This window comes from Ruegeria sp. CK3 (genome assembly GCF_056536565.1).
Window position 1 is genome coordinate 170393 of the sequence record NZ_JBQFPV010000005.1, and the last position, 57084, is coordinate 227476.

A 57084-nucleotide genomic window follows, 5' to 3' on the forward strand; every position below is an offset into this window, starting at 1 on the left:
AGTTTGAGGCCATGTTGACCTACGATGACGCGATCACGGCCCCTCTGCTGGATGCGCTCAGCACGGTGCTCGCCCGACCGCGACTCGAGATTCTGGAAGACGTAGGAACCTATCTGGTTTCGCATCCCAATACCGAAGGACTGCGCCGCCTTTTGCGGTTTGGCGGTGTGACCTATGTAGAATTCCTCCATTCCCTTGATGATCTGGCGGATCGGGTGCGGCTGGCTGTGTCCGACCTGTCTCTTCCGGCCCTCGAATTGCAAGAGCTTTCGCAGACCGAATTTCAGCTCATCTGTGGGCCCGGGCTGCCCGGCTATGCTAGCGCAATGGTTGGTGTTTTGCGTGCGATGGCAGATGATTACGGTGCTTTGGTGATGCTTTCGCATGAAGGTCAGCAGGGCGAGGCTGAGGTGATCTCGATCCTGCTTGTCGAAAGCGCATTTGCGGAGGGGCGGCAATTCGATCTGGGGGCGCGGGGCGCATGACGCGGATGGATGATTTGGCAGAACTGCTGAAAACCCTGTGCCCAATGTTTCTGCTGGTCGACCAGGACGGTCACATCCTGCGTGTCGGTCCGACATTGCAGAAGTTGCGCCCGGATTGCGTCATGGAGGGGCAGTGTGTTCTGGATATTTTTGAGATGGTTCGCCCTCGCACGGTGACAACTTTAACGGCGCTTATGGCTATGGCCGGGGCGAACCTGAATCTGCGATTTCATGATGAGCCGCGCACGGCCCTCAAGGGGCTGGTTGCACCGCTTCCAGGCGGGGAGGGGGCGGTTGTCAACCTGTCCTTCGGTATCTCGATCCTCGACGCGGTGCGCGACTATGCCCTGACCAGCGCTGATTTTTCCGGCACTGATCTGGCGATCGAACTTCTCTATCTGGTTGAGGCGAAATCGGCCGCGATGGATGCGTCTCGGTCGCTGAACCTCAGGCTACAGGGAGCAATGCTCGCAGCAGAGGAGCAGGCTTATACCGATACTCTGACCGGAGTGAAAAATCGGCGCGCGATGGACAACCTTCTAGGACAGATGATCGCGTCTAACGCGCCATTTGCGGTGATGCATATTGATCTGGATTACTTCAAATCCGTGAATGACCGTTTAGGACATGCTGCTGGCGATTTCGTTTTGCAGCAGGCCGCCCGGATCATGATCGAAGAAATCCGAGACGATGACACGGTGGCGCGAATCGGTGGGGATGAGTTCGTCATCATCTTCCAGGGCCTGTCCAACACCGAACGGCTTTCAACTATCGCAGACCGTTTGATCGAAAGACTGAACCAACCGATGAGCTTTCAGGACAACGATTGCCGTATCTCCGCAAGTATCGGCACTGCCTTGTCCACGCATTTTGACAATCCGAGGGCCGAAGATGTTTTGCAGGCCTCGGACCTCGCTCTGTATCAGGCCAAGCGAGAGGGCCGATCCTGCCACCGGCTTTATTCCACGCTCCTCAAGGCGCAGTCCTGAGATCAGGCCGTTGAAAACGCCGCTTGCAGAGTGTCCGCGATTTGGCGCTGTATCGGGGGCAATTCGCCGATCACTGGCAGGACAGTGCCGCGGAAATGCGCCGTTTCCAGCTCTTCTGGGACATCTTCCAGCACGTGTCCTCCGCGACAAGCGAAGAAGGGCAGGCAAAGCGACTGCTCTGACGCCCCGTTGGCAGCATCGGAAATTGACGGAGGTTCCTCGACAAATCCGACGCGGATCGAGCGGAATGTCAATCTCTGCGACAGCTGCTCGGCAAAATCTTTTGCAACGGCCGAAGGGTTTCTACTACGGCCTGAGCCGTGCGCGGCGATGATAAGATCGGAAGCAGCCGCGCTCCAGTTTTTTTCTTTCAAGGCCGATTTCAGCGCGTCGCTGACAAGATCGGGAAGCATGGGATCGGTGCCTAACGGATCAAGAATACGCAAGTTGCGATCCCCGATGCGTTTGGGCAGGGCGCTGGTCACAAACCAGCCCTTGGCCATGAACAAAGGGTAAATCACAGTGTCGTCGGGCAGGCTGTCCATCACCTCTTCTAGCACGCCGAGATTCGCCAGCGTGGCAGAATGGACCGACACATCGGCCGAGAGGGCGTTCACCTCAGCGGCGAACTTGGCTAGAGAGGCCTCAGCTGGCTCCGGGTCTGAGGGCTGACCATGGGCAACGATGATGGCGTGCGGCATTCCGGGCTCCTGTTCCTGAGCGGTAAGTGTGTCGCCGGTTCTCTGTGTCAAGGGGGGTGTTAGCCCAAAAGTGTCAGCCAAAGCCAGACGGTCAGGATCGAGGTGGCGGTTCCGATCAGCACTGACGAGGCCGCGACCCGTTTGGCGCGCCCGTACATGTTGGCGAAAATATAGGCGTTGAAACCGGGCGCCATCGCTGCGTTCAAAACTCCGGAGCGGAACAGGTCTTGCGGCAGTCCAGTGGATGTTCCGAACAGCCACACAAGACTCGGATGCAACATCAGAGAAATTCCGCAGACATAGGCAATCGTGCGCAGATCCCCTTCGGGTTTGTATTTCACTAGCACGCCGCCCAGTGCGAACAAGGCTCCGGGCAGGGCGGCGCGGGTCACCAGTTCCAGCGCCTCATCCACCACTTGCGGAATGACCAGTCCGGATAGATTGACTACAAAGCCTAGCGCGATGCCAAGGATCAACGCGTTCTTGAACATCGCAGACAGAACTGAACGCACCATCTTTGTGCCGCCATGGCCGCGATTGCGTACGATCTCCATCACCGTGATCCCAACGCCGTAGCAGAACGGTGAGTGGAAAGCGATGATCGCGTAGTTGCCGGTCAGGCTTTCTGGGCCATAGGCGCGTTCGGTAATGGGCAGTCCCAGAAGAACAGAGTTCGAAAACAGGCAGCAAAAGCCGATGGCGACGCAGTCTTCCCAATCACGGCCAAAGAGCAGCCGTGCCCCAAACAGCCCCGCAGTAAAACAAAGCGCGGCAGCGGAATAGAAACTGACCAGAAGTCGAGGGTCGAAACTGGCGCTGAGATCTAGATGAGCGATAGCTAAAAACAGAAGGCAGGGAATTGCAAAGCCCTGCGTGAAGCGCATCAAACCGTCGACATGCACCTCTTTGAAATAGCCCGAACGGGTCGCAGCATAGCCTGCGCCAATCACCAGAAAGACCGGCAGGATAACGTCAATCAGGCTTTGAAGCATACCGCCCCCGGTTCTGGCGATATGTGTGCCGCAAACGGCAGGGCCTTACAGCGCTTGTTCGATCACCAGCCCGTCATAGGCGGGGGTGATGTGATCGGCGGTTTCAGCCTCGACCGTCGCATAGTCCAGGTCGATATGCATATTGGTCAGGACGGCGCGTTTGGGCTGCAGTTTCTCAATCCACCCCAGGGTTTTTTCCAGATGCGCATGGGTAGGATGCGGCGCGCGGCGCAGGGCGTCGATGACCAGACAATCCAGCCCTTCCATCTCGGTCCATGCATCGTCATAGATTTCGGCGACGTCTGGCAGATAGGCTAGCTTGCCCATCCGAAACCCCAGCGAGTCGATTGAACCATGGTTCACGCGGAACGGGCGCAGGGGGATCGGACCTCCGGGACCGTCGATCTCGAAAGGTCCGTCAATAGATTTCAGCTCCAGAATCGGTGGGTACGGAGAGCCCTCGGGCTGGATGAACGCATATCCGAACCGTCCGAGCAGGGCATTCTGGGTGTCGCCATCCGCCCAGACCGGTACACGGGTCTTCATGTTGAAGACGATCATTCTCAGATCATCAAGGCCGTGCACATGATCGGCGTGAGAATGAGTATACACCACCCCGTCGAGCCGCCCGGTTCCGGTATCCAGAAGCTGGCTGCGCATATCTGGCGAGGTGTCGATCAGGACCGAGGTCGTGCCCTCTGGCCCGTCTCTTTCGACCAGCATCGAGCAGCGGCGGCGGATATTTCTTGGATTCTGAGGGTCGCAATCGCCCCAATAGCCACCAAGGCGCGGCACGCCGCCCGAGGACCCGCAACCCAGAATGGTGCAGCGCAGCTTTGTCATGCGGCGGCCTTATACTGTGCCGCTTTTGAGAACAGGCGGTCAAAGTTTACCTGTGTCTGGGCGGCGAAATCTGCGTAGTCCATGCCGAATACCTCAGCCCCTTTGCGGGCAGTGTGAGCGGTATAGGCGGGTTCATTGCGTTTGCCCCGGTATGGGGGCGGCGCAAGATAGGGGGCGTCGGTTTCGACCAGAATGCGATCTACCGGAGCGATTGCGAAGATATCGCGCAGCTCCTGACTTTTGGGGAATGCAGCGATCCCGGACATTGACAGGTAGAACCCTAGGTCAAGGGCAGCTTTTGCCAGCTCTGCCGAGGATGAGAAACAGTGCATCACGCAGGAATAGGGCGCGTTGCGGTATTCCTCGGCCAGAATGCGCGCCATGTCGTCATCGGCTGCGCGGGCGTGAATGATCAGAGGTAGGCCGGTGCGCTGGGCCGCCTCGATATGAATGCTCAGCGATTGCTTTTGTACCTCGGCGCTGTCGGCGGTGTAGTGATAGTCCAACCCGGTCTCGCCGATGCCCACGAACTTGGGGTGCTGCGCCAGTGCGACCAGTTCATCGACCGTCGCCATCGGTTCTTCCGCCGCGCTCATAGGGTGGGTGCCGGCGGCATAGAAGATCGGTGCGTGGGCCTCGACAATGGCGCGCACGCCGGGTTCGTCGCGCAGGCGGGTGCAGATGGTGACCATACGGGTCACACCGGCCTCGGCCGCGTTGGCGATGATTTGGTCCAGCTGCCCTTCGAAATTGGGGAAGTCCAGATGGCAATGGCTATCGGTGATCTCGGGGGTGTTGCTCATCTGCTCTGACCGGAGGTTTCTTGTATCTTGAACATCGTATCTAGGACCAACGCGGCAGGGTCAAGGTTCACCGCCTGACCGTGACGTGCGCGGACGGTGATCGTTGCCGCCACCTCGGCCCAGTTGCGGGCCTGCTGGGGGGAGGCGGAAAGCCGGGTCAGAGTTTCCGCTTCGTTGGGGGCGGCTTCTGGTAAGGGGGCTGCGCCTGTTGCTCCGGTCATCGCCAGACGGGACAGTGCCACGTCGATGAGGGTCAGCAACAGCTCGAACCGTTCGGCTGCGCCGCGCTGGGCAGCGGCTTCGGCCAGCTTAAGGGCGCGCTGACGATCCATGCGGGGCAGGGTGCCCAGAATGGCGATCAACTCGGCATAGATTTCAAGCCCGCCCAGATTGATGAGACGGACCGCATCGCCAACCGACCCAGCGGCCAGAGCGGCAAGGTGATCGGTTTGGCTAGGAACCTCCGCTCCGGTCTGCACCAAAGCGGTCTGCATATCCTCAGGACCCAGCGGTGAGAGACGCAAGGTGCGGCAACGTGATCGGATGGTTGGCAACAGGCGCGAGGGTTGGTGCGAGATCAGCAGCAACGTGGTGCGCGCCGGTGGCTCCTCCAGCATTTTTAGAAGGGCATTCGCAGCACTGACATTCATCTCATCAGCCGCGTCTACAATGACCACGCGTCGCCCGCCATCTGCCGAGGACAGGCCGAAGAACTTGCCCAGCTTGCGGATATCATCCACCACGATCTCGTTCCGGAGACGCCCCTGATCGTTCAACGAACGGGTGATCGCCGCCAGCCCCGGTTCCGCGCCAGCAGATATGCGATGCGACACCGGGTGGTCCGGGTCGATCTCTAGAGTCTGCGGGGGCGGAGGCGCGTCAAACAGCCCTCCGTCATCCGCCGGAGGGGTGGTGAGCAGAAACCGCGCGATCCGCCATGCCAGCGTGGCTTTGCCGACGCCGCGCGGGCCGGTCAGAAGCCAACCATGGTGAAGCCGGTCCGAGTTGTAGGCGCTCAGAAACGCTTGCTCGGCCGTGTCCTGCCCGAACAGCTGCGCGGTCTCGCGCGGATGCGGCGCTCCGGGCGCTTGATCTGGGGTTGGGATGTCGTCGCTCATCGTCTATCGCAAGGCTGCCTCGACGATATCTCTCACATCCTGGGCGACACTGTCCATGTCGCGATTGCCATCGATGACGCGAAACCGGTCGGAAAACTCATCTGCCAGCGCCCGAAACCCGGCGCGCATCTGTTTTTGCAGGGCAGGGCCGAAATCTTCGAACCGCTCCTCGGTGCCCTGTCGCCCTTTGGCACGAGACAGGCCTGTGTCGGGGTCCATGTCGATCAGTAGAGTCATGTCTGGCTCGCGCCCAATCATCAGGTCATGGAGCTGATCGACCACCGCCCGCAGGTTGCCACGGGACAGGCCCTGATACATCCTTGTGCTGTCGGCAAAGCGATCGCAGATCACCACCTTGCCCGCGGCGAGGGCCGGTTCGATTGTCCGTTCCAGATGATCGCGGCGGGCGGCGGTGAACAGCAACAGCTCGGTTTCCGCCGACCAACGGTCAGGGTCGCCTTCCAGCACCAGGCGGCGGATTTCTTCTGCCCCCGGCGACCCGCCGGGTTCACGCGTCAGAACGACCTGATGGCCCGCATTGCGGAGGGACTCGGCCAGCATCCGGGCCTGAGTTGATTTGCCTGATCCGTCTATGCCTTCAAAGGTCAGGAATAACCCGCGTTGTGTCACATCGACTCCAACGGATTATTGATAACGTCTTTCAGGACAATCCCGCCGACGGTCATCATGCGCACCATGAAGCCACCCAAAGGGACATCCTCGGCCGCGAACAGAGGACGGCGAATCTCGGGCAAACCCTCGGGCTTGATCACCAGCTCGGCCAGTTGCTGGCCCTTGGCAACAGGTGCGTTGACGGGGCCGTCATAGACAACCTCGGCCTCGATATTCTGGGTGCCCAGAACCGGGAACAAAACATTCAGGTCGCCGTCGGGCACCAGACCCACGGTCTTTTTCTCACCCATCCACAGCTTGGCTTCGGCTATCGGCGCTTCTTCGGTGGCAACTGTCCTCTCGACAAAATTTCGAAACGACCAGTTAACCACGGACTCAGCCTCCTCTGCCCGCTGAGCGGTACTGTCTAGGCCAGTGAGAACGAAGATCACCCGGCGGTCGGCTTGTTTGGCCGATCCGACAAGGCCGTAGCCGGCCTCTTGCGTGTGGCCGGTTTTCAGGCCGTCGGCCCCAATGTTCAGCCGTAGCAGCGGGTTGCGGTTGCGCTTATTCGAAGGCGCGCGCCCGTCAAACTCGAATTCTTCTTCGGCAAACAGAGGGTAATATTCGGGGAAATCCGTGATCAGCCGATCCGCGAGAACGGCGAGATCATGCACGGACATCATATGCCCGGCAGCGGGCCAGCCGTTGGAGTTGGCAAAGTTTGAGTTGTTCATCCCCATCTGCTGCGCGCGCTGGGTCATATAGCGGGCAAATCCGGCCTCGGTCCCATCGGGGCTGAGCGCCTCAGCGATCACCACGCAGGCATCATTGCCGGACAGCACGATAATGCCGCGTATCAGATCCTCGACGGTCACACGGTCCTGCGTGTTCAGGAACATGGTTGAGCCGCCATAGCTCATAGCATGTTCCGAGACAGGCAGGGTCTCCTGCAGAGTCAAACGCCCATCACGTAGCGCTTCGAACGCGACATAAAGCGTCATGAGCTTGGACATGGATGCGGGCGGAAGCGGCTGATCAGCGTCTTTGGAAAGAAGCACGGTACCTGTGGTCTGATCCATTACATATGCCGCGCGCGCCGAGGTGTCGAACGCGTGGGCGGGCAGGGCCAGAACAGCCATCCCGAGGGTGAAAACGGATGTTCGCAATGCGGATAGCATAAGGTGCCTCCTGTTCTCAGTTGGCCACGGTGAACGCGTCGCCAAAGCCCAGATCTTTCACGTCGTTCTGGATGGCCTTGCGCTCGGCGCGGGTGGCGGCGGGTCCGACCAGCACGCGCCAGACGGTGTTGTCTTCGGTCTTCAACTCTCGCACCTCTGCCGACATGCCGTTTCTGCGGATTTTGGCGGCGGCGCTGTTTGCATTGGACTGAACACCAAACGTACCAACCTGAACAAAGGGTTTCGAAAGAGAAGATGTCGCGGCGACAGGCGTCGGCTCTGCGGCGTCGATAGCGGCTGCGGCCCCTTCGATCGGGTCAAGCGTAGTTTCGGTGATCGCGTTGGGATCTTTTTTCTGCCACCACTTGCGCTTGGTCGGTTTTTCCGCAGGCGCAACCACCGGTGCATCGGTCAAAGCCGGAGCCGTGCTGGCCGCCGATATCTCTGCGGTGGCCTCGACGGCGGCTTCGGCGCCATCCACGGCTGCGTCCGAGGCAACAGCGGCTGCGCCTACAGCGCCTGCGGTCGCCGCGGCGGCGGGCTCTTTCTTCTGCCACCATTTGCGCTTGGCCGGTTTTTCCGTCTCGGAGGTGGCTTCGGGCGCATCAACTTCGGCGACGTCACTAGCTACGGCGGCCTCGGCCCCATCCTCTGCTGCGTCTGAGGCAACAGCGGCTGCGCCCACAACGCCTGCAGTCGCCGCTGCGGCGGGCGCTTTTTTCTGCCACCATTTGCGCTTAGCCGGTTTTTCCGTCTCAGAGGTGGTCTCGGACGCACCAACCTCGGCCACGTCACTGGCGGCGGCGGTCTCGGTGCTTGCTTCCGGGGCTGTCTCGACCTCAGCGACCTCGGGTTCGGGCGCGACCTCGATGGCTTCGCGCCGCAAGGCCACCACGTTGATCTTGGTCGGCGCGCCAGCAAGGATACCTAGCTGCTCCGCCGCTGCAGATGATACCTGCAAGGCGGGACCGGGCAAGTTGCGTTCACGCCGGAACAAAGCGCCGGTTACGGATTTGTTGTTCGAGGCGTTTTTGATGATCACTCGCTCGGGCTGAGTCACATCCGGGTGGGCAACCCAGATGCCGCCCAGCGAGGGGCGGCCGTCCCACAATCCGGCCTCGGTCAATTGGAACACGTCCGGTGCTTCGACATCACGCTGTGTGTCGCCGGAGGATTGCGGGAAAAGTTCGTTCTTGCTTGTGTTTTCGTCGGGTTTTTCTGCGGTTGCCAGCGTTTCCTCGCAACCCGACAACACCACCAAGGCTACAGCCAAGCACGCCAGCCGTTTTGGCCCTGGGCGGATCTCAGTCGCTCGCTTCATCTTGTCATCCCTTGCCTGAAGGGGCCTCGTTCCCCGAGCCCCACCGTCAGCCAGCCGGTTCTTCGCGCCAGTCTGCTGCGGTCTTTCATGCGGATCATAACGTGGGTATGGTTCTATGGAAAGTCCGCTGCTTGGGCTTCGGCAAGATTTCCCGATTTCGACTTGCCTCTGATTTCAGTTGGCCTTAGACCCTGCTTTCGACGGGGAGGTGGCAGAGTGGTCGAATGCGGCGGTCTTGAAAACCGTTGGGCGTGAGAGCGTCCCCAGGGTTCGAATCCCTGTCTCCCCGCCACTCATACCCGTCTCAATCCAGTTGTGTTTTCTGACTCGGAATTGTTACGCAATTTCCGCGAGTTGGCGCATGCGCTTTCAATCAGAGACGAAGCAAACCGTACATTCAGAGGATAATTCAGGCGCCAGTCTCAGTGTCGCATTTTAGCGGGGTCGCTTTGGGCTGGATTTCCCTGATGACCTGCAATTTACAGGGAATTTTCGCAAACCGGGACTGATTTCCGTCATTTCTTCTATCAGAACTGTATGTTTTTCAGAGGTTTATGATGCAAATTACCTAAAAGGTGGAACAGGGAATTTCCTCGTGCGAACAGGGAATTGTTCCGCCGGATCAGGGAGGGTGAGCCCTTTATCAGGGACGCAGGATCTGGAGCTATCAAAAGCCGAATAGGTGTTCCTGTTCGGTCCAATCAAGTGGGTGGGTCACGCTGACCAAACGCTTGAGTGTGAGTTCGGGCGGCTGGGTGCCGTCGAGAATCGCAGCCTGAATCTTCGGGGAGAGAAAGGCGATCTGAGCACGGGTGCGGATGAAGGCGCCGGGGACGCTTTCGCGGCGTGCAATCTCCATCAGTTGAACCCCGGCTTTCAGATCTCGGGCCCAGCCATGGGCGCGGATCAGCATGGACCGGAGGTGGGGATCAGGTTGGGGTGCCACGTCCCCGGCAATGACCTTAGCCTCGACGCCGCGGCGGCGCAGATCGAAAGATGCGGTGACGTGGGTGAGATCCGGGTGCAGATGATCGGCGGCGATGCCAAGTGCGCTTGCCAGAGTTTTGGGGTTAAATTCGAGGTCGATCTGTCCTCGTGCAAGTTTGCCTTTGGCCAGAAGAGCAGCGCCGATCTGACAGCCTTGGCCTAGAAACCGGGTTACTAAATCCGCAACTGAAGTCTGAACTGGCTCGGCTGACCAGGCCTCCGGTTGCGCCAGTACTTGGTGCGCCGCGGCGGCGTCTTGCAAATGTCTGACGATGACATCCATGACGGCGTGTTCCAGCGCCGGGCCGGGCAGTCGCCAGCCAGAGATATCCTTGCCACCTGAGATCAGTCGATTGGAGATATACTAGCGCAACCGTCGGCCTTTGCGCGTGGTGTGGGTCGGCGTCAACCGATCACCAGTTTCGTCATACAGCAGACCGGTGAGCCAGGCGCCGGGGTCAGTGGAATGTTGGCGCGCATCGGAGTCGCCGCGTGCCCGCGAGCGGTTGGAGGCCTGTCGCATTTTTTCCTGCACCCGATCCCAGATGTCCTGATCGATGATCGCCGGATGTTGTCCGTCCCAGATCTTATCCTTGTGGCGGATTTTTCCGAGATAGACCGGATTGCGCAGCAGGTAATAGATTTGACCCCGTGACAGCGGACAATCCCCCTTCACACTGCCATCTGTCCGAACAACCCGTTTTGACCGCAGCCCTTCTGCCGTTGCCCGTTCTTCTACTTTGCGCAGGCAACCCAGCTCGTCATAAAGCCCAAAGAGATGCCGGACCGTTCTGGCCTCCTCTTCATTCACCACCAGCGTTCTTGCCTTCGGATCGGGGTGGCGATCATAGCCCAGAGGCAGGTTGCCACCCATCCAAAGCCCCTTCTTCTTCTACGCTGCAATCTTGTCGCGAATACGTTCGGCGGTGACTTCCCGTTCAAACTGAGCAAAGGACAACAGCACATTCAGCGTTAACCGGCCCATGGAAGATGAGGTATTGAAGGCCTGCGTGACGGACACAAAAGAACAGTTTGCCTGTTCCAGCCGGTCGACCAGCTTAGAGAAGTCGGCAAGCGACCGGGTCAGCCGGTCAATCTTGTAGACCACCACCATGTCAATACGCCCGGCATCGATCTCTTCAAGAAGGCGCTGAAGGGCGGGTCGCTCTAGGGTGCCGTCCGACAGGCCACCGTCATCGTAGCGCCCGGACAACAGGGTCCAGCCTTCATGTCGCTGGCTGGCGACATAGGCCGCGCAGGCCTCATATTGCGCATCCAGCGAATTGAAGTCCTGATCAAGACCATCTTCTGAGGACTTGCGCGTGTAGATGGCGCATCGGATTTTACGGCGCGGGCTCATTTGGCCGCCTTGCCGGTGAGCCCAAAGAAACGCGGCCCTGACCAATGCGCGCCGGTAATCTCTCTGGCGATGGCGGAGAGCGAGCGATAGGACCGACCGTTCCAAGTGAATCCGTCCTCTGTGGCGTCGACTACATGTGTCACGCCATTCCACTCACGCAGCAGGCGCCTACCGGGTTTTAGGGCAGGGCATGTAGGCCGGGGTTTCTTCCCAGAGCCCTTTTCCAGCGTGGCTTTGACTTGCCGGGGTAGCCTGCCATGACGGCGGGACTGCATCTCAAAGGCGATAAAGCGGCGCAGGAAGGGTTGGCTGAGCATGGCGGGGGCTGGTTGATCAAACAGTTGCTGCCAAAGCGTGACCAGATCCGATCGTCCCATGACGGCCAGATCGGCAACATCGCTAGTCTTGGTCATGACGCTTCTCCTGTTCCCACCGTCAGGTGATAGGTGGAAGAACCATCTGGCTTTTCGGATGCCCGCCTTTCAATTGTGACGCCTTTTTTCCGCAGGCCGCTTAGAGCCGCTCGGACCGAATGAGGCTGCCACCCCGTTGCTTTGCAGAGCGCCTCAAGGCTGGCGCCGCTCGGGCGACGCAACAAAGCTTGAACCTTGTCAATTTTGGTTTGCTTCCGTTTGGACATGAACTGTCTCCTCTGATCTTGGGTCAGCGAGATGCCGAACCCCGGTACCGAGGAGCGCCCGAATGGCTCGGGCGTGGGTTCAGTGATGCGTGGTTTACGGCAACAGTCCAGCTCTTTCTGAAACGATTACTGGAGGCGTGTGTTTTGAAGTGCGACGCTGCCGTACCCTCGATTATTCGTCAACAATCTTAATTGGTTACTTTTAGTTTGGGGGGGTGCGTCTCGTATTGATGGCACCTACATTCGACATAATCGCCCGGACTATCAGGGCGGGAAACTGCTCCCGCAGGCAGCACTCATTGGAAACACAGGTTTCCGCAGAGAGCATTCAAAGGAGCAACGTCTCGGATCGATTGGTCCGGGGAGTTGCGATTTGTGTTCTCTCCGATTTTCCAGCGCGAACCCTCCATCTCGACGTCCGCGCGGCGTCACGCAAAAGGAGGCGGTTATGCCTGCCAACAAAACACAGAGCGACGTTCGGGCGTCCAATACGCCGATCTGGATGGCCGAAAAAGTTATCCAATCCCAGATCAGCCAGATCAAGCCCTATGCCAACAACAACCGCGTGCACGCGGCCACAAATATCGACAAGCTTAAGGCATCGGTGGCCCAGTTTGGCTTTGTCACTCCGATCCTGTTGGATGGTTCGGGCACAATCATCGCGGGTCATGGCCGCTATGAGGCCGCTAAAGCCCTGGGGTTGATGTCCGTGCCGACTGTTGTCGTGGATCACTTGTCAGAAGCGGAAGTGCGCGCTCTGCGCATTGCGGACAATAAGCTGGCGGAATTGTCGGACTGGAACGAAGCGGCGTTGCAGATCGAATTTGCCGAGCTGATGGACCTCAGCCTTGATGGCGAGTTGAACTTTGATCTGGACATCACAGGGTTCGAAACACCGGAGATCGACATCATTGTCGACAGCGTCGGTGAGGTGACGGAATCTGTAGCGGAAACTGTTGAGACGCCGGACCCTGCGGCACCCGTAGTCACGGAGCGGGGCGACCTCTGGGTTCTCGGAGATCATCGCATTTTCTGCGGGGACGCCCTTCAAGCCCAGAGCTACGACACCTTGCTGGAAGGCGAGACCCCGCAGATAGTCTTCACCGATCCGCCTTACAACGTGCCGGTCAATGGACATGTGCGGTCCGGCAATAGCGCCGAACACCGCGAGTTTGCCATGGCGTCGGGAGAAATGTCTGACAGTGAGTTCCGCAGCTTTCTCTCAGGCGTGATCAACCGGCTGTTTCACTGCTTGCCCGACGGAGGCACTGCGATGATCTGCATGGACTGGCGTCACATCGAAGAACTGATTGCGGTGGGCAAGGCAGCTGGATTGGACCTCATCAATCTCTGCGTCTGGAATAAGACGAACGGAGGCATGGGCAGCCTTTATCGCTCCAAGCACGAGCTGGTTTGCATCTTCAAGAAACCAGGTGCTGCGCATATCAATAATGTCGAATTGGGCAAACACGGGCGCAACCGGACCAATGTCTGGGATTACGCCGGTGTGAACAGCTTTGGGGCGGGGCGCGAGGCGGACCTCTCAGATCATCCCACCGTGAAACCGACAGCTTTGGTGGCGGATGCCATCATGGATGTGAGCCACCGCGGCGATGTCGTGCTGGACGCCTTTGGCGGGTCCGGCGCAACCTTGCTGGCGGCAGAGAAAACTGGGCGCCGGGCGCGGCTGATTGAGCTCGACCCGGCCTATGTCGATGTCGCCATCCGCCGATGGCAGGAGATGACTGGTGAGAACGCCGTGCACGCGGTGACCGGCCAGACGTTCGATGCGCATTCTACGGCAACCGATGCCACTTCAGAGCCGGAGGCGGATCATGTCTGACGATACGAAGGAGTATGCGGTTGGCTACGGCAAACCGCCCAAAGCAACCCAATTCAAGAAAGGCCGATCCGGCAATCCGAAAGGGCGGCCGAAAGGTGCTAAAGGGGTTAGTGCCAGCCTGAAACGCGAATTGGAAGCCAAGATCACCGTCCGCGAAGGCAACCACGAAGCCCGGATTTCCAAAGCGGAGGCAATTGCAAAGCGGCTCACTGCTGGCGCGTTGAAGGGCGACACGAAATTGCTGATGGCGCTTCTTAAGGTCGACGCTGATCTGTTCGGCGGTTCAGATGATGGGAACGAACAGGCCAGCGCTGCTTTGGAAGGGCCGGACAAGGTCGACTATGACATCCTCCGGGATTTCTTTTCCAGCGACCCGGATGGTGACGGTGGTCCTGAGAACGAGGAGGCGGAAGATGACGGCTCCTGATCCAAAAATGGTCCAGCAAGCCGCGCGCGAGGTTTGCCGGAACAATTTCTTTCCCTTTGTGTGGCGTGTGTTTGACGCGCTGCACCAAGGGACTGACCACAGCTTTGATCCGGCTTGGCATGTGCGTGCCATGTGCCACGAATTGGACAACGTTCGCCAAGGCGAAAACAAGCGGTTGATCATCAACATCCCGCCACGTTGCCTGAAATCGGTCACCGTAGCCGTTGCATATGTCGCTTATCTTCTTGGGCACAACCCCAGCGCCAAGGTTATTGTTGCCAGCTACGGGCTGGATCTGGCGCGCAAGCATTCCGAAGATTGTCGTCGGATCATGTCTGCGCGCTGGTACCGGGAAATGTTCCCTGAAACTGTCTTAGCTAAAAAGGGCAACACCTCAGAAGAAATCCGCACCACAAAGGGAGGCAGCCGTAAGGCTGTCTCCATCGGCAGTTCTGTGACTGGACATGGTGCCGATTACATCATCATCGATGATCTGCTGAAGGCGGGAGATGCGGGTTCCGAAGCTGAACTGGTCAAGGCACAGGAGTTTATTGAGGGAACCTTGCTGTCGCGCTTTGACAACCCGGCCGAGGGGCGCGTTGTCATGGTTGCACAGCGGTTGCACGAGATGGACCCGCCGGGCTACCTGCTGGAACGCGGGACCTATCGGCACCTAAATCTGCCTGCCATCGCCGAAGACCATGAGACGGTCCCTCTTGGGCGTGGAAGGGTCATGCGCCGCAAACCTGGCGATCTCCTGTGCCCGTCGCGTCTGGATCAGCAAACGTTGGATACGAAGCGTCGCGAAATGGGCGCGGCCGTGTTCAATTGCCAGTATCAGCAGAACCCGATTGCTCCCGACGGGTCGCCCTTGCGCTGGGAGTGGTTTGGCACCTATGAGACCATCGAAGATCGCTGCTGGTTCCAACTGGTGGTTCAGAGCTGGGATACGGGCATGTCGGCAGACCCCCGGTCTGATTTCTCTGTCTGTACAACCTGGGGGTTCCGCGAAAATGGGTGGTACCTTCTCGACGTCTGGCGCGGGCAGGTAGACTACCCAGACCTGAAAGCCAAGGCACTGCAACTTGTCGACCGTTGGGATCCCGATCGTGTCCTGATCGAAGATGCGGCCTCCGGCAAACCTCTTTTGGACGAATTGTTTCGTGATGACCGTCGGCGCTACGAACGCATTAAACCCGACAAGGACAAGGAAACCCGGTTCCAGTCCGCTTGCGGTCCTGTCGAAGAGGGCAAGGTTTATCTGCCTGCAGATGCACCCTGGCTGGCAGCGTTCAAACGGGAGCTTCAGTCCTTTCCACGCGGACGCAACGACGATCAGGTCGACAGCTTTGCCCACTTTGTGAACTGGTCCAAGGGAGTGGGGTTCTATCGGGCGCTAGGCCATGATCATCAGATAAACATCGAACGTCGCGAGCGCCGTCGCGAGCGGATCAGACGGCGGTAGAACCTCAGCGTCAAGCTTGAAATCTCGTTGAATAGTACTGGGAGGGCCGATGTCGGACCAATCCCTAGAGCGGCCCCAATGACCGCTCGCAACCACAAACCGGTCTAATCGCTAATGCCGTCGGATGACGGCTTTGAGCCCAAAGCAGAAGTTTGAATGGATCTACTGCTCGCATGACTTTGGCCATCAAAACAAGTTGTCCCGTCTGGCATCCGCTTTCACGCAAAAATCTCGACACAATCAAATAGTTGATTTTGTATTGCGTCTTTGGCCAAGTATTAGTTGGAACCATAGAAGGAACGACAATGAAGAAGTTTTTGACGCCCACCGCTGTACTACTTGGGGCTCTGACGGTTGCAGCATGTGAAGATACTGGCAGCTCGACTGTTTCATCAGAACTCACTCCGGCCCAGCAGGCATGCCTCCGTGATGTCGCCAATACGACGAACAATTCGCAAGTCGTGGTGCTGTCGTCTGCGTTCAGCGAGGCGGGAACACAAGTAACCGTCGGCGTTGGCGAGGATCGTGCCCCATGGAATTGTATTGCTTACAGTGATGGCGCGACAGCTGGTATCGAGTTCCTGGGCGACGAAGGCGCATTGTGATCTATTTGGTGCGCGGCTGAACACCGCCGCGCAACACTGGCTTGCTCTTCGGAAAACTCGACTTGGTTTGTAGAATAACCACCATCGTATTCGCGATCTTTTACCTGCTGGCTTTGTTTGTGTTCTTGACGGGTACATTTGGCTGGTTTGAACAAGAAAGAGACCCTTTGTCTGGGGTGTTCCTTTTGCCGTTGGGATTGCCTTGGATACTTGTATCGGACTTGGTTTCAGAGCCATTCAAACCGTGGTTCGCAGCGATTGCACCCGTGCTTAACCTGTTGGCATTGGTCTTAACTTGCAAATGGGCACGCAGTTTGCGCCAGAAGTGAAGGCGGAGCTCTGTCTCACCAAAAAGGAGGAAAACATGGGAAAAGTGATCTTGGGTATTGTGATCGGGCTCGTCTTAGGTGTGGTTGGGGCGATGACCTTGGGTGGCGGGGCCGCGATGGGTGTAGGCGTTGCGACAGGTTTGTCCGCCGGTGTCTGCTCCACATTGAAAGGAGCACAAGCCGAGAACCTGATCACCGCCGAGCAAGCGGATCAGATCCTCAACCGCGTAAATTCCGAAATGGCATCACTGCAAGGAATTGAAACGACGGGCGAGATCGTCGGTAGCGCACAGGCATGCGATGAGTTTCTGTCAAAGTTACAAGAAGCGAAGTGAAGCTCCGCTTTGTACGGAACAAAACTGTAAGAACAAGCTAACAGGGAACCATCTGATGAAACCCTTATTAATCAAAATCTTCACACCCATGTTCGCAATCGCGGGCACAGCTGCTTCTGCAATGTCTGAAGCAGACGACGCTTGTATCGACCATTTGCGGCAGGTTGGTGGACCAGACGGTCAATCCGGAACGATTGAAAGCTCTCAGTTCTCGGAAGCTGGTACGCTCGTCATGCTGCGAGGCGCAGGCGGAACACTTTGGCGCTGCATCGCGTACAAGGATGGAAGCATCGGCGAGATGTCGGTTGTCGAGGCGATGGATGATGGAGGAGGAGCCATGGCAGGCGCAGCCGGATCTACTAGTAGCCAACGTGTCAAATTTGATGCTGGTTCAACTGGCGCAGAACTCGTCGGTGAACTCGCGCCCGGAGCGTCGCAGCAATACGTTCTGGGTGCCAAAAACGAACAGTTTCTTTACGTCCGCGTTGCTCCGCGAAATGGCTCCTTGGGCTACGTTATTCGCAACCCCGATGGTTCTGAACTGTTGGGATTGATGTCGGCGGACAAGGAGTATCGAGGGCAGCTTTGGCAATCTGGTGATCATGTTGTGGAGGTTATCAATCGAAGCAACTCTTCCGTCGACTACAACGTAATTTTCGGAATTGAATAGGTGATCAACCAGAAACCCGGAAATGTATTCCCAAAGAAGCTAGGAAAAACAGATGAAATCCAAGTTCCTGTTGGTGATCGGCACGGCGTGTACTGCTGCGCTTGCAGCATGCGACGAGAGTGACGGATCGGTGGATGCAAGTGCACCAACTGTGGGCAGCGCTAGCGATCTTTCGTCATTTGAAGGGGCAAGAGCGGGCCAAGCTGAAATGGGCATCCAAAGTCTCGGATTTGAACTCATCCGAAGTGAAGGTCTGACCTCGTACTGGTTTAACAAGGATACTGGTGCATGTGCTCGGACTACGACGTCTGAGGGAAGGTACTCAGAAGTAGCTATGCTGCCATCAGGTGACTGCTGACAAATTTCCATCAATCCCAAATCTTGAAGAAGGAGCTCAAACTTGCATTTCGACCTGGCACACGCGGCGGTCATCGTAGTCGCCTTGATCATCACTAACCTGGCATTGAAATCGGCTGGCGTGATCAACGAAGAAAACAAGCACCAATGGAATTGGAAAGTTTTTCTAGCCTACTTCGTGGTCGTCGTTATCATCAATCTGGTGTGGCCTATTTAAAGTTCCACAGCGGAAAGCTAACTGCCCACTTGATATGGTCGTCGTGAATTAGCCTTTCCGAGAGACTATCAGGTCGCAAAGGTTTGGGCATCAGAGGTTCAAGAATAGAAAGGAGTTGGCATGCGGTTTTTTGCGTCCCTCATATTCATTGGTTTTCTCGCAACCGCTGCGAACTCTGACGTGACCAGTCGAAATGGCGGTCCAACCAACAGTCAAATGCTTTCAAAGGGGGGTGACGGAGGCGTTGATGGTGTCGCTTTCTTTCGCCCAGTCTTAAGCGGAGTGTTGTATCGATCCGGTTTCAAGGGCGGCGACAAGGATCGAACTGGCCTGAGTGAAGGTCAACGCGAAACTCTGTGCAATGAAGGGTTTTCAACCGGTTTTTATGCCGACTTTGGCAAAAACACCGAATACGGTCGCACCAGTTGTGGAAACGGGTCCCTTGACTATCAAAGCGCCAGATCCTCCCGACCCGGTGCTGTCATGGCGTCCATACACGAGGTGATTGAAAACCCTGGAAAGGGCCCTGTTCTGGTGCACTGTATGTGGGGGGTTCATTCCTCAGGTGCATTGTCGGCGATGGCGCTCGTTCAGTTTTGCGGTTGGACAGAAGAAAGGGCCAAGGAATATTGGAATGATGCCCGAAATGGGGCCCCATGTTCAGGCGGGTGCGACCAGTGGATCGACTCAAAATTCTCCAACTTTAGTGTTGACCCCAAGTTGAAAATCTCCACCGAACAACAGGCAGCGATTTGCCCTAAATGATACCGGGAGGACTATCCAAATGAAGTTCAATCTTCTGGGGTCACTTGCTCTCATTGCACCCACTGTCTTGTGGGCGAACGACGATGTTCTAGGTGAAGCCACGACATTTGGTAGTCCCAATGGTGTTATGGAACGCTGTATTCGGATCGAAAAAGTTCCAACGGGCGAGTACAAGAACAGCGATCTTGAAGAAGAAACTGCCTATTGCGAGATCGATTTCTATGCCTCCGAAATTGCCATTTGCCCGAAAACCTGGAGCACCAGCCCAGGAATGGCCGTCTACAATATTTCGGAAGGACCTTACATGGGGAACCGTTCTGAATTCGAGAGAAACGCTTGCAAAGAGGGGAAGGCAGCAAAAGATCTGGCCATGGACAGGGTGGCTAAATTCAAGTCCACCATGAACCAAAAAGGCACCAGTGGAACGTTTTCCACGTCTTCACTGCTTTACTATCATTTCTCCAGATATTTCGACGCGACTGTCAAAGTTCCAGTCGCCGTTTGGCGTAGCATGGACGCCCAGGCGCATTTCTCCGAGGTCGCCGAGCCTGGCCTTGCGATTTCTGGTGGCTCTCATGGCGGGCGCATGAACCACGAAGGCTGGCGGGTCTTCGCAGCTGCGGATGCTGACCCGAACTCATACCAGCCAACCGACGATCTGTTCACCGCAGATCGAACGCAAATATATGGTGTGCTGCTTGATAGCCCTGGGCATCGATACGGCTCGGAAATCAACGGCACCCGTAAATCTGGTTGGGGGAAAGGTCAGAACCGCGATTTTCAGGAAACCCCCGCTTTCTTGGCTTTGCGGTCTTCAAAACCATTGTCAGAGGCAATCGCAGAGGGCGTCGGAGAAGGCAGAAAAGACCGGATGATCAACAAGGATCTCGGTCCCGATGTCAGCGACCAACAGATGGCATTTTGGATGCAAGAACTCTCCGAAATTGTTCTCCTCGACTTCATCTTTAGCCAGCAGGACCGCGTAGGAAACATAGACTTCACACCCTATTGGTATTGGGTCGAAGACGGAAAGCTGAAGCATAAGAAAGCGAAGCACCATCAGCCAAAGGATGGAGATGTTCCTGCCCACGCGCTTTTGATCCGTCGAAGCAATCTAAACGACAACGATGCTGGGGGGCGGGTCGAGTATGCCAACTTCTCGAAATCTACTCAAATGCTGGAGAAAATGCGGCACTTCTCTCCAAGCACCTACCGGCGCTTGGTTGCTTTGAATAATGATCTTCAATCTCAAGGTCCCGTCTACGGCTGGTTGTCGCAAAGCTTTGGGTTGTCAGACAGTCAGATTGCCCAAGTTGTGAAAAACACCGAGCTGGCAACGTCCATTCTCCAGGACAATTGTTCTAATGGTGATTTAATGTTCGACTTGGATCCTGTCACATTCTTTTTGAGAAACGACACCGAGGTAGAGGCAGTGGACTGTAATGCCCCGTAAGCTTTCCACCCTTTTTACGGCGTTCATTTGGACCGCTCTGATCGCCTGCAAAGCGGTGGCATTGGATGTTATCGTCATATCGGATCTGAACGGAAGCTATGGTTCGGTAAGATACGATGCCCGCGTCGACAAAGCGATTGAGCGGATAGTCGAGATTGATCCCGATTTGGTTATTTCGACCGGAGATATGGTTGCGGGACAGCGCATCCCCAACTTATCCGACAAACAGGTCAGGGAGATGTGGAAGGCGTTTCACGAGGCCGTATCAGACCCTTTAGAGGCTGCCGGCATTCCATTTGCGGTCACGCCTGGGAACCATGATGCCTCTGCGTACCGTGGGTTCGAGCGTGAAAGAAAAATATACGCAGAAGAATGGGAACCAAGAAAACCAGACGTCGACTTCCTGGTTTCGGATGACTACCCGTTCTTCTACGCGTTTGAGATGCAGGGCGTAACGTTTGCATCTTTGGATGCTACGACCTTAGGGCCGCTATCCGGTGATCAACAGGACCGACTTGTGGAACTGGGTGCAAATGGAGACCCTATTGTGACTTTCAGTCATCTTCCGCTTTGGCCCTTCGCGATCCAGCGCGAACGCGAAATCATCGGTGACTCAACACTTGAGAAAATCTACCTGGAAAGCGGTGTCGTTCTGCACCTGTCAGGCCACCATCATGCCTTCTATCCCGGTTGGAAAGACGGTGTGGCCTACGTCTCTCAAGCTTGTTTGGGAGGTGGTCCGCGTCGGCTTATTGGCGATAGCGCCAGATCACCTCACAGCTTCACTCATGTTAAGTTCCAGCCGAACGGAGAGTTTGGGATAGCAGTATATCGAGGGCCTGATTTCGAAAGGTCGGTAAACTTCAAGTCGCTCCCGAAAGAGATCAGATCTCCGAATGCTGTTTTGAAACGATTAGACCTTGTGAAATGACTAGAGGTTGAGTTTCAGTTCGACTTTTTCTGGGACCAGATCGTTTACCATCTCTTCTATCCGGGCTTCTGAAAGTCCTCCCGAGGTGATGAAAAGCAACGAAACGCGAGATTTTCCTGGGACGTGGTGTTTTCTGACAAGCTTCCAGCCAGCGTCTGCGGCCATGGCTTCAATGTCTTGGCTGACTTTCAATGAGTGTTCTTCATCCGAAGCCTTGAGCGAAACTTCCACGCCCTTGTTTCGCCCTCCGAGCCAAATGAAGCACCAACACACAATCGCCACCAGAGTGGCCATCAGCGGTAAGCCCAAACCGACGGCAAGACCAAGAACCGTTACGATTATCATTTCGACTGTATCGACCGGATCATCCAGATTGGAGCGGAACCTGAGCAACGCGCCGATGCCAAAAATAACGAACCCAATCATTGACCCGTGCTGGACTACCAGGAATCCCACAGCCATTCCAATTAGCGCGTAAAGGAAGAACAGTCTGGGCATAACCAGATCGCTGACACTTCGGCGTGCTTTACGTCGAACGGGATGATAAACAATCAAAGCGGTCAAAATGATCGTTACAATGACGTCTAGCGTGAAAAAGTAGAGTTCCTGCTTGCCGCGGAACTGAGTCCAGCCTCTTTCAATCACTATCTCTGATTCGGACGTTCCTGCGAGCAAGGAAGCAGGATCAATTTGAGAATGGCCAATACTAGGCAAAAGCACGGCCGAAAGGACCGATGCTATTGAAAACAGCTTACTCAAAAGTCTTTCCCTCCCGCTGTACCGTCGAATAGTCGCTCCAAAGTGCGTAACTTGAAGCAATCACTCCACACCTCTCGACCAAGTCGCACGCCCATAAACTAATTCAACCCTATGAATTTACATTCGGTAAAGCCTTGCGGGATCAAACATCATACTTCCGCAAAATACTGTGTTAGGTTGGACAACATCGATTTTTGATCGAATATGAACCAGATCCACACAAGCGCAGATTTATCTCGAATGAACCAGTCAAATGACCGGCACAAACGAAGAGTAGCGAAGGTAATTTGCGCGAGCCTTGCTGTGGTCGCCAACACTTTGGCGTTAACCAGCCCAGTGAGAGCGCAGACTGATATGTTGGAACTTATTGAGTCTTACAAAGTGGCAGACAAATCAGAGGGCTTTTCTGAGCCATCCGGATTGTCGCTTTCCAGTGTTCATGGATTCTTGTGGGCAGTAAGCGATGAAGCATCGAAGCTGCACCTTCTGGGAGTAGATGGAGAGCTAAAGAATTCGTTCAAACTTCCAGAACATCTAGGTGCAGACTTGGAAGGTGTCGCTGGAAGAAATGATGGGTCTGTATTGCTGTTACAAGAAACTGACCGATCTATTGTAACGGTCCAACCTACGGACCCAATCAAAGTCAATTCTACTCCACTTTCTTCACTCAGGGGCTACGGCAAAGTTGCGGAAATGCTTGCTGAGAACCCTTTGAACAAGGGACCGGAAGGGATCACTGTAGATCAAGACTCTGGGCAAGTATTCGTAGTCATTGAGGGCCAGCCAAGGCTTCTGCTCGTCATTTCCTCGGAAATTGATGAAATTATTGGAGTAGTTCCATTAACGGCTGAAGCTGGTTTTGTTTCATCTCGTGCCGACGATGACGAATTAGACATCAGCGGGATCGCCTGGTCCGGCGAGACCAAGTCTTTATGGATACTCAGCGATGAAGGGCGCCGAATATTCGTTTTTGATCCTGAAGTTCTGACGGTCAAAACTATCGACATAATTTACTCCAAAAAGGATGAAGTAAAGGAAGTGAAGAACCCTGAGGGGATAGCTTTGGATGAAAGTGGTGGCGTTCTATACATCTTGACCGATGATGGAAAAAAGTCACGCCTCTACGCATTTGTCTTACCGCAAGTTTGATTCCCGAAACAAACTCGCATTGGCTTGTCGCATTCAATTGTACAAAAAGGAAATGGCCACCTCTTCCCGCATCTCGGGAGTTGCGAATCCCAGTTTCGAATGTCCGGTTTGGGCTGCGACCAGCTATTCATGCAGGCCGCGGAGAATGGCCACGTCGGAGCCCAAAGCAGACACACCCGTAGCAAAATGATATGGTCATAGAACCAGAGGCGCTCATACATTCAGGAACCGTACTTTACGGAGTTCGGACAAATGATCCTGCGCATCTTTCAGGTCGTGACTCGGCCAGGCAAAGAGGAAGAGTTCAGCAAGTTCTTCCATGAAACAGCTATACCCTTGATGAGAGGTACTAAGGGCATCGTTCAAGTGTTTCCTGGTGCCGCACGTGCTGACACACCACGAGAATTCAGCTTTGTCATGGTGTGGGAAAACCTAGAATCACTAAAGGCGTTTGTCGGCGAAAACTACCAGAGCCCGCATATCGATCCGGCGGAGGCCGAATTGGTCGAGTCGCGTTCTATCAAGCATTATGAGCTGGTCCAATAAGGGCCATGGCTGAAAGCTAGGAAACAACTCGGGGGAAATAATGATCAAAGGGAAATGCGGTTGCGGAGCCGTAACCTATCAGATGACATCACAACCCATGTTCGTGCATTGCTGCCACTGTAGCGAATGTCAGCGACAAACCGGAGCAGCCTACGTCTTGAACGCCATCATTGAGGCTGATCGCGTGAAGTGCAAAGGGCCAATCACCGAAAATGAGCTCTCCACTCCGAGCGGGAAAGGTCAGATTATTACGCGCTGTAGGGATTGCGGCGTCGCCGTTTTTAGCAGCTACATGATCCGCCTTGGAAAGCTAAGGTACGTGCGCGTCGGAACACTGGAAAACCCGGATCAATGTCCTCCAGATGCACAGATTTTCACGAGCAGCAAACAGGCCTGGGTGCCACTCAGCAAGGAAATTCCTATCTTCGAGGAATTCTACAAATTCGATGAGGTGTGGCCGCAGAATTCGTTGGAACGTTTGGAGACTGCTCTATCCTGACGGATCAGTCTTTGAAGCTGAATGGCGGCGTTTGTCCGCAAATAGGCGTTTGCAAAGCCCGACGAGCAAGGCCCGTTTTGGGCTGAAAACACTACAAAGCCACAGCCGCAAATCGCAGGATTAAAGTTTGTCGCGATAGTTGTGGGTGTCTGAGTCTGGTAGCGACATCCGCAAAGCAAACTCGAAAAATCGTTCATTCTTTGGTATCAGGCACACCCAATTTTTGCAGATCCTCTACCCACCGATTGAGATACGCCTCACTCTCGAATGGCGCATTCATCGCCTCTTGGATAGTGAATTCGGGATTGGCCGCTAGAAACTCATCGATAATAGTCTGCGCATCACTGGGAAGACCAAGGCGTAAAAGAATTGGCGCGTAGGTGCGTTTCAAGCCGTCGGGTATTTCGTTCATTTGTTCAACGGAAGCCTTTGCATCTTCATACTCCTCGGTGAAGTACTGAGCCCAACCCAGATTCCAAAGATACCAGTCTTGGTGATGTGGGTTCAGCCGGATCGCCAGTTTCATGCGCTCAACGGCTTCAGGCGCCTTGCCGCCATAGACGAGAGGGTCGATGGAATCTGCCAGAACGGATGCCGAATTTGGATTCAGAGCAATTGCTTTGTCGTAAAGCGAAGCAGCCCGCTCAAGGTTACCGCTTTGAGTGGTTGCATTGGCTAAGACCCAATGACCTTTGAAATTGAAGGGTTCCAGTTCAATGGCTTTCCGCGCCATCTCAAACGCGCGCTCCAGTGATTCCTCGCGCGTTAAAGAGTTCGTCCACCCCCAACGATACCCGTTAATATGTGCCCAAGCGTTTTCGACATACGCCCCGGCATAGTTCGGATCGAGAGCAATGGCTTTTGCGCTAAGCTCTTCCGCCCTGATGTTTCCTTCTTTTGTGAAGGTAAACCACTCCTCCTGCGCGCGTTTGCGCAATTCGTATGCGCCAAGACTATCAGTAGGCTGATGCTTGAGGCGGCTGTACTCCGCCAGATCGATATTAGTGGAGAGAAGCGAAGCTATCGTTCGCGTTATCTCATCCTGTACTGAAAATATGTCCTGTAGGTCTCGGTCATAGCTGTCTGCCCAGATATTTTGGCCCGTCGTCGCATCAATGAGTTGAGACGTCACGCGCAAACGCTCACCGGCAATTTGAACGCTCCCCTCAACAATGTAGCGAACACCCAATTCTTCTGACACTTTCTGTATATCTGCCGGAGTGTCCTTATATGAAAATGTCGAATTTCGGGCGACTACGAAGAAGTCTGAAAAACGGGACAAGGCGGTCAAGATGTTCTCACTCAGTCCGTCGCTGAGGTAATCTTGGCTCGGGTCGTTGTTGAGGTTGTCGAACGCCATGACCGCGATGGAGGGTTTGCCAGACAGGGCGGCGGCTTGTTCATCCGTGTCCGGAGATTGCACCACGGACCAAGGTTGAAGCCATGCCGCGACTACTAACGCCAGGACAATTGCGGTGCAACTAACCATGATCAGGCGATTTTTCGAAGGCTTGTTCGTAAGTGGCACGATAGGAGAAACGATGGCTTTTGCCTTTTCATCCATTGTAAGGCTGTAGACGTGAACGGGTTCGGAGATATTCTTGACCTCTCGCATCCCCAAATCTTCGATGGTGAGATCGAGCTTGGTATGAACCTGTTCGAAAACGCTAGCCGACATGTAAATGCCATCCGGGACAGCCAGGCTTTCAATGCGTGCGGCGACATTTACACCATCGCCGTGAATGTCATCCTGATCGACGACAATGTCGCCAACATTGAGACCGATCCGGTATCGCACCTGCGAATCTTGCGGCAGGTCCGCATTAGCGACGCTTACATAGTGTTGCATGTCCAACGCACACCGAACGGCCTCAACTGCACTTGCAAACTCAAGAAGCAAGCCGTCGCCCATCAATTTGACGATGCGCCCATGTCGCGAAGCGACAATTGGTTCAAAAAACTGCTCGCGATGGGATTTGACCCTTGCAAGCGTGCCGGCTTCGTCATTTCGAATAAGACGGCTATAGCCAACCACATCGGCGGCAAGTATCGCTGCTAGACGTCTTTCCAAAGACTGAACTCCCACAGTGGGCACCACGCTAAACGCAAAATTGCTTCTAGGCCAGATGCGCTAACCGAACACACATTTCCAAAAAGAGCGATTGTTAAGTCTAGATAAGGCATCAGCCTTGAAGCTGTGCCTGACTGCGAAGTGCAGTAGCTCATAAAATGTCCGCTTGGGGCTGCGACCCGCCAACCATGCAAACCGCAGAGAACGGCAATACTGAGCCCAAACCGGCAGATTTCTGCACCTATTTCGACTGTCCGCTTCCGGACTGCCGCCCAGGATAAAGAAACAGACTATCTCGATAATGCGGATAACGGCATCAAAGTTGGCCTGACAAAGTGGCAACGCTATTGGAGTGCTATAGTCAATGCAGAGACCAGCGCGTTCGGATCTTCCTCCATGCGGGGGAGAAGTACTGTTCTCACGACGTCGTTCAATGCCCTATCCGCTCGGGCAGCGGCTGGGTCATCGTGATCGACGAAGACTTCGAATGCTTCAGTGGCGGCTAAGACTGCGCCCGGCACATGCGCCACGCCCTGTAGCAATGCGCTAATGCCCAAATGTTCCACTTGGTTGCTATTAGTAGGGGGGCCGACGAACGCGGGATTGAACCCGTCAACTCCCCAAACCTGGCTCGCGGTTAGGCCTTCGCCCGTTGCATATTGATGGATGTGCGGCACACTAAAGTGGCCGATGTAGCCGTGGCTCCACAGGGGGCGGTGCGTTAAGGGATTGTACCTGCTTGTGCCTGATAACAGAGCTTGCCAGATCAACAGAGTGGCCTGTCCCTCTGTCTTGGCATGGCGTTCACGCTCTGCTCGCGCACTCTCTGGCAGCGTTTCGACATAGTTACGGGAAAGCGGCAGCAGCGCCAATGCGCCTTCCAATGCATTGGGCTTGCGCTCGAGAAAAGCCGCGTAAGCATCAGATAGAAGTGCGACGTGAATTGCTCCGGCATCTGATGCCATTGCTTCGGTGAGTGTGTATACAGTCCAGCCCGCCTCACGAAGCGCTGGCGTGCTCACATCCCAAAGCGTCGGCGGCAAGGCTTGACCGCGATCCGCGCTGACTGCCGACAATTCTCCTATGGCATCGGCATACGCGCTCAGTGTAGCTGCGTCGACCTTGTCGGCTTCCAGCCGAGCAAGGTGGTCATCGACGCCGAGATCGCTTAGCTGACCGGTCGGGTGAAGGCCGACTGCCAGAAGGCGTTGCTCCAACTCTGATGCGTTCAGGAGCGCCGGTTCAGGCGGTACTGCCTCAGCCAAGTCTCTGAGTGTTTCAATCCGTAAAAGAGGGCGAGATACAAGCCAAGTTATGCCCGCCGCTATAAGAAGCGCAGCCGCTAGCCAGAAAAACGCTGACCGCTTCATGAAGTCTCCGACCCGCGCCACGTTTTTGCAAAAGACGGCACGGGTCTTGTCCTATTCCTGCGCCAGATAATCTTCAAAACCCTTCACCGCGCCGTCAATGATCGTACAGTTGCCTGCCGCGCGTATTGTTGGGTCGTCCCAATACACATTCCAGAAAACGACGATACTTTGATCGTTCAAAATGCCCGGAAATACGGAAATCGCGGCGTTTGGCAGGTCAGCATATTCGGGTACATCCCACAAATAGTCGTGGCACAGTTGAAGCGCGTCAGTCGTTTGACGGTCAAATGCATGGGCAGACGATGCAAAGCCAATCGCCAAAATCGTTGCTGTGATCAGGGCCTTCATTGGACTCTCCATTTGCCTAAGCGGTCTTCAATTCTCGACACTATGCAAGCTGCCGTCCGGCATCAAATACGGTAGCCTTAGATCCGAGACGCATGTGCTATCGATGCCTGCCCCGGGGTTTTCCAGAAACGCTTCACCAATATCGCGGGCGCATTGGCTGAAAACAAGGGCCCCGTGCCCTGTTTCCGGGAACAGGAACGACTGACTGTTGTGCAAAGTGTCTGCCGCTAGTCCACCCCAGGAAGATGCGGTCTGTGTGTCAATCTCACCAGACAGGACCAGTACCGCGATGTCGGAAAGCACGGGTTCAAGGTAGTTGTCTCGAGGTGCCGGTGTGAACTCGCTGCAATCTGCAAATAGGCTCGGAATTTCAGCTAGAGCCGCTGTCATCAATGGACCGTATCCCAACTCTGCTACTAAAGCGCCAAACCCCGCCGCCGAGTTGAAACCGTCTACAAAATCTTCCTGGCAAGCGTAGAGCAAGAGCTCGAATTCACCCTCCATAATGGTTTGCAAAGCTGCGTTATCTGTTGCGATCAAGTTGAAAACGCGCTCGACATCTTCGGGGCTGAGCAAAGCGACCAATGAGGCCAACCGTCCTGCTGTCGCTTCATTGAAATGGGCGCGGACTAGGTCCAGCAACGCTCCAGCACGCGGCGTTTCAAACCGTAGGTTTAGATAGTCTTGCGCAAACGCCAAACGATCCGCCCGATCAGGCAACCCGGCCAGAGCATCTTCAAGAGCATCGTCAAAGAACTCTCCCAAGGAGGCCGGTTCTAGATCTCGGTCGCGATCCGCTTCAAGTTGCTCCAAAGCCGAGGACGCAGTGTCGGAAGCAATTTCCATTTGCGACATGGCGTTGATTGCAGCTTGCGCCAGAGCCTTTTCATCGGCGCTCAGGTCCAACGTACCCGCCAACAACGTTTCTGCGGAGGGCTGGGGTGGAAGGTCACCGTTGATGATTTGTGTGATGAGGTCGACCGTTCCGTCCTCAAGCTCTCTGACCAGTGCGGGCGCGTAAGTGGTGAAGCCCCGGATCGTTGGGTCGGACCAATCGTTTCTGCCGGAAAAAATGCTGAAAAGCATTTGCCCGGATATCTCAATCCCCGCAGCCTCCAATGGACGTGCCTCTAAGTCTTCAAGGAGGTTAAAATACCGCTGCGTTATATCGGGATACGCCTCCGCACAGATAGGATCCGCTTCACACGGTGCGAACGTATTAAAAATGGCCTCGGTGTGTGGGACGAACAGAGTGTCGTAAAGCGCGATTTGGGGTGGAGCGACGCTGTCTAAAACGACTGCACGCACACCCTCTGGCGCAGAGCGCATGACTTCTAGCGCGAGCTTGGTGCCATATGAAACGCCATAAATATTGTACTCAGCGTAGCCAAGAGCCGACATTACAGCTCGCACATCTAAAGCATTTTGGGTCGTGTTGAACTGCGGAAGATCGAAGCCTCGTTCGGTCAATTCCGAAATGCAGTCGCGAACAAGTGCCGTCTCCAGCTGAGGTAGGTCAGCCCCGCCCAACTGATCGACGATTGGCTCCAGGTTTTTTGCCAGAGTCCCGAAGCAATCCATATCCGGGGCGCTTGCATCGACGCCGCGTTGATCGAACGCCACGACGTCCCTTCGCCCCCGCAAATGGTCAAAAAACAGACTGAGCGAGCGCACAGATTCAACTGAACCGCCGCCCGGTCCCCCGTGAAGATAGACAACCGGGTCTGCCACGGGTGCCAGCGAATGAGCCTTGAAAACGATGAAGCTCAGGTCCAGGGTCCTGCTTTGAGCATCTCTGTGGTCCTCAGGTACTGCCACGATACCGCAGATTACAGTTTCTCCGTCAATCTCATCGGGGACGACGGGGCGCGTGCACGGAGTGATTTCGACCGGATAGCGCGTATCTGCTCCACCCGCGAATTGAGCTTCAAAAGCCGTCGGATCAGAAGGCTCTCCAAGCAAAGCAGACAGGACGGCAAATATTTGTTCGGGATTCATGGTCACACCGCATGAGGCTGTTGATTTTTCTATAACCTTAGATTAGTGGACTGCATTTGCGAACCGATTGAAAGTTGTCCTTCCGTCGCTTCAAATCCAAACACTACGGATTGAGAGGTTGTGTCAGAGCATCTTTGCAAAGGGCTCCACCCTGTAGAATCCGGAAATCGAAAACTAAACAACCAACGACAGCTTTGTCCGCAGAATGGTCATTCGTCGCAACTCTGTTCAATGTCTGCTTCGCGGACTTTTCTGTCGTTCGCTTACCAGATGCCGAAGCCCGCTTTACGCACCTTGCAACAGCAGCAGATAGGTGCGCGGTTTTCGCAGCAAACTGAGACTGGTTCAGAATTTTTCTGACAGCACTTGGCAGCTTCTTCAATTGTACTTTTTGCGTCCAATGTGCGCTGATATCATGTTGACTGGAAGATGGGTATTGTCCACTTCTAAAGCAGCCAGATAGGAAACCTGTCTCAAGCTTTACTCAGACAACAAAGCGCCGCTTAGGTCAAAATGATTCGGGAACATTGCGCGCAGAAAACGAAAAACAATTCTCATCGCTTCGTCGCGGTCAAATGAATCCGGGTGGAGTAGGTAATCGGTCCACATGCCTTCCAGCATTGCGAGTGTGCCGTGTGTAGCGTCCCTAGCAACTTGATTAGGGCGTTCGGTTCCGGCTTCTTTCGCAATTCGAGCGAAAGCGTTGAAAACTAGGTTCCGAAGCTTAGCGTCGCGGGTATCTGAAAACGCAGCGATTGCTGTTCTATTTCGGGCCTCGCCTCGAAACGCGTACCAAATGGAAACGTTTTTCTTATTGAGAATGGTTTCACTTAAGTCGCCCCGAACAATCATCTCAATATGTTCCTGTCCGGTTTGCCCGGTCGTTTCCAACAAGTCGTAAATTCCGTTGTAGTATTGTTCGGAGGAGTAGCGGGCGGCTTCGTCAACCAAGTTGTCCTTGCCACCGAAATGAAGATGAATCATGCCACGGGACAACTCGGCGCGTTGAATGATTTCACTGACGGAGGTTTCGGAAATCCCTTTTTCTGCGACCGAGTCGAGTACTGCCTCGATCAGGGAAAGGCGGTTTCGCTCGCGTATTTCTTGTCGTCTTCCAGTCATTGGATCAGGCGGCTCTGTTTGTTTTCAGTCTCTTGCGGTCCCTTCTAACGGCCAGTGTGAAATTGGCCATCCCCGGTTGCGAATTTATCAGTTGACACAACTAGTCCAAAAATTCCAGATTTAAATGGACGATTGTCCATTTTGTGATCGACATGGTCGCGCCACCAAAAAAGCAAAGTTCAGCAGGGAAGCATGGCCGGAGTACTACGAAGTGAAACGGGCAAGGGCCTCGCACTGAGCGCACCTGCGACGCTCTACGTCGGTCTGCTTGTCGTCGTGCCGCTTTGCATTCTCGTCGCATACAGTTTTTGGACCCAGAACTATGTCGAGATCGACCGGACCTTGACTTGGGCAAACTACCAAGAGGCGTTTACCGACCCATTGGTTCGACACCTAATGTTCCGTTCGGTCGCAATTGCAGGCGCGGTGACATTGGCAACTGTTTGTCTGGCCTATCCGATTGCATACTTCATCGCGTTTCGGACACAGAAGAAGACCTTCTGGCTGTTGCTGATCACTATTCCCTTTTGGAGCAGCTACCTTCTGCGCGTGTTCAGCTGGAAACTAATTCTTGGCTTCAATGGGGTGTTGAATTCTGCGCTGATTTCACTTGGTTTGATACAAGAGCCGCTGACATTCTTGCTCTACAACGAATTCGCTGTTGTCCTTACGCTCGCCCACGCCTGGGCACCGTTTGCTATCCTGCCGATCTATGTATCGCTGCAAAAGATCGACCGCAGCCTATTGGAGGCTGCAACCGACCTTGGCTGCAACAAGCTTGAAAGGTTCGTTCGCGTGACACTGCCTCTGACGGTGCCGGGGGTCATTGCGGCCTGTCTGATCATTTTCATCCCAACGGTGGGCGATTACGTCACTCCGGCCTTAGTCGGTGGATCGCAGGGCAAAATGGTGGCGAACTTGATCCAAGTGCAGTTTGGTGCCGCCAATAACTGGCCGTTGGGTGCAACCCTGTCTCTTCTTGCCATGCTTTCAGTCGGCTGCGTTGCAATCCTGTTCGTGATGGTCGTTACCGCATTGGGCCGGAGGATCAGATGACCAAGGCATTTCGTTTCTCATGGTTGCTGTTTTATGCGATTGCTTATCTGGTGTTTCTCTACCTGCCGGTTTTGCTATTGCCACTGTTTTCGTTCAACGACGGAACTATCGTAGCCTTTCCACTAAAGGGATTCACCTTGAAGTGGTACGCCCAGTTGGGGCAGCAGGACACGCTGCTACAGGCTATGGTGAACTCGTTGATCGTCGGCAGTGTGACCGCCCTGATGGCGACGTCTCTGGGTCTGTTCGCCGCGCGCGCCTATGTCCGCTATCGGTTCACGGGGCGTGAGTTGTCTGAGGGACTGGTCATGCTTCCACTGGTCATTCCCGGCATCATCGTGGCCAGTTCGATGCTGGTCCTGTTCATCAGCATCGGCTTGAAGCCATCGCTGACCACCGTGATCCTTGGGCATGTGTTTGTGGCGTTGCCATTTTCCGTGTCGATTATGAAATCTGCATTTGACGATTTCGACCAGTCCTTGGAGGAGGCTGCATTCGATCTTGGTGAAAGCGTCGTGGGAACGTTTCGGCGTGTTACCCTCCCAATCGTAGCGCCGGGTATTGTCGCCAGCCTTTTGGTCACGTTTACGGTGTCGTTTGACGAGTTCGTCCTGGCCTTTTTCTTATCCGGGAACAGCCCGACATTGCCGGTCTATATCTGGAGCCAGATCCGCTTCCCGGCAAAATTGCCCAACACGTTGGCCCTAGGATCGCTGCTTTTGCTGTCCTCGGTGCTGCTGTTGTTGATCGCCGAATATTTCCGCCGCCGTTCCATCCAATCGTCAGATTGAAGCCAAAGGAAACGAATAAGATGAGCGAACAGAACATCATCGAAATTCAGGGCGTCGAAAAACGCTTTGGTTCCTTTGTGGCTGTGTCCGATCTGAACCTGACCTTGAAAGAGGGTGAGTTCTTTTCGCTGCTTGGCCCTTCGGGATGCGGCAAGACGACGGCTTTGCGCATCATCGCGGGTTTTCAAGATCACGAAGAAGGCGAGATCCGGATCGATGGTCGAACGATGGGAGAGGTGCCTGCGAACAAGCGTCCCACCAATATGGTGTTCCAAAGTTATGCGATCTTTCCTCACCTGAATGTCGGCGACAATGTTGGCTTCGGATTACGCAAGACCAAGCTTTCGCGGCAGGAAATTAAAGAACGCGTTGCCGAGGCGCTTGAGATGGTTGAACTGGGCGGCCTGCAGGACCGTAAGGCCAACGAATTGTCGGGAGGTCAGCGGCAACGAGTAGCGCTCGCCCGCGCACTCGTCATGCGACCCAAGGTTTTACTGCTAGATGAGCCTTTATCTGCGTTGGACAAGAATCTGCGCGAAGCGATGCAATTGGAAATGCGCCGCCTTCAGCAGAAGCTTGGAATAACTTTTGTAATGGTCACGCATGACCAGTACGAGGCGATGACCATGTCCGACCGTATTGGCGTCATGTTTGGGGGGCAGCTCAAGCAGGTGGATAAGCCAGAGGTCCTGTATTCCCAACCGTGTAACCGGGAAGTGGCTTCTTTCATCGGTGGAATGAACTTTCTGGATGCCGTAGTGACTGCAGAGAATGCTGAAACGTTTGAAGTCAACGTTAAGGGCTTAGGGAAGATGGAAATCGGGGTGAACCCCAACGTCCAGGTGCATGACAAGGAACTTCTTGTCGGCGTTCGTCCTGAGCAATTGGAAATCAGTGCGGAAAAGCCGGATGGGTACGATGCTCTTGTTCAGGGCGAGGTTTCGGACGTCGCCTTTTATGGAGAGAGTGTCCACTATTATGTGCGCGTCGATGGTCTGAAAGACAGTATCGCCGTCGCAGTACCAAACTACTTTCACACGGTCGATCACACGCGCGGCGATACCGTCTGGCTTGGCGTTCAAAGCGCCTCGGTGATTGACTTGGGTAAACGTGAATCTTTGGGAGGAGACAAATGAATAAAACAGCATCACTTATGGCAGCAGTAGTTGCCACCTTTGCCGCCAGCCAAACTCTGGCGAACGCCGCTGATCTGACCGTTTTTGACTGGTCCGGATATGAGGATCAGGGCTTTTACGGCGACTATGTCGAAAAATACGGCGGCGCGCCTAGCTACACCTATTTTGGCAGCGTGGAAGAAGCGTTCACAAAGCTTCAGTCCGGTTTTGAAGCTGATTTGGCCCATCCCTGCACGGATGCCCTGAGAAAGTGGGTAGCGGCAGACATGATCAAGCCGATTGACACCAGCAAGCTGGAAAACTGGGACAAGCTGATGCCCAAGATCAAAGAGGTCGATGGCATCACCATTGATGGGCAGACCTACATGGTTCCGTTCGAATGGGGCAATACTGGTCTTATCTATCGAACAGATATGATTTCGGCAGATGACGTTTCGCTGCAATTGCTTGCCGATCCTGCATATCAGGGCAAAGTCGCCATTCCGGACGCCGCTTCCAGTGCCTTTGCAATGGCGGCATTGGCAACCGGCGCCTCCAGCTATACCGATATGAGTAACGAGGAATTCCAAAAAGCGGCGGACTACCTGCGCGCGATTCATCCGAACGTGCGCTTTTATTGGTCTGACGCCGGCCAACTGGATCAGGCAATTGCCAGCGGTGAGGTCACGCTGGGTTGGGGATGGAACCAATCGGAACTGAACCTGATCTGGAACGAAACGCCAGCGGTCATGATGCGTGATGTAGACAAAGGTATCGCGACTTGGGTCTGCGGCTATGTGCATCTGAAATCTGCCAAGCAGTCGGATGAGCAAGTCTATGACATGCTGAACGCGCTCAGCTCTGCGGCAAGCGGTAAATACATTATTGAAAGCTGGGGTTACGCCCACGCCAACGAAGACGCTTTTGCACAGGCAGACCCAGAGCTGATCGAAACCTACGGGTTTTCGGATGTGGACAGCTTCTTTGAAGGCAGCCTGTTCTTTGACGCTGTTAACCCCGAGCTGGAGGCCAAGATGTTGAAGGAATTCGAGCGCATTAAAGCTGGCTTCTAAGGGCACTCTTACAACACACCCGGGAATGGTGGGGAGGTGGAAATCCTTCCATTCCCACGAACCAATTTCCAATTTCCTTGGAGGAAGCGCGGCAATGTCAGGCGCTGACGAGTATTCTGTTCTCTTCGAACCGGTCAAGATCGGGCCAGTAACGGCTCGAAACCGGTTCTACCAGGTGCCCCACTGCAATGGTTTGGGTCATTTGCGACCTCAGGCCGAAGCTGCCATGCGGGCGATGAAAGCCGAGGGCGGTTGGGCAGTGGTGTCTACTCAGGAGGCCGAGATTCATCCGACTTCGGATTTGTCTCCTTATTCTGAAAACCGAATTTGGGACGATCAGGATATTCCCGCACTGCGTCTGATAACCAACTCAATTCATGAGAAGGGCTCGCTCGCGGCAATCCAATTGGCGCATAACGGGCACCATGCCCAAAACCACCTGACCCGCGCGCCTCTGCTGGCCCCATCAGAACTTGTCTTGCAGACTCCATACCCGAAACAGGCAAGGGCAATGGACAAGGCTGACATTCGAGAATTTCGCAAGTGGCATCGCGCGGCGGCTCGTCGTTCGCGCGAAGCCGGGTTCGACATTGTGTATGTCTATGCGGGGCATCACATGACATTGCCTCATCATTTTCTGCTGCCACAGTTCAATGATCGGACGGATGAATATGGAGGTTCGTTGGAGAACCGGGTGCGACTTACCCGCGAGCTTCTGGAAGAAACCAAGGAAGAGGTCGGAGATGATTGCGCCATTGCCCTTCGGTTCGCGGTTGATGAAATGCTCGGGTCAGAGGGGATGCAAGCGCAGGAAGAAGGCCGTGCAGTAGTCGAATTGCTGGCCGAGCTTCCAGACCTTTGGGATGTTAATGTGGCGGATTGGAGCAACGACTCTGCTACGACCCGGTTCGAGCCCCGCGACGGCTTTCAGACCTCATATATCGAGTTCGTGAAACAGGTGACTTCTAAGCCTGTTGTGGGCGTCGGGCGCCTTACGTCGCCGGACTTGATGGCGTCACTGGTCAGGAAGGGCATCCTTGATTTTATCGGCGCGGCGCGACCATCCATCGCCGATCCGTTTCTGCCCAACAAAATTAGGGAAGATCGCATCGAAGAAATACGTGAGTGTATCGGTTGCAATATCTGTGTTTCATCCGACTCTCTCGGCGTCCCAATACGCTGCACTCAAAACCCGACTATGGGTGAAGAGTGGCGGAGGAAATGGCATCCTGAGATCATTGAGCGTCGGGTAAACGAGGAAGCTGCGCTTGTTGTCGGCAGCGGACCAGCCGGACTTGAATGCGCCATGCAATTGGCGCGGCGGGGCTACGAGGTAACTCTGGCGGAAGCAAAGCAAGAGTTCGGCGGCCGTGTGATGCAGGAAGCTGCCCTGACCGGGCTATCCGCTTGGAAGCGCGTGACAGATCACAGAATCTACGACCTGCAACAACGCGGGAACGTTCAACTGTTCACCGACAGCCGTTTGTCAGCAAGTGAGGTCATCGAGTTGGGTATACCGAACGTCTTTGTTGCAACCGGCGCAAAATGGCGGCGAGACGGGCGCGGGAAATCTGCATTTCACGGTGTATCAATCGGTTTAGGTTCTCAGATTTTCACTCCGGATGACATTGTGGCCGGAGTCATGCCGCAGGACGGCCCGATTGTGGTCTACGATGATGATCAAGCCTATCTCGGTGGAGTCTTGGCTGATCATTTGGCTCAGGTTGGGCGAGAGGTTGTCTTTGTAACGCCGGCCTCAATAGTTTCGCCGTTTACCGAATTGACGTTGGAGCAGACTAAAGTGCAACGCAGTCTGTTGGAAAAAGGCGTTCGTCTGAACCTGTCCCAGACCTTGGCCGGTATCGCGCCCGGCCAGGCGACATTGCAGTGCGTCTACACGGGGCGAGAGAACTCCATTGAATGCAGCTCTGTGGTACTGGTGACGCAGCGAATGCGAGAAACCACTCTTTACGACGAGCTTTGCGGTTTGACGGCAAGTCCGCTGAAAACGTTGGAATTAATCGGAGATGCCGCAAACCCCGGCTTGATCGCGGATGCTGTATATTCGGGTCACATGGCTGCCCGGAATTTCGAACGTAACGCGGACGACATCGACCGTGAATTCTTCCGCCGGGAAGTCATTTCCCTTGAGTCTGCATGAGGTGCGCAATGCCAAAAGATGACCTGCAAGTAATGCGCGATTTGATGGACGCGCAACAGGAAGGGTTCGCCCTGCCTCGTCACTTCTATACGTCTCAAGCAGTATACGAGAACGATATCGGCGCGTTCTGGAACCGTAACTGGATCTGGGTCGGCCATGTTAGTCAGGTCGCAGAACCGGGGGACTTTTTCCTGTTCGACTATGGGCCCGAGTCCATCATCATCGTTCGGGATCGCGAAGGTGAGGTGCGCGCGCATCTGAACGTTTGCCGCCACCGGGGATCGCGGGTTTGCATTGAACGGAAAGGCAAGGCACGCAATTTCATCTGCCCCTATCATGCGTGGACTTTTGATCTGAACGGCAAGCTACGAAACGGGCGTTCAATGGGGTCGAATTTCGACCCGGGCCAATACGGATTGCTCCCGGTTCAGGTGAAGATATTCCAAGGTCTGATTTTTGTCTGCGCAGCTGAAGACGCCCCGCCGCTAGATGCTGCGTTGGTGCAGTTGGCCCCACTGTCAAAACCGTTCGAATTTGAAAACCTGAAGGTCGCTCATGAAGCCTCATACCCAGTTCCAGCAAATTGGAAACTGGCTTTGGAGAATTACCTGGAATGCTACCACTGCGCGCCGTCTCATCAGGACTATTCGCGCAGCCATTCGTTGAAAGACCCCGCTCAGGTTCTGGAGTTCAGCGGCGCACTTCATGAGCGGATGAAAGAAGCCGGAGTGCCCGTTGAGGAGCTGGACCTGACCGGAGATAACGCGCTCGCCCCGGGTGCAGATGTCTATTGGCGCCGCTACCCGCTGTTTCCCGGCTATTTGACCGGTAGTAAGGATGGCGCTTCGCTGGCGCCGCCTTTGGGTGAACTGAAAGGTCACGATGGCGGTGCCACCGATCTGGGGATCGGGACGCTGAACTACTTCCTTGTTTATGCAGATCACATGGTTGGCTACCGGTTCGTCCCACGCGCGCTGCAGGAAACGGACATTCAAATCGTCTGGTATGTGCGCGGCGATGCTGAAGAAGGTCGGGACTATAACAAGGATGCCATTACATGGCTCTGGCATGTCACGTCGCTCGATGATGAGCGGATCATCCGTCACAACCAAGAGGGCGTGAACTCCCACCGCTTCGTGCCGGGACCGCTGTCCGAGATGGAGTGGAGCATTCCGGGTTTCTATCGCAATTACTTCAGCATGATCTGACACGCTCAGAATTCGGAGAAATACTATGACAGAATTAACGAAGCGCAGATCAAGACGGCGCGGGGGTGGGCGCGAAGCACGTGCAGCCGTGCGAACCAGCAACGTCGCTTCGCAAGCGATCTGGCCGGGCATTTCGGGTGGGCGCTACAAGCCCCTTTCAGATGCTGACATGTCAAATATTCACGAGGCCGCCCTTAGCATTCTGGAGCGTACGGGCGTCGGTGATCCAACGCAGGAAGTTCTCGATCTCGTGCTGTCCAAAGGGGCGACGTTGAACGAGCATGGTAGGCTGTGCTTTCCTCGCGCGTTGATGGAAGATCTTTTGGCTAAGGCGGCCCGTGAGTTCTATGTCCATGCACGCGGATCGCGGGCCGGTAAGGATGACATGCACTGCACCAAAGACAAGGTGTACTATGCGAACTCCGGCACCGCTGTGACAACGTTTGATGCGGAAACTCGCAGTTACCGGCCGTCGACGCTCAAAGACATTTACGACTTTACCCGATTGGTTGACCGGCTCGATAATATCCACATGACCGGTGATACGGTTTTGGCAACGGATGTGCCACAGGACTACGAGCACGACATGAGCATGCTCTACGCCATTCTGGCGGGTAGCGAAAAACCATCTTGCCTGACGTTCCGTACTCGAGAGCATATTCAGGACGCGATTCATCTGTTCGATCTGGCATCAGGCGGGGAGGGTAAATTCCTCGAGAAACCCTCAGTCATTTTTGGCGGTTGTCCCATAGTATCCCCGCTCCGGTTTGGGCGGGAAAACTTGGAGATCCTGATTGATACAGCGAAGATGGGGCTTGTCTGCGATTTAGCTGTTCCGCCACAGGCTGGGGCGACGTCGCCTGCGCCTCTGGCCGGGACTTTGGCGCAAGCCGTAGCCGAGACCCTATCTTGCGTCGCAATTGCCAACCTGATTAACCCGGGCACCCCCGTCGTCTTTGCAGCTTGGCCGTTTATTACTGACCTGCGAACTGGTTCATTTACGGGTGGCAGTGGTGAGCAAGCATTGATATCCGCGGCGGCTATCCAAATGGGCAATTTCTACAACCTGCCGACCAGCGTTGGTTGCGGCATGACGGATTCCAAGATTCCTGACGCACAATATGGTCTGGAAAAGGCGTTGACTTTCGCACTAGCGGCTCATGCTGGGGCCAACAGGCTCTGCGAATTTGGCGGTATGCTCGGCAGCCTGATGGGTTGCAGCTTTGAGTCCATGGTCATCGACAACGAGGCCGCGGGTATGATCTCACGAACCCTGCGTGGTATCGAGGTGAGCGACGACACTCTGTCGGTTGACGTCATCCACGAATGTGCAATTGATCCCGGTCATTTCCTCGGCAACACGCAGACCTTGCAATACATGGAGACTGAGTATGTCTATCCAACCCTGATGGATCGGGAGCTAACCGATACTTGGCAAAAAGCCGGTCGTCAGGATATGTTTGAACGGAGCCGGTCAGTCGTGAACGACATTCTATCCAATCACTATCCAAACTATTTTGGCAGCAAGGCGGATGCGGAGGTTCGGTCCAAGTTCCCGATCAAATTGCCACCAGAGGTGATGCGGGCAGGTTAAACGCAGCGCACTTAAGCGAAGGCATAGCAACCATGAAAATCGCGATGGCGCGCCGAGGCAGTTCCTAAGGTTTAAACATACCCTGCTGCTTTAGGTCTTCGGTTGCCAGCTGGATACCTTTTTCAAGGACGTCGAACATCTGGTTCAACTCGCCTTCGGTAATGATCAGAGGTGGGGAAAACACGCACATGTTGATGATCGGCCGCAGAATCAGCCCGTTCTCCTGACAATGATGATCAATCAAAGCGCCGACAGATTTATCTAGGTCCAGTGCATTATCTGCTTTTGCGTCTGCAACACATTCGACGCAGCCAACGAGCCCCATGCCGCGCGCATCACCGACGAGCGGCAAATCTGCCAGAGCCTGGAGGCGCTCTTCGAAGAGCGGTGTGATTGCGCGGACATGTTCCAGAACGCCGTCGCGCTCCATGATTTCAATCGTCTTCAGGCCTGCCGCCGCGCTTACTGGATGGCCTGAGTAAGTGAAGCCGTTTGAAAACGTAGCGTTCTGCGCATTGTCTCCGCTTACATCTGCAATCAGCCGGTCAGAGATGATACAAGCCCCCATGGGTACGTACCCAGACGTCATGCCTTTGGCGCAGGTTATGATGTCGGGCTTAATCCCAAAGACGTCTTCTGAAGCAAACCAATGTCCAAGCCGCCCAAATCCGGTTACGACCTCGTCTGAAATATACAGGACATCGTATTTCCGGCAGATTTCAAGACAGCGCTGATGATACCCCTGCGGAGGCACAATGACGCCACCAGAGCACAGTATCGGTTCAGCGATGAAGGCAGCGACCTTGTCTGCTCCGGTTTGCAGTATCATGTTCTCCAGATCTGCAATTTTTTCGTCCAGAAAGTCATCGACCGTCTGATCGGGGCGACGTATATACGGATTCACGTTCGGCAAAAACCGCGTCAGGTCCGAGGCTTGGTCCAACCACCCTTTGTCGCGCTCTTTTCCGGATACCGAGGCCGCCAAATAGGTCGATCCGTGATATGCTTTCTGGCGCGAGATCACGATTTTCTTTTGAGGTTTTCCCAACAGGTTATTGCGAAATTGTACAAACCGCAGAGCGCTATCCACGGCCGTTGAACCACCGGTCGTGAAGAACACATGGTTCAAATCGCCCGGCGTTCTCTTGGCGATTTCATGTGCCAAACGGGCCGGAGTTGAGTTGGCGTTGTTGAAGGGCGAAAAATACGCCATCTGTTTCACCTGCTGAGCCATCGCATCGGCAATCTCGTTGTTTCCATAGCCCAATTGAATGCACCACATGCCAGCAGGGCCGTCTATCAGGCGCTTTCCGTCCTCTGTGACGACATGAACGCCAAGGCCGCTTTCGGCAAAGGTTCGTTCATTTTGGCCAAGGTGTGACATCCCTTCCCAAGGGTGCAGGAAATGTTCGTTGTCCCATTCTCGTATGGACCGAAAGTCGGAGTTGAAAAGGGTCATGCAGCACCTTAATGTAATATAAATCACAAATTGAACAAGCATTCATTTAATGTCAATCCTTGAACTGTCTTAACGCTAAATGCGAGAAGACAAAGGCGACTACCCCAGTGAAGGAGAAATAAGATTAATCTCGAGCGTGATACACCAACCAATGCCCGAGACCTGGGTAAATTGCAGAACCGAAAGCTGCTGATCCAATCGGCTGCGGACGCCATTTATAGATACGGAATACGCGGAACAACTTCGGCAAGAATCCAAGAATTGTCGGGATTATCGCAAGGGATGGTCAACCTACACTTTGGTTCCAAGGAAAAGCTGCTGCTTGCAGTGGCTGAGGAATTGTCAGTCCGATACGCGGAGCAGTGGACGGCCATTGCAGTCAATCCAGAGTTAGACCCGGCAGACAAGCTAGTCTCTATTATAAAGGCAGATTTCGACCCACTGGTCCTAAATGCGCGGGACGTCGCGATCTGGTTTTCCTTTCGGGCTGAAGCGCTCTCGAACCCGAACATATTTCCTTTCATCGACTCGCGCGACAAAGGTTTCCGCGCGGTGATCCTGGAGTTGTTGGAACAAATAAAGGGTGAAGGCGAATACGAGGATGTAAGCGCCAAACTTGCAACAGACGCGTTGGTTGCTTTGTTGGAAGGGCTTTGGACCGACTACCATTTGCACTCAGATATCTTCAACCCCTCCGAGGCTTTGAAGATCTGCCTGTTTGTGCTGCAATCGATGTTTCCTAAACACTTTGGCACTCGGTCGATTCGCGGGAGTAGGTGACTGGGAACTAGCCACGGGCAATCACGAACCCGTCCGAGTCTTGTGGTTCAATCGGCGCAAGTCGTTGATCATTGCTTTGGCCAGAGAGACGCACATCAGTAGCAAAACGACGCTGAACGGCAATGCCCCGATGATCATCGAATTGGTCAATGCTTCCAATCCGCCGCCGCCAGCGATCAGCAAAGTTCCAATTACAAGAGTCAGAAGAACACCCCAAAGGATACGATGAAGAAGGCCGGTGTTTTCAGACCCACCGGACATGATCGTGTTCATCACAAGGATGCCAGAGTCGGCGGACGTGACAAGGAATGTCATGGTTAAGAGCACACACATGACACTCACTACCGCGAGCAAGTTGCCCGATATCATTTCCCCCAATGTGACGAACAGGGTTGCCGTCGTTGAAGCTGCGAGGATTGATCCACTTGCATTCCCATTTAGTTCCAGATCGATGGCCGCTCCACCCAGAATGGCCATCCACGCGAAACAAACGAGGGACGGGGCAATGACCGCGCCAAATATGAACTCGCGTACGGTTCGCCCTCTGGAGATACGCGCTAGGAAAAGGCCGACAAAGGGCGAAAACGCGATCCACCATGCCCAATAAAATGTAGTCCATCCGGCCTGCCATCCGAACAACCTGCCTCGTGTGCCCGCGTCATAAGCTGCAGTCTTGGTCGCGTCAGAAAGATCGGCTGTATCGTTGCTCAAACCCTCAAGATAGGTTGCTTTTGTTCCCCAGGGATCAGTTGCACCCGCGAAGAGTTCGCCGACAAAGGGCGCAGCCTCAGCTGGCAATGCGGAGCCAAACTCGCCTTCGGAAATCGGTCGAAAAGCTTGGAAACTCAGCGGGACAAAGTTTTTGATATAGTCAACCAGTGCTGTGGCGTAGGTCGTCGCCGCAAAAGCGAATGAACCATAAACAATGAATACCGCCAGCAATACCAGTGAAAAGAGAAGATTAATATTTGACAAGTATTTGACACCACGCCCCACGCCAGAGACGGCTGAGAGTGTCGACATAATCATAACAACGATCAACGCCGTAATTAGGCCGGCGGTTGACGGGATCACTTTGGTTACTTCTTTTTCAACAAGCCAATTCGCACCGGTAATTAAAAACGCACCGTCCACCAATTGAGAAACGCCATAACCGATCGTTACCGCCACGCCGAGTATTGTCGCAACGACGCCGAGTACATCGACCACATGGCCTGCAACACCGTTTGAGTATTCTCCAAGCAATGGGGTCAGTGCAGTGCGGATTGTTAGCGGCATGCCTCTTGTAAACGCATAATAGGCAAGGCTAAGGCCGGTGACGACGTATATTGCCCAGGCGTGAAATCCGGTGTGCAAAAAGGTATAGCGGTAGGCTCCATCAATAGCGTCCTCGCTTTTGGGTGCGACTTCCCCGGAAATAGTCAATGGATTTGTTTCCCAAAGGCCGAGTGGTTCGGCGGTTGCATAGACCATTAGGCCCACGCCTAGACCCGCCCCAAACATCATCGAAAACCAAGAGAAGTTTGAAAATTCCGGTTTCTCATCTTCTAAACCCAGCCTCATCCGGCCGGTTGAAGGTATGAGCGCGATAAGGAAAAGGAAAAATACAAATAATCCAACGGAAAGGTTGTAAAATGTGTTGAACTCGGCCAGCACTCCTGACTTCCAGGATCGCAGTTTATCGTTCGCAGATAGTGGCCAAACCAGCGCCCAGAGAACGAGCAGAGAAACCGAAAGTTTGCTTACCAGCGCAATCGGCAGGCTATATCCTTTGTAAAAGCCAGTTCCCTGAGTTCTTATTTTGAGTTCTGTGAAAGGTTCTTCAAGCGCCATATTTTCCCGGTCTTACATAAATTGACTGCTTTGCACGCCACGGTGTCAGTCGCTGGGTTTCAGACTATTTCAATTCCAGCCAGATTAGGAGTGTAGCAGCGGGATTGGTCTTGTCAGAAGAACTTTGATTGAGCGGGGTAGGGTTGTTGCGTAGCTTTTGCCCATGACCGGACCTGCCTATTTCAAATACTTCAAAACCAGTCCCGCGGTCATCCGCCTTGCGGTGATGCTGTGCATCCGTTTCCCTCTCTTGCTTCGGAATGTCGAAGATCTGCTGCATGAGCGAGGCATCGACATAAGCCACGAAATTGTCCGATATTGGTGGAACGGCCTTGTCAGAAGAACTTGGCTTGAGGCGGGCAGGGCGGTTGCGTAGCTTTTTCCCATGACCAGACCTGCTTCTTTCAAGTACTTCAAAACCAGCCCCGAGATCATCCGCTTTGCGGTGATGCTGTATATCCGTTTCCCGCTCTAGCTTCGAAACGTCGAAGATCTGTTGCACGAGCGAGGCATCGACGCGAGCCACGAAACTGTCCGATATTGGTGGAACAGGTTTGGTCCAATGTTTGCAGCTGAGATCCGACGGAAGCGTGTTCAGCACCTGCGCGCCTTCTCCAAATGGAAGTGGCACGTTGACGAGGCTATCGTGAAGGTGAATGGCAAGCGGCATTATCTTTGGCGGGATGTTGATCACGAAGGTGAGGTGCTGGAAGCCGTTGTAACGAAGCGCCGTAACAAAGCTGCAGCACTGAAATTCGTCAAGAAATTGATAGAGCGACACGGTTGAGCGGAAACCATCGTCACATACCGCTTCGCATCGTATCGAGCCGCGCTCAGAGAGCTAGGAGCCGCTGAAAAACAACAGACGTGAGGGTGGCTGAACGACCGCGTCGAGAACTCGCTCCTCCCGTTACGGCGGCGCCAACGCGCGATGCAGCGTTTCAGGCGCATGCGAAGTTTGCAGAAGTGCGCCGCCGTCCATTCCTTCGTCTACAACCATTTCAACCAGGAAAGATCGCTAGCCAATCGAGACACCTTCAAGCTGACCCGCGCCGCCACTCTCGCCGAGTGGCGTCAACTTTGTTCCGGATAGGTACGCGGTTTTCGCAGCAAACTGACACTGGTTCGAATTCGTCTGACAGCACCCCACCAATGCTCGGATAAGCTCAGGTCGCTTAGCTGCCACACGCAGAGCAACTGCAGAACCCATGGAAATACCACCGATTACCACAGGACGGGAAGCCTTTGCCTCTATGAGCGCAATTGTGTCGTCTGTGAATTGTCTGATCGAGAAGTCATCAACAGGCCCGGTTTCTGAGTCGCCATGTCCGCGAAATTCCATCGCGGCAACACTTGTAATTGTGTCCTTCGGAAAAGCCTCAATTGGAAATTGAGCGGTGTCGCACAAACCGCGTTGAAACACCATGGTATCGTCTGTGAATTCGCCGTGTACTGAGAACTTTATCCCGTCGGAACTAAATGCGGATTTATTGGCCAACTTATTTTCCAAACATGACAAAGGTAGTGGATAAAATCGCAAACAGAGCAGGCCCTGTTTGCGAATACCAGAGGCAAATTTTCTGACTGTGTATGAAGTCTTAGTCAATTGCCAAAGTGTTGCCTCTCGTCAGCATCTAGGCAATCAAGTCTAGGCTACTGTGGTCAACGCTGATCGAGATCTGTGTCTCTAGATCATCCGCCTCCACGATGTCTCCAGCGATCAGGATTTCCTGTTCCTCGACTTCGCTTCGACGACCGTATGACAACGTTAGCAGCGTTGTGATTTCGTCGTCCTCCACTTCGTAGCTGATTAAAACACGCGAGGCACTGCCATCAATCTGGATCATATCGTCATCTGCTTTGCTAAAGTCAGCGATGAATGCTCCGCCTTCTTCAAAGACAAACCGGTCGGTTCCGCTACCGCCAACCACGGTATCGCCGTTTGCTGCGGTGATTACGTCATCGCCTTCAAAGCCAATCAAGAGATCGCGGTCATCGGTCCCAGTGAGAACATCGTTTTCATTGGTTCCGCCGATACGTCCAGCAGCAAAGAATACATCCTCTTGCTGATGCTCGATACCAGTGTTTGCCGCAATCACATCCGCCAGAGTCGTATCCCAGAGGGCCTTTACGTCACTTTTGTTCAGATACCCGGCTTCACTCCAATAGGCATCGCCATCCCGCAGACGCAGGAACTGATCGACTATCACTGCCGAGAAGGTTTCACCCAGAATACCGCCGTCTGCGGGGTCTTCGGCCAGCCCGCCGATCCAGGCGTCTAGGTCGTCAACACTGTCGTAAAGGTCCGAAAGCGTTGCCGCTATTTCGGCATCCGATGTCACGCCCGAGAAGTCTTCCACCCGTTCCAGACCGAACGCTTCACGCAGGTCGTTGTAGCTGGCGACGCCAAGGTCTCGACCGCGCTGAATATTGATCGATGCCAAATCCAGCCCGAAGGACCCATCGGGAGCAAACAGGAAGGAACGTACGTCCTCGACGACCATAGTATCAAGCTCTTGGGCTGTGCTTCCCATCAATCCGCGTAGGATTGGATCAATTCCCCCTGCGTCTTCAATGGCTTGCGGGTTTAAGAAGGCATCCTGCAGCGCAATAGACCCTTCCGCGATGCTGCTGCCATCTTCGTTAAGACGCAACAGATCTGACGACAAAAGAGAATGGCCAAACCGATAGGCCGCAGCTGAGAATTCGACTGCGATACCCGGATTGATCGTCGGATCATATCCGAAATAACTAGAGATAGCTTCTTCACCGACGAGGATTGGTAGGAAGTCGTTGAAGGTAATCGCCTGCAACTCTGCCTCGACCCGCATGCGGGCTGCATCAAAAAGCTCTTCTTCGGACAAACCAGGCTGTCGTTCTGCAAGTGTATCCACCCACCGGTTGTGTTCGCGCGCGAACAGTGTGTGCAGAGACGTCAGCGCGATATTCTCTGCTGCGCGTACGTCCCCCGCAAGAACACCGCCATCCTCGGTTTGAACTAGCAACCCATTGTCGTCCAGTATCAGATAGGCTCCATCACGCAGTGTGGCGGCTGTAGCTTGGTCAGAGCCATAAAGCATACTGCCATCAATAAACGCCGTGATTTCGTTGTGATATGTGCGCTCAAAATCCTCGCCACTGCCTTCAACCGGATCAGCCCGGAAGAAGGAAATTACGCCGCCGGGCTCAAAAACAGTATCACCCACAGGGGCGACGATCGGAGCGAATTCGGTGTCTCCGCCCTCGGTCAGGTCAAGGTCATGATCAATAAACTGACCCCAGGCCCAAACCATATCGCTGATACCAAAACTGCTGGGAATCTCACCTTCCTGGGCAACAACCGCATTGGAGATTGCACGTGGATTTGGTCTGCTGACGTCCATCTCTCCGATACCATCCACAAAACTGTTTGGTGCCAGTCTAAGTAGGTCCTGTCCGGCAGAACCCCAGTCAACTTTCGCCGCGTTGTTGCCGGTTCCATCTACGGCGCGAGCTACTATCTCGCTTACATCTTCGGAACGTGGGTTTTCGTCTCGGCCACGTCGATCTTCACGTTGACGATCACCGCGCTCTTCGAAGTTCTCGTTTGACCGGCGGTCTTGTCGATCGTCTCTTGGTTGTCTTCTTGCGGAGCTCTGCTTCATAGCGCACCTCTCTTGCCACGCGCCGAGGTAATCAGCGCGCATTGTGAATGTTCATGTTCAATTTGAGCGACAGCCGAGTGAAAGCCGCCGCAGATTGGGTGCACCCCGACCCAGCGTTACAAAAATCCGCAATAATAATGAGTTAAGAATTCATCGCGCCTCGATGCGAGCAACAAGCCGCTAGTTCTGAGAAGTATCGGCGGTCGACCGCTTGGATAAGCGCAAACCAAAAAACAATACCCGTTTCTTGGATGAGTAGCGCTTGGTCGCAACACTCGAGAAAAACGCTGAGACCGTTTGTTCCGCAAAGCGGACATTGAAAAGAGTTGCGACGAATGATTGCTCTGCGGACAAAGCAGGCGTTCTACGCGACCAAAATCAACTGGCAAAATGATTGGCTTTATACTGGCCGATCGTCGTAGGCTCTGGACGTTCTGCTACGATACACCACTGTCAGAAATGCAATAGTTCAAATGAGGAAGCTTACGGTGCTAAGATATCTCCTTCTCTTTGCCTTAGTCGTTTTGAACGGTACAGCGACCGCAGATGACCGACCAATCTTTGATGCGCATATTCACTACAGTCACGACGCTGTGGAGCTGGTCCCACCTGAACAAGTGGCTAGGATTTTGCGGGATGCTGGCGTGCGAAAGGCGCTTGTTTCCAGCTCTGATGACAATGGTACTCAACTGCTCTTGGACGCAGCGCCAGATATCGTTGTCCCGGCACTTCGTCCTTACCGTCGTCGCGGAGAGATCAACACCTGGATGCACGACGAAACTGTAGTCGACTATCTGGAAACAAATCTGGCGAAGAACGAATACGAAGCCATCGGCGAGTTTCACGCTTATGGCAATGATATCAAAACGCCGGTCATCCAGCATATGATCGCTTTGGCAAAAGAACGGAATTTAATTCTGCATCACCACGGCGATCGCGAGGCGGTTGACCTGATTTTCGAAACATGGCCCGAAGCCCGCGTTTTGTGGGCCCATTCAGGCTTTGTCGATCCTGAAAGTGTGGTAGACGCCCTGGACACCCACCCTAGACTCTGGGCCGATCTAGCGTTTCGTTCAGGTATGATTTCACAGGGCCGCGTCGACCCTGGTTGGAAGGCCGCGTTTGAAGCACATCCCGATCGTTTTATGGTTGGCACGGATACATTCGCCCCAGAGCGTTGGTACTACGTTGGCCCTCATGCCGACTATTCGCGTGAATGGTTAAGCCTTCTTCCAAATCAGATTGCAGACAATATTGCGTACGTAAACGCGGAACGTATGCTGGCAACAGAATGAACCTCTGGGCTTTTTGGTTTTTGATTTCATCAGGGCCGGTCGCTGCGTGTGAAGCGGTGGGGCAACGCGCAGCTTCAGATGCCGCAAACGCACCTGAGGTCTATGTCTCGTCAGGAGTCATTCCACTGGCTCAACCGTTTTCCATTCTAATCGAAGTCTGCAATGAAACTCCCGTGAGGGAAATACTTGTCGATGCAATCATGCCGGCTCACCAACACGGTTTAAACTACACTCCCAAGGTAACGGCGTTGGACGAAGGAAAATTCCGTATCGATGACCTGTTGTTTCACATGCCAGGTTTGTGGGAACTGCAAGTGGACGTCGACTACAATGGGCAATCGGTTTCCTATACAAGTGAGCTTGAGCTGAGATGAGGCTTTGGGTGTCAGTCGCGTTGGTGGTCTTGGCAAGTGCCGCGAATGCAGAAGTTTTGTTGTCTGAAGACGAAATTGAACAAACGCTTTCCTTCGGACCGTGGCCACCATCTTTGCAGCCGGATCCAAGTAACAGAGTTTCAAACGATGTCAGCGCGATTGCGCTCGGCGAGGCTTTGTTCAACGATCCGTTGTTGTCCGTCGATGGTGCCTTTGCCTGCGCAAGTTGCCATGATCCTGAGCAGGCATTTACTACGAAAGAAGCGCGCGCATTCGGCCGGATTCTGCTAGATCGGAACACGCCATCTCTGAGAAACCTAGCGGGTCTTCGATGGTACGGTTGGGGCGGCAAGAGTGACAACCTCTGGGCCGCCAGCTTACATCCCATCATCGAAGACGAAGAGATGGCGCACAATAGAGAGAGTCTGAAAGCAGCAATTTCTGACAGTCCGTATATTTATGACTTTGAGAAGATTTTTGGTGAGATCCAAAAGCAAGACCCAGAATTGGTTTTGGTAAACACGGCCAAAGCTTTATCAGCCTACCTGGAAACTTTAATTACAGAACCGACACAATTTGACGATTTTAGAGACGCGCTGGAACGCAGCGATTTTGCCGAGGCGGCGAACTATCCTGAAGCTGCACAGAGAGGTCTTCAGTTGTTCTTGGGACGCGGCAATTGTGTGTTTTGCCACAACGGTCCAAGATTCTCCAACAACGAGTTCCACGACGCCGGCGTACCATATTTTCTAAACGGAGCCGAAGTAGACGAAGGGCGGTTTGGCGGATTGAACATATTACTATCAAGCAAATATACCCTGGACGGGGATTGGAGCGACGATCCGGATAAGCAAGGGGCTTGGGCAGTTCGCGGTGTGCGCAGGAGCCATTCTGACTTTGGAACCTTCAGGACACCCAGCCTGCGGGGCGTAGCCGAAACAGCGCCCTACATGCATAACGGCAACTTGGTCGACTTGGATGCGGTAATCCGACACTACAGCGAAATTGACATGGAACGGTTGCACTCTGATGGTGAAGCCATACTCGCGAAATTGAGTTTATCCGAGCAGGAGATTGCAGACTTGGTTGCGTTCTTGGTGACGCTGTCTAGCAAACCTTAGACCTTTACCCGAGAGGAATTTGGGGTTTTCCACTTCTCTGAATAGTTAGACCTGACGATGGGATTCCGCCTTGGGCTCGGAGCGGTCATTCGCTGCACCTAGCGTGAACGACCGCTATCCCGGGCAGAAAGCGACCCGGATTAGGCGCAGGGTCTTGTCAGAAGAACTTTGCTTGAGGCGGGCAGGGTGGTTGCGTAGCTTTTGCCCATGACCAGACCCATGTCTTTCAAATACTTTAAAACCAGTCCCGAGATCATCCGCTTGGCGGTTATGCTGTACATCCGTTTCCCGCTCTCGCTTCGGAATGTCGAAGATCTGTTGCACGAGCGAGGCATCGACGTTAGCCACGAAACTGTCCGATATTGGTGGAACAGGTTCGGGCCGGTGTTTGCTGCGGAGATCCGAAGAAAGCGTGTGCAGCAACTGCGCGCCTTCTCCAAATGGAAGTGGCACGTTGACGAGGTTTTCGTGAAGGTGAATGGCAAGCGGCATTATCTTTGGCGGGCTGTTGATCACGAAGGTGAGGTGCTGGAAGCCGTTGTCACCAAACGCCGAAACAAAGCTGCAGCACTGAAATTCCTAAAGAAATTGATGAAGCGACACGGTTGCGCCAAAGAGATCGTCACAGATCGCTTCGCTTCCTACAAGGCTGCGCTCAGAGAAATGGGCGCGCTTGAAAAACAAAGGACGGGCAGGTGGCTCAACAACCGCGTCGAGAATTCGCACCTCCCATTTCGACGACGCGAACGCGCGATGCAACGTTTCAAACGCATGCGAAGTTTACAGAAATTCGCCTCCGTCCATTCTTCCGTCTACAACCACTTCAACCGGGAAAGATCGCTAGCCAGTCGAGATACCTTCAAGCTGACCCGCGCCGCCGCTCTTAGCGAGTGGCGTCAGCTTTGTTCCGGATAGGTTCGCGGTTTCCGCAGCAAACTGAGACTGGTTCGAATTAGTCTGACAGCACCCTCTACCATTCGTTCTCGAGAGTGGTAATTGAACCAACCCAAAAGAATGACGTCTGACACTACGCTGGTATCGCAACAATCCTAGCGGCGTATCAGCTTCCCAGACACACTGATTTGACCTCTCGCAAATGCAATCCGAGCATCAGTAAGGTCGGCCAGAGGAGATAGGTTTGGATTTCGACGTTCTCTCCAAAAGTCAGCAGGAGAACAGTGAGCAACAGCCCGAGCGGCAGCCTCCCGCGTTCCGACTTTATGGCGTCCAAGGTGACGATTGCGAAATGAACGAGGAAAGGGATGAGAAACGCGGCAAATCCGGTCAACCCTTTGACGAATAGCAACCCGTACCAGGTGTGATGGCTGCCGATCGGCATGTATTCGACAAGATGCGCTCCGGGTCTGACTGTGCCATGCCCGAATATCATAGCATCCGATTGCCACCGCTCATACGCAATACGCTGCAGCGTTTCGCGTACGCGTGTACTGTCGGCGCGCGCGGATCTGAAGCTGTAGAGGGCTCGGTTGCCGAATTCGACAAAGACTGCGCCCCAAACGGCTATGGCTGTGGTGGCTGTAGACAATAACAGCCATCCCAAGCTGCGGGCGACAAGCGGCAAAAGGCGGGGTGACAGCGAGCAGACTACTAATCCAACCAAGCCCATACGGGACTTGGACATCAGGATCATCAGAACTCCGGTAGCCAAACCGATCACCTTCCAGCTGCGGTGCTTTTCTTCGAGAGCAAACAAGACCATGCAGACGCCCAGCAAGGCCGCGAATGGCGACCAAGGCGCAAAGAACTGCCAACGCGGCGTGCCGCCGGCGGGGTCGATTGTATACAGGTAGACCGAGAAATACTCAGGCCCCGGGCCGCCCACTGCTTTCAACGGAGACGTAAACAGCAGATGTGGCAGACCGGCATAGGGGGCGACAATTAACAACGGCAGAATGCACAAGGTCCAAAGGCCCAGCGCGCATTGTCCTCTTACTAAAACCGCTCGCCGGATTGGTAAAACCGCCCCTGCAAGGATAAACAACGGGATCAGCGCCCAACCCTTGGCCCAACCGATGCTCGATTTGATCGTTTTGCTGGTGCCGAGGTTCCAATCCGCGTGGCCTGCCCAAAGTGAGACCAGCATAACCAGCATGCCAACGCTCCAGATCCAGACCAAGGCGGGGACGGGGCCGGTTGCGCGCATGTCCGAGCGGATCGCCGGGCCAAGGTAAAGTGACAATCCGGCCATCGCAGCCAACATCCAACCCAGCACTGGACCGACAACATAGAGCGCACCGAGCCCGTAGAACGGCCAGGTCCAGATCAGCGTGTACCAGACGATCTTTTCGGCCGGGGTTTGAGGGGCTACACGCGTCAAACTGCGGCCTCTCTCTGGTCTTTCAGCAGCTTTGAGATCAGCGGGTTCCGGACCCATGCCAGCACCAAACCCATCAGCAGCATAAAGCTTGCGGCGATCCCGGCGGCAATCGAGATCTTCTTGTTCGGTGAAGTCGGGCGGGTCGGAAGCGACGGGTTTTCCAACATTTGGATCAACGGGTAGGAGGCGTAGACATCGGTTTTTTTCGACTCGGACCGAGCGATGGCAGAGGCGAACACGGCTTCTGCCACTGCGAAATCTCTCTGCCGGTCCTCCAACTCAGCGGCGATGGGGGCGAGGTCTGACAAGCGCAGAGTTTCCAGACGAACTTGTGTGCGCAGCGTCGCGACATGTTCTTCCAATCCCGCACGCAAGGCATCCTCGCGCACCAACTCGCTGAGCAACTGCGCCCGTTGCCCTTCCGGCGCGCGATCCAGTCCACCGAGCTGCTCGGCCGTCAAGCCCGTCACCTGCGACGCGCGTTGTAACGCAACTGAACGCGCCCCTTCATAGTCGTTTTGGGCATTCACGTAGATCGGATGGCGCGATCCATAGGTCGCGTCAGCTTGCGCCAGCTTTGCAGCCCCCGCCGACACGTCCTCAAGCAACGATAGGTACTGCGCATCAGCATAGAGTTTCAGCGTTGCCGCCGCTGCATCAGAGGGCAGATCCAACGCGACTTGAAGCGCGGCGACACGTTCCGATTGGCGTGCCAGCTCGCTCTCCTGCGTACGCAACTCCTGCTTTGCACGGTCATTTGCAGCGACCTGCTCTTGGTATTGCGCGACTGATACTAGGCCGCTTTGCGACTGCAGCTGTTTGATTTCGGCCCGTGTGGCCTGAATTGCGCGCGTGTAGTCTTCGATCGCGCCCGTATTGCTGGCCTTACGGGTGGCAATTTCATCGGCGCGCAGGGCGTCAATTTCGGCGAAAAGAGCCGCCACAAGGGCGTCACCATATTGCTGAGCGTCAGCCGGAGAGGCCGCTTGAAGCTCGATATGGATCAGGCTGGTTTGATCGACCAGTTGAACCCGCGGCTTGCCAAACGCATCTCGGTCAGCCTCTACCGCCTTGGCTGCCGCATCGAGGATGCGATCGGCCGACAACAAACGTTTATACGTCTCGGTCGGGCTGATCGAACCGTTGGCAAAGGCAGAATTCGCGTATGAGGATGCCTGACCGATATTGGCCAGGTTCACCGATGCCGAAGCGCCAGACCCTGGCAGGATAAGCGATGCGTGTGAGGTGTATTTGACTGGCGCGGTTGCCAGATATCCGCTGATCGGGGCCCAGATGCAACTCGCCCCCAGAAGGAACAGTGCCACGTAACGGGGCAGGCGGCCTAGATCGCTAAGGCGCCCACCCTTTAAGATGCGACGCCACCCCAGCGTTCTAAAATTGGATCGGGAAATGCGCACCCAATGCAGAAATTGCATGTCGCGCGTGGAATCAGAGGAGTTCGAAATCTGTTGCGGCATGGAAAAACCCTTTCTTGCAAGGGTGATACACCGCATCTGATCGCCGATCATTCGCTCAGCAGGCTAGGGGCCGAGGGGATTGGGAGCGCCCCCTATCCCTTTGGATAGTGACGCTTAGAACAACCCCGCCTCGCGCGCGGCCAAGGCGGCCTGGGTTCGATTGCTGACACCAACTTTGCGGTACAAAGTCTTCATATGCAGTTTGATCGTCGGCTCTGACAGATCCAGATCGCGGGCGATTTCCTTGTTGGATTTGCCCTCAGTCAGTCCCTTGAGCACTTGCCGCTCTCGCTCTGTGAGTTTTTGAGCCATGGGGTGGGAGTCTTCGGGCTGCTCTGCGTTCATGAAACCAGCAGGAAGGTATTGTTCTCCCATCGCCATAAAACGGATCGCGTTCACCAGGGATTTGGCCGGAAGAGTTTTGGGGACGAAACCGGCCGCGCCAAGTTCCAGCGCGCGTTGCGCCAGATCGCGCGAGGTGTCGCCGGTAAACAATGCCACATGCTGGGCACCGTCCAAAGCGATGCAGGTTTCAAGTCCGGCCAACCCGTTCATGCCGGGCATGTTCAGGTCCAGAAGGACCAGATCAAAGGCTCCGTCGTTCTCAATCAGAGTCTTCGCGCCCGGGAAATCCGGCGCGGTCTCTACCTCGATCCCGCCTGCGGCATCTATAAAGGCAACGAGCGTGTCCAAAATAAGCTCGTGGTCGTCAGCAATAAGAACTTTCATCTCAAATCTCCGTCTGCCCCCAACCACACCCAAATGCGTTAATAAATCATTGAACCCATGGCATGAAGCCTTCCTGACGGACAGGTGAATATCCAATCGGATAGGTCAGCGGGCCGTTTCCACCACGCTATGTGCTGCGGGGGCGCTTGAATAGACCTATTCTCCGATCCCTCTCCGGATGCTCGCCTATCGGTTGCAGGATCACATTGGCAGTCTGAAGCCACAGATTGTCATCGTTGATCGGAGAGTTCCATGCAGTTCCTGTCAGTCCAAGATATGTACAAAGGCGCGCAGCCAACACCCATACCACCGCTGAAAAAGACCGAGATTTTGGGTTTGCCAATTGTGAATGCCCAATCTGGACAGGTGATCTCAAAACTGCTGGATGGGACGCGCCGGACGGTATTTTTCCTGAACGCACATTGCGCAAACATACGGGCCCGTAACCATACCTATCGAGCAGCATTGGCCCGGGCAGATATGATCCTACCTGACGGAATTGGAGTAGAGGTCGCGGCAAAGTTGCAAGGCGTCCCGTTGGCCGAGAACCTGAACGGTACGGACTTTGTGCCCAAACTGCTGAAACGCGCGGCGTGCCTTGGGCAGTCGGTCTACCTGTTGGGGGGACGTCCCGGAACAGCTCAGGCAGCGGCGGCGCGGTTGCAGCACATGTTCCCCGATTTGGCCGTGGCTGGTACCCGCGATGGCTACGCGGGGGCCGCGCGGGTTGATGAGGCGATCGACGATATCAACCAGTCCGGCGCGGACATCCTGTTGGTCGCGATGGGCGTCCCGCTGCAGGAGCTGTGGATCACGCAGAACCGCCACCGGCTTGATCCTTGTATCGCGCTGGGCGTGGGTGCTTTGTTTGATTTCCTGGCTGGCAACGTGCGCCGGGCACCGCGCATTGTTCGGCGCTTCCGGATGGAGTGGGCATGGCGGTTGGCGATGGAGCCCCGTCGCATGGCCCGCAGATATCTAATGGGTAATTTCGAGTTTCTCGGGCGTGCCTCGTACAATTCTGTTCCCAAGGTCTCAGCTTGTCGCCTGCTGGACCTCACTTTGGCGGTGGTCGCGCTGTCTCTTCTGGCCCTGCCTATGGCCGCAATCGCCGCATTGGTGCGATTGGACAGTCGCGGCCCCGCCTTTTTTCGACAGACACGTATCGGTCGAAACGGCGTGCCTTTCACGATGTACAAGTTCCGCTCTATGACGCAGTACGCCGAAACCCAGCGTGCGGACCTCCTCGCCCATTCGGATCGTGAAGGCGTGTGCTTCAAAGCAAAAAATGACCCGCGTATCACCCGTGTTGGGAAAGTTCTGCGCCGGTCCTCGCTGGATGAACTGCCGCAAATCTTCAACGTGCTGAAAGGGGATATGTCTTTGGTTGGCCCGCGCCCGGCCTTGCCCGAAGAGGTTGCAGCCTATCCTGAACAAGCACTTGAGCGCCTTCAGGTGCGTCCCGGTATCACTGGCCTCTGGCAGGTTTCGGGCCGCGCGGGCATCGGCTTTGACCGCATGATCGAACTGGATACGGCCTATGTCCGCGCCCGCTCGCCCCTTCTGAACCTATTTCTCATCGCAATGACCGCACGTGCCGTCGTCTCGGGCAGAGGCGCTTACTGATCAAACCTAGGAGCATTGAAATGACACGTATTCGCAAAGCTGTATTCCCAGTCGCGGGTCTGGGCACAAGGTTTTTGCCCGCCACCAAATCGGTGACCAAGGAGATGTTGCCACTGAT

The 57084-nt window shown here is 54.8% G+C and carries 55 protein-coding genes, 1 tRNA gene and 2 pseudogenes (2 of these 58 only partly in view); 32 read left to right on the forward strand and 26 right to left on the reverse strand.

The genetic code is table 11. The features are described from left to right. Together ACR0C3_RS08490 and ACR0C3_RS08495 are read left to right on the forward strand one after the other, a co-directional pair. A protein-coding gene (locus ACR0C3_RS08490) for a heme NO-binding domain-containing protein (protein ID WP_170375181.1) crosses the window boundary here: on the forward strand, positions 1–485 show its 3' portion. 103 nt of this gene lie to the left of the window's left edge; 485 of the gene's 588 nt are visible here — the last part of the coding sequence; the start codon falls outside the window, past its left edge; the stop codon is at positions 483–485. Further along, positions 482–1474 carry a diguanylate cyclase domain-containing protein gene (locus ACR0C3_RS08495; protein ID WP_480758055.1) on the forward strand — a complete coding sequence of 331 codons (993 nt, stop codon included), beginning with the start codon at positions 482–484 and terminating at the stop codon, positions 1472–1474. Before ACR0C3_RS08490 ends, ACR0C3_RS08495 begins: the two co-directional genes overlap by 4 nt. A gap of 2 nt (positions 1475–1476) precedes the next feature. Here ACR0C3_RS08495 and ACR0C3_RS08500 read toward each other — a convergent pair whose 3' ends face one another. The 8 genes from ACR0C3_RS08500 to ACR0C3_RS08535 are packed head-to-tail and all read right to left on the reverse strand — an operon-like array spanning position 1477 to position 9045. Then, a complete protein-coding gene (locus ACR0C3_RS08500; RefSeq protein ID WP_480758056.1) occupies positions 1477–2175 on the reverse strand; it encodes a CbiX/SirB N-terminal domain-containing protein in 699 nt (232 codons plus the stop codon). A 59-nt stretch (positions 2176–2234) separates the two neighbouring features. Beyond that, complete coding sequence (locus ACR0C3_RS08505; RefSeq protein WP_480758057.1) at positions 2235–3167, reverse strand: AEC family transporter; 933 nt, start codon at positions 3165–3167, stop codon at positions 2235–2237. Between the two features lie 45 nt (positions 3168–3212). Further along, a complete protein-coding gene (locus tag ACR0C3_RS08510; RefSeq protein ID WP_480758058.1) occupies positions 3213–4010 on the reverse strand; it encodes an MBL fold metallo-hydrolase in 798 nt (265 codons plus the stop codon). Continuing rightward, positions 4007–4813, reverse strand: coding sequence for a TatD family hydrolase (locus ACR0C3_RS08515; RefSeq protein ID WP_480758059.1), 807 nt, complete (start codon positions 4811–4813; stop codon positions 4007–4009). Before ACR0C3_RS08515 ends, ACR0C3_RS08510 begins: the two co-directional genes overlap by 4 nt. Beyond that, on the reverse strand, positions 4810–5931 hold the full coding sequence (locus ACR0C3_RS08520) for a DNA polymerase III subunit delta' (protein WP_480758060.1): 1122 nt from the start codon (positions 5929–5931) through the stop codon (positions 4810–4812). The genes ACR0C3_RS08515 and ACR0C3_RS08520 overlap by 4 nt, the downstream gene beginning before the upstream one ends. Before the next feature lie 3 nt (positions 5932–5934). Next, on the reverse strand, positions 5935–6561 hold the full coding sequence (gene tmk, locus ACR0C3_RS08525; RefSeq protein ID WP_480758061.1) for a dTMP kinase: 627 nt from the start codon (positions 6559–6561) through the stop codon (positions 5935–5937). Continuing rightward, entirely contained in the window at positions 6558–7724 is a 1167-nt protein-coding gene (locus ACR0C3_RS08530) for a D-alanyl-D-alanine carboxypeptidase family protein (RefSeq protein ID WP_480758062.1), read from the reverse strand. The genes tmk and ACR0C3_RS08530 overlap by 4 nt, the downstream gene beginning before the upstream one ends. Before the next feature lie 16 nt (positions 7725–7740). Continuing rightward, on the reverse strand, positions 7741–9045 hold the full coding sequence (locus tag ACR0C3_RS08535) for an SPOR domain-containing protein (RefSeq protein ID WP_480758063.1): 1305 nt from the start codon (positions 9043–9045) through the stop codon (positions 7741–7743). Between the two features lie 202 nt (positions 9046–9247). Between ACR0C3_RS08535 and ACR0C3_RS08540 the strand changes: the two genes are divergently transcribed. After that, positions 9248–9337 (forward strand) — tRNA-Ser (locus tag ACR0C3_RS08540). Positions 9338–9712: 375 nt separating this feature from the next. Here ACR0C3_RS08540 and ACR0C3_RS08545 read toward each other — a convergent pair. The 5 genes from ACR0C3_RS08545 to ACR0C3_RS08565 all read right to left on the reverse strand — a co-directional run bounded on the left by ACR0C3_RS08545 (position 9713) and on the right by ACR0C3_RS08565 (position 12032). Next, a complete protein-coding gene (locus ACR0C3_RS08545) occupies positions 9713–10315 on the reverse strand; it encodes a hypothetical protein (protein WP_480758064.1) in 603 nt (200 codons plus the stop codon). A gap of 81 nt (positions 10316–10396) precedes the next feature. Further along, entirely contained in the window at positions 10397–10906 is a 510-nt protein-coding gene (locus tag ACR0C3_RS08550) for a recombinase family protein (protein WP_480758065.1), read from the reverse strand. A gap of 18 nt (positions 10907–10924) precedes the next feature. After that, on the reverse strand, positions 10925–11392 hold the full coding sequence (locus tag ACR0C3_RS08555; RefSeq protein WP_480758066.1) for a recombinase family protein: 468 nt from the start codon (positions 11390–11392) through the stop codon (positions 10925–10927). Then, positions 11389–11805, reverse strand: coding sequence for a DUF2924 domain-containing protein (locus ACR0C3_RS08560; RefSeq protein WP_480758067.1), 417 nt, complete (start codon positions 11803–11805; stop codon positions 11389–11391). The genes ACR0C3_RS08555 and ACR0C3_RS08560 overlap by 4 nt, the downstream gene beginning before the upstream one ends. Next, positions 11802–12032 carry a DUF3489 domain-containing protein gene (locus ACR0C3_RS08565; RefSeq protein WP_480758068.1) on the reverse strand — a complete coding sequence of 77 codons (231 nt, stop codon included), beginning with the start codon at positions 12030–12032 and terminating at the stop codon, positions 11802–11804. The genes ACR0C3_RS08560 and ACR0C3_RS08565 overlap by 4 nt, the downstream gene beginning before the upstream one ends. A gap of 448 nt (positions 12033–12480) precedes the next feature. On the opposite strand from ACR0C3_RS08565, the gene ACR0C3_RS08570 reads away from it, so the two are divergent. The 10 genes from ACR0C3_RS08570 to ACR0C3_RS08615 all read left to right on the forward strand — a co-directional run bounded on the left by ACR0C3_RS08570 (position 12481) and on the right by ACR0C3_RS08615 (position 21429). Beyond that, a complete protein-coding gene (locus ACR0C3_RS08570; RefSeq protein ID WP_480758069.1) occupies positions 12481–13875 on the forward strand; it encodes a site-specific DNA-methyltransferase in 1395 nt (464 codons plus the stop codon). Next, entirely contained in the window at positions 13868–14302 is a 435-nt protein-coding gene (locus ACR0C3_RS08575) for a DUF5681 domain-containing protein (RefSeq protein ID WP_480758070.1), read from the forward strand. The genes ACR0C3_RS08570 and ACR0C3_RS08575 overlap by 8 nt, the downstream gene beginning before the upstream one ends. Further along, on the forward strand, positions 14289–15767 hold the full coding sequence (gene terL / locus ACR0C3_RS08580; RefSeq protein WP_480758071.1) for a phage terminase large subunit: 1479 nt from the start codon (positions 14289–14291) through the stop codon (positions 15765–15767). Before ACR0C3_RS08575 ends, terL begins: the two co-directional genes overlap by 14 nt. A gap of 305 nt (positions 15768–16072) precedes the next feature. Beyond that, positions 16073–16372, forward strand: a complete 300-nt coding sequence (locus ACR0C3_RS08585) for a hypothetical protein (protein WP_170644394.1) — start codon at positions 16073–16075, stop codon at positions 16370–16372. 301 nt (positions 16373–16673) lie between these two features. Further along, a complete protein-coding gene (locus ACR0C3_RS08590; protein ID WP_170644391.1) occupies positions 16674–17036 on the forward strand; it encodes a hypothetical protein in 363 nt (120 codons plus the stop codon). A gap of 121 nt (positions 17037–17157) precedes the next feature. After that, positions 17158–17706 (forward strand): hypothetical protein, encoded by a 549-nt coding sequence (locus ACR0C3_RS08595; protein WP_480758072.1) that lies wholly within the window; start codon positions 17158–17160, stop codon positions 17704–17706. A gap of 400 nt (positions 17707–18106) precedes the next feature. After that, a complete protein-coding gene (locus ACR0C3_RS08600) occupies positions 18107–18280 on the forward strand; it encodes a hypothetical protein (RefSeq protein WP_170355752.1) in 174 nt (57 codons plus the stop codon). A 120-nt stretch (positions 18281–18400) separates the two neighbouring features. Further along, positions 18401–19045, forward strand: a complete 645-nt coding sequence (locus ACR0C3_RS08605) for a protein-tyrosine phosphatase family protein (protein WP_170681742.1) — start codon at positions 18401–18403, stop codon at positions 19043–19045. A gap of 19 nt (positions 19046–19064) precedes the next feature. Next, positions 19065–20498 (forward strand): hypothetical protein, encoded by a 1434-nt coding sequence (locus ACR0C3_RS08610; RefSeq protein ID WP_480758073.1) that lies wholly within the window; start codon positions 19065–19067, stop codon positions 20496–20498. Next, positions 20488–21429 carry a metallophosphoesterase family protein gene (locus ACR0C3_RS08615; protein WP_271952812.1) on the forward strand — a complete coding sequence of 314 codons (942 nt, stop codon included), beginning with the start codon at positions 20488–20490 and terminating at the stop codon, positions 21427–21429. Before ACR0C3_RS08610 ends, ACR0C3_RS08615 begins: the two co-directional genes overlap by 11 nt. Here the strand turns inward: ACR0C3_RS08615 and ACR0C3_RS08620 are convergent, their stop codons facing one another. Beyond that, the gene (locus ACR0C3_RS08620; RefSeq protein WP_480758074.1) at positions 21430–22188 is read right to left on the reverse strand and encodes a DUF4956 domain-containing protein; all 759 of its coding nucleotides are present in this window, start codon (positions 22186–22188) and stop codon (positions 21430–21432) included. Between the two features lie 204 nt (positions 22189–22392). Here ACR0C3_RS08620 and ACR0C3_RS08625 point away from each other — a divergent pair, with 204 nt between their 5' ends. From ACR0C3_RS08625 to ACR0C3_RS08635, 3 genes are all read left to right on the forward strand, one after another. Beyond that, complete coding sequence (locus tag ACR0C3_RS08625; protein WP_480758075.1) at positions 22393–23337, forward strand: SdiA-regulated domain-containing protein; 945 nt, start codon at positions 22393–22395, stop codon at positions 23335–23337. Positions 23338–23589: 252 nt separating this feature from the next. Next, the gene (locus ACR0C3_RS08630) at positions 23590–23883 is read left to right on the forward strand and encodes a putative quinol monooxygenase (protein ID WP_480758076.1); all 294 of its coding nucleotides are present in this window, start codon (positions 23590–23592) and stop codon (positions 23881–23883) included. 40 nt (positions 23884–23923) lie between these two features. Then, positions 23924–24382, forward strand: coding sequence for a GFA family protein (locus ACR0C3_RS08635; RefSeq protein WP_480758077.1), 459 nt, complete (start codon positions 23924–23926; stop codon positions 24380–24382). A gap of 193 nt (positions 24383–24575) precedes the next feature. Here the strand turns inward: ACR0C3_RS08635 and ACR0C3_RS08640 are convergent, their stop codons facing one another. The 5 genes from ACR0C3_RS08640 to ACR0C3_RS08660 form a co-directional block, all read right to left on the reverse strand. Continuing rightward, a complete protein-coding gene (locus ACR0C3_RS08640) occupies positions 24576–26453 on the reverse strand; it encodes an adenylate/guanylate cyclase domain-containing protein (RefSeq protein ID WP_480758078.1) in 1878 nt (625 codons plus the stop codon). Between the two features lie 344 nt (positions 26454–26797). After that, positions 26798–27718 (reverse strand): hypothetical protein, encoded by a 921-nt coding sequence (locus ACR0C3_RS08645; RefSeq protein ID WP_480758079.1) that lies wholly within the window; start codon positions 27716–27718, stop codon positions 26798–26800. A gap of 156 nt (positions 27719–27874) precedes the next feature. Further along, a complete protein-coding gene (locus ACR0C3_RS08650; RefSeq protein ID WP_170768558.1) occupies positions 27875–28171 on the reverse strand; it encodes a hypothetical protein in 297 nt (98 codons plus the stop codon). Between the two features lie 27 nt (positions 28172–28198). Continuing rightward, entirely contained in the window at positions 28199–30169 is a 1971-nt protein-coding gene (locus tag ACR0C3_RS08655; protein ID WP_480758177.1) for an alpha/beta hydrolase, read from the reverse strand. A gap of 480 nt (positions 30170–30649) precedes the next feature. Further along, positions 30650–31291 carry a TetR family transcriptional regulator C-terminal domain-containing protein gene (locus ACR0C3_RS08660; RefSeq protein ID WP_480758080.1) on the reverse strand — a complete coding sequence of 214 codons (642 nt, stop codon included), beginning with the start codon at positions 31289–31291 and terminating at the stop codon, positions 30650–30652. A gap of 192 nt (positions 31292–31483) precedes the next feature. On the opposite strand from ACR0C3_RS08660, the gene ACR0C3_RS08665 reads away from it, so the two are divergent. From ACR0C3_RS08665 to ACR0C3_RS08695, 7 genes are all read left to right on the forward strand, one after another. Then, a complete protein-coding gene (locus ACR0C3_RS08665) occupies positions 31484–32347 on the forward strand; it encodes an ABC transporter permease (RefSeq protein WP_170565529.1) in 864 nt (287 codons plus the stop codon). Beyond that, positions 32344–33138: an ABC transporter permease gene (locus tag ACR0C3_RS08670; protein ID WP_170565526.1), complete on the forward strand. Its 795-nt coding sequence runs from the start codon at positions 32344–32346 to the stop codon at positions 33136–33138. The genes ACR0C3_RS08665 and ACR0C3_RS08670 overlap by 4 nt, the downstream gene beginning before the upstream one ends. Before the next feature lie 20 nt (positions 33139–33158). Continuing rightward, positions 33159–34274 carry an ABC transporter ATP-binding protein gene (locus ACR0C3_RS08675; protein ID WP_170642951.1) on the forward strand — a complete coding sequence of 372 codons (1116 nt, stop codon included), beginning with the start codon at positions 33159–33161 and terminating at the stop codon, positions 34272–34274. Continuing rightward, positions 34271–35326, forward strand: coding sequence for an ABC transporter substrate-binding protein (locus tag ACR0C3_RS08680; RefSeq protein WP_480758081.1), 1056 nt, complete (start codon positions 34271–34273; stop codon positions 35324–35326). The genes ACR0C3_RS08675 and ACR0C3_RS08680 overlap by 4 nt, the downstream gene beginning before the upstream one ends. A 94-nt stretch (positions 35327–35420) precedes the next feature. After that, complete coding sequence (locus ACR0C3_RS08685; protein ID WP_170660088.1) at positions 35421–37487, forward strand: oxidoreductase; 2067 nt, start codon at positions 35421–35423, stop codon at positions 37485–37487. Between the two features lie 8 nt (positions 37488–37495). Beyond that, positions 37496–38695, forward strand: coding sequence for an aromatic ring-hydroxylating oxygenase subunit alpha (locus ACR0C3_RS08690; protein WP_170642949.1), 1200 nt, complete (start codon positions 37496–37498; stop codon positions 38693–38695). A 25-nt stretch (positions 38696–38720) separates the two neighbouring features. After that, positions 38721–40289, forward strand: a complete 1569-nt coding sequence (locus ACR0C3_RS08695; protein WP_170565509.1) for a trimethylamine methyltransferase family protein — start codon at positions 38721–38723, stop codon at positions 40287–40289. A 64-nt stretch (positions 40290–40353) separates the two neighbouring features. On the opposite strand, the gene ACR0C3_RS08700 is transcribed toward ACR0C3_RS08695, so the two are convergent. Next, complete coding sequence (locus ACR0C3_RS08700) at positions 40354–41748, reverse strand: aminotransferase (RefSeq protein ID WP_480758082.1); 1395 nt, start codon at positions 41746–41748, stop codon at positions 40354–40356. 171 nt (positions 41749–41919) lie between these two features. Between ACR0C3_RS08700 and ACR0C3_RS08705 the strand changes: the two genes are divergently transcribed. Beyond that, complete coding sequence (locus tag ACR0C3_RS08705; protein WP_170565504.1) at positions 41920–42528, forward strand: TetR/AcrR family transcriptional regulator; 609 nt, start codon at positions 41920–41922, stop codon at positions 42526–42528. Positions 42529–42549: 21 nt separating this feature from the next. Here the strand turns inward: ACR0C3_RS08705 and ACR0C3_RS08710 are convergent, their stop codons facing one another. Continuing rightward, positions 42550–44361, reverse strand: coding sequence for a BCCT family transporter (locus ACR0C3_RS08710; protein WP_170719234.1), 1812 nt, complete (start codon positions 44359–44361; stop codon positions 42550–42552). Between the two features lie 163 nt (positions 44362–44524). On the opposite strand from ACR0C3_RS08710, the pseudogene ACR0C3_RS08715 reads away from it, so the two are divergent. Both ACR0C3_RS08715 and ACR0C3_RS08720 read left to right on the forward strand, forming a co-directional pair. Beyond that, a pseudogene (locus ACR0C3_RS08715) lies at positions 44525–44689 on the forward strand (IS6 family transposase); the annotation flags it as partial. 57 nt (positions 44690–44746) lie between these two features. After that, positions 44747–45454: pseudogene (locus tag ACR0C3_RS08720) on the forward strand (IS6 family transposase). Here ACR0C3_RS08720 and ACR0C3_RS08725 read toward each other — a convergent pair. After that, the gene (locus tag ACR0C3_RS08725) at positions 45380–45859 is read right to left on the reverse strand and encodes an alpha/beta fold hydrolase (protein ID WP_480758083.1); all 480 of its coding nucleotides are present in this window, start codon (positions 45857–45859) and stop codon (positions 45380–45382) included. The pseudogene ACR0C3_RS08720 and the gene ACR0C3_RS08725 overlap by 75 nt on opposite strands. Positions 45860–45995: 136 nt before the next feature. Continuing rightward, positions 45996–48047: a peroxidase family protein gene (locus tag ACR0C3_RS08730; protein ID WP_480758084.1), complete on the reverse strand. Its 2052-nt coding sequence runs from the start codon at positions 48045–48047 to the stop codon at positions 45996–45998. Positions 48048–48478: 431 nt separating this feature from the next. Between ACR0C3_RS08730 and ACR0C3_RS08735 the strand changes: the two genes are divergently transcribed. The 4 genes from ACR0C3_RS08735 to ACR0C3_RS08750 all read left to right on the forward strand — a co-directional run bounded on the left by ACR0C3_RS08735 (position 48479) and on the right by ACR0C3_RS08750 (position 51710). Continuing rightward, on the forward strand, positions 48479–49300 hold the full coding sequence (locus ACR0C3_RS08735; protein ID WP_480758085.1) for an amidohydrolase family protein: 822 nt from the start codon (positions 48479–48481) through the stop codon (positions 49298–49300). Further along, positions 49297–49674 (forward strand): hypothetical protein, encoded by a 378-nt coding sequence (locus tag ACR0C3_RS08740; protein ID WP_170642943.1) that lies wholly within the window; start codon positions 49297–49299, stop codon positions 49672–49674. Before ACR0C3_RS08735 ends, ACR0C3_RS08740 begins: the two co-directional genes overlap by 4 nt. An 8-nt stretch (positions 49675–49682) precedes the next feature. Further along, positions 49683–50795, forward strand: a complete 1113-nt coding sequence (locus ACR0C3_RS08745) for a cytochrome-c peroxidase (RefSeq protein WP_480758086.1) — start codon at positions 49683–49685, stop codon at positions 50793–50795. Positions 50796–51002: 207 nt separating this feature from the next. Beyond that, the gene (locus ACR0C3_RS08750) at positions 51003–51710 is read left to right on the forward strand and encodes an IS6 family transposase (RefSeq protein ID WP_480758087.1); all 708 of its coding nucleotides are present in this window, start codon (positions 51003–51005) and stop codon (positions 51708–51710) included. Positions 51711–51855: 145 nt separating this feature from the next. Here the strand turns inward: ACR0C3_RS08750 and ACR0C3_RS08755 are convergent, their stop codons facing one another. The 3 genes from ACR0C3_RS08755 to ACR0C3_RS08765 all read right to left on the reverse strand — a co-directional run bounded on the left by ACR0C3_RS08755 (position 51856) and on the right by ACR0C3_RS08765 (position 55340). After that, positions 51856–53133: an O-antigen ligase domain-containing protein gene (locus tag ACR0C3_RS08755; protein ID WP_480758088.1), complete on the reverse strand. Its 1278-nt coding sequence runs from the start codon at positions 53131–53133 to the stop codon at positions 51856–51858. Further along, complete coding sequence (locus ACR0C3_RS08760) at positions 53130–54611, reverse strand: GumC family protein (RefSeq protein ID WP_480758089.1); 1482 nt, start codon at positions 54609–54611, stop codon at positions 53130–53132. Before ACR0C3_RS08760 ends, ACR0C3_RS08755 begins: the two co-directional genes overlap by 4 nt. Positions 54612–54725: 114 nt before the next feature. Beyond that, positions 54726–55340 (reverse strand): response regulator transcription factor, encoded by a 615-nt coding sequence (locus tag ACR0C3_RS08765; protein ID WP_170723061.1) that lies wholly within the window; start codon positions 55338–55340, stop codon positions 54726–54728. Positions 55341–55592: 252 nt separating this feature from the next. On the opposite strand from ACR0C3_RS08765, the gene ACR0C3_RS08770 reads away from it, so the two are divergent. Then, positions 55593–56966, forward strand: coding sequence for a WecB/TagA/CpsF family glycosyltransferase (locus tag ACR0C3_RS08770; protein ID WP_480758090.1), 1374 nt, complete (start codon positions 55593–55595; stop codon positions 56964–56966). 20 nt (positions 56967–56986) lie between these two features. Continuing rightward, positions 56987–57084 carry the beginning of a UTP--glucose-1-phosphate uridylyltransferase gene (locus tag ACR0C3_RS08775; RefSeq protein ID WP_480758091.1) on the forward strand. It continues 784 nt past the right edge of the window, so 98 of the gene's 882 nt are visible here — the first part of the coding sequence; the start codon lies at positions 56987–56989; its stop codon lies beyond the right edge, outside the window.

Bases quoted from the DNA above. Each gene is read 5' to 3' on its own strand.
- ACR0C3_RS08595 (WP_480758072.1), top strand. From the start codon at position 17,158: ATGTCTGAAGCAGACGACGCTTGTATCGACCATTTGCGGCAGGTTGGT.
- ACR0C3_RS08635 (WP_480758077.1), top strand. From the start codon at position 23,924: ATGATCAAAGGGAAATGCGGTTGCGGAGCCGTAACCTATCAGATGACA.
- ACR0C3_RS08690 (WP_170642949.1), top strand. From the start codon at position 37,496: ATGCCAAAAGATGACCTGCAAGTAATGCGCGATTTGATGGACGCGCAA.
- ACR0C3_RS08500 (WP_480758056.1), bottom strand. From the start codon at position 2,175: ATGCCGCACGCCATCATCGTTGCCCATGGTCAGCCCTCAGACCCGGAG.
- ACR0C3_RS08660 (WP_480758080.1), bottom strand. From the start codon at position 31,291: ATGACTGGAAGACGACAAGAAATACGCGAGCGAAACCGCCTTTCCCTG.
- ACR0C3_RS08665 (WP_170565529.1), top strand. From the start codon at position 31,484: ATGGCCGGAGTACTACGAAGTGAAACGGGCAAGGGCCTCGCACTGAGC.
- ACR0C3_RS08750 (WP_480758087.1), top strand. From the start codon at position 51,003: ATGACCAGACCCATGTCTTTCAAATACTTTAAAACCAGTCCCGAGATC.
- ACR0C3_RS08700 (WP_480758082.1), bottom strand. From the start codon at position 41,748: ATGACCCTTTTCAACTCCGACTTTCGGTCCATACGAGAATGGGACAAC.
- ACR0C3_RS08760 (WP_480758089.1), bottom strand. From the start codon at position 54,611: ATGCCGCAACAGATTTCGAACTCCTCTGATTCCACGCGCGACATGCAA.
- ACR0C3_RS08565 (WP_480758068.1), bottom strand. From the start codon at position 12,032: ATGTCCAAACGGAAGCAAACCAAAATTGACAAGGTTCAAGCTTTGTTG.
- ACR0C3_RS08590 (WP_170644391.1), top strand. From the start codon at position 16,674: ATGGGCACGCAGTTTGCGCCAGAAGTGAAGGCGGAGCTCTGTCTCACC.
- ACR0C3_RS08680 (WP_480758081.1), top strand. From the start codon at position 34,271: ATGAATAAAACAGCATCACTTATGGCAGCAGTAGTTGCCACCTTTGCC.
- ACR0C3_RS08515 (WP_480758059.1), bottom strand. From the start codon at position 4,813: ATGAGCAACACCCCCGAGATCACCGATAGCCATTGCCATCTGGACTTC.
- ACR0C3_RS08630 (WP_480758076.1), top strand. From the start codon at position 23,590: ATGATCCTGCGCATCTTTCAGGTCGTGACTCGGCCAGGCAAAGAGGAA.
- ACR0C3_RS08735 (WP_480758085.1), top strand. From the start codon at position 48,479: ATGAGGAAGCTTACGGTGCTAAGATATCTCCTTCTCTTTGCCTTAGTC.
- ACR0C3_RS08655 (WP_480758177.1), bottom strand. From the start codon at position 30,169: ATGAATCCCGAACAAATATTTGCCGTCCTGTCTGCTTTGCTTGGAGAG.
- ACR0C3_RS08770 (WP_480758090.1), top strand. From the start codon at position 55,593: ATGCAGTTCCTGTCAGTCCAAGATATGTACAAAGGCGCGCAGCCAACA.
- ACR0C3_RS08695 (WP_170565509.1), top strand. From the start codon at position 38,721: ATGACAGAATTAACGAAGCGCAGATCAAGACGGCGCGGGGGTGGGCGC.
- ACR0C3_RS08585 (WP_170644394.1), top strand. From the start codon at position 16,073: ATGAAGAAGTTTTTGACGCCCACCGCTGTACTACTTGGGGCTCTGACG.
- ACR0C3_RS08670 (WP_170565526.1), top strand. From the start codon at position 32,344: ATGACCAAGGCATTTCGTTTCTCATGGTTGCTGTTTTATGCGATTGCT.
- ACR0C3_RS08545 (WP_480758064.1), bottom strand. From the start codon at position 10,315: ATGGATGTCATCGTCAGACATTTGCAAGACGCCGCCGCGGCGCACCAA.
- ACR0C3_RS08625 (WP_480758075.1), top strand. From the start codon at position 22,393: ATGAACCAGATCCACACAAGCGCAGATTTATCTCGAATGAACCAGTCA.
- ACR0C3_RS08505 (WP_480758057.1), bottom strand. From the start codon at position 3,167: ATGCTTCAAAGCCTGATTGACGTTATCCTGCCGGTCTTTCTGGTGATT.
- ACR0C3_RS08530 (WP_480758062.1), bottom strand. From the start codon at position 7,724: ATGCTATCCGCATTGCGAACATCCGTTTTCACCCTCGGGATGGCTGTT.
- ACR0C3_RS08710 (WP_170719234.1), bottom strand. From the start codon at position 44,361: ATGGCGCTTGAAGAACCTTTCACAGAACTCAAAATAAGAACTCAGGGA.
- ACR0C3_RS08605 (WP_170681742.1), top strand. From the start codon at position 18,401: ATGCGGTTTTTTGCGTCCCTCATATTCATTGGTTTTCTCGCAACCGCT.
- ACR0C3_RS08650 (WP_170768558.1), bottom strand. From the start codon at position 28,171: ATGAAGGCCCTGATCACAGCAACGATTTTGGCGATTGGCTTTGCATCG.
- ACR0C3_RS08730 (WP_480758084.1), bottom strand. From the start codon at position 48,047: ATGCGCGCTGATTACCTCGGCGCGTGGCAAGAGAGGTGCGCTATGAAG.
- ACR0C3_RS08610 (WP_480758073.1), top strand. From the start codon at position 19,065: ATGAAGTTCAATCTTCTGGGGTCACTTGCTCTCATTGCACCCACTGTC.
- ACR0C3_RS08495 (WP_480758055.1), top strand. From the start codon at position 482: ATGACGCGGATGGATGATTTGGCAGAACTGCTGAAAACCCTGTGCCCA.
- ACR0C3_RS08575 (WP_480758070.1), top strand. From the start codon at position 13,868: ATGTCTGACGATACGAAGGAGTATGCGGTTGGCTACGGCAAACCGCCC.
- ACR0C3_RS08555 (WP_480758066.1), bottom strand. From the start codon at position 11,392: ATGAGCCCGCGCCGTAAAATCCGATGCGCCATCTACACGCGCAAGTCC.
- ACR0C3_RS08510 (WP_480758058.1), bottom strand. From the start codon at position 4,010: ATGACAAAGCTGCGCTGCACCATTCTGGGTTGCGGGTCCTCGGGCGGC.
- terL (WP_480758071.1), top strand. From the start codon at position 14,289: ATGACGGCTCCTGATCCAAAAATGGTCCAGCAAGCCGCGCGCGAGGTT.
- ACR0C3_RS08550 (WP_480758065.1), bottom strand. From the start codon at position 10,906: ATGGGTGGCAACCTGCCTCTGGGCTATGATCGCCACCCCGATCCGAAG.
- ACR0C3_RS08560 (WP_480758067.1), bottom strand. From the start codon at position 11,805: ATGACCAAGACTAGCGATGTTGCCGATCTGGCCGTCATGGGACGATCG.
- ACR0C3_RS08615 (WP_271952812.1), top strand. From the start codon at position 20,488: ATGCCCCGTAAGCTTTCCACCCTTTTTACGGCGTTCATTTGGACCGCT.
- ACR0C3_RS08675 (WP_170642951.1), top strand. From the start codon at position 33,159: ATGAGCGAACAGAACATCATCGAAATTCAGGGCGTCGAAAAACGCTTT.
- ACR0C3_RS08685 (WP_170660088.1), top strand. From the start codon at position 35,421: ATGTCAGGCGCTGACGAGTATTCTGTTCTCTTCGAACCGGTCAAGATC.
- ACR0C3_RS08520 (WP_480758060.1), bottom strand. From the start codon at position 5,931: ATGAGCGACGACATCCCAACCCCAGATCAAGCGCCCGGAGCGCCGCAT.
- ACR0C3_RS08535 (WP_480758063.1), bottom strand. From the start codon at position 9,045: ATGAAGCGAGCGACTGAGATCCGCCCAGGGCCAAAACGGCTGGCGTGC.
- ACR0C3_RS08570 (WP_480758069.1), top strand. From the start codon at position 12,481: ATGCCTGCCAACAAAACACAGAGCGACGTTCGGGCGTCCAATACGCCG.
- ACR0C3_RS08765 (WP_170723061.1), bottom strand. From the start codon at position 55,340: ATGAAAGTTCTTATTGCTGACGACCACGAGCTTATTTTGGACACGCTC.
- ACR0C3_RS08740 (WP_170642943.1), top strand. From the start codon at position 49,297: ATGAACCTCTGGGCTTTTTGGTTTTTGATTTCATCAGGGCCGGTCGCT.